At 68.1% G+C, this 44051-nt stretch carries 29 protein-coding genes; 19 read left to right on the top strand and 10 right to left on the bottom strand.

All coding sequences use genetic code 11. From position 1 onward, the window contains the following. From ED92_RS00140 to ED92_RS00130, 3 genes are all read left to right on the top strand, one after another. Window positions 1-1151, top strand: a 1151-nt coding sequence (locus tag ED92_RS00140) for an ABC transporter substrate-binding protein (RefSeq protein ID WP_037331947.1), incomplete at its 5' end; no start/stop codon positions are given. Between the two features lie 76 nt (window positions 1152-1227). After that, complete coding sequence (locus ED92_RS00135) at window positions 1228-2112, top strand: ABC transporter permease (protein WP_037331946.1); 885 nt, start codon at window positions 1228-1230, stop codon at window positions 2110-2112. A gap of 9 nt (window positions 2113-2121) precedes the next feature. Further along, complete coding sequence (locus ED92_RS00130) at window positions 2122-2928, top strand: ABC transporter permease (protein ID WP_037331945.1); 807 nt, start codon at window positions 2122-2124, stop codon at window positions 2926-2928. A gap of 42 nt (window positions 2929-2970) precedes the next feature. Here the strand turns inward: ED92_RS00130 and ED92_RS00125 are convergent, their stop codons facing one another. Both ED92_RS00125 and ED92_RS41700 read right to left on the bottom strand, forming a co-directional pair. Then, on the bottom strand, window positions 2971-5928 hold the full coding sequence (locus tag ED92_RS00125) for a PQQ-dependent sugar dehydrogenase (RefSeq protein ID WP_037331944.1): 2958 nt from the start codon (window positions 5926-5928) through the stop codon (window positions 2971-2973). Between the two features lie 369 nt (window positions 5929-6297). Further along, window positions 6298-6648, bottom strand: a complete 351-nt coding sequence (locus ED92_RS41700) for a helix-turn-helix transcriptional regulator (RefSeq protein ID WP_235213165.1) — start codon at window positions 6646-6648, stop codon at window positions 6298-6300. 17 nt (window positions 6649-6665) lie between these two features. Between ED92_RS41700 and ED92_RS00120 the strand changes: the two genes are divergently transcribed. After that, on the top strand, window positions 6666-7214 hold the full coding sequence (locus ED92_RS00120; protein WP_037331942.1) for a hypothetical protein: 549 nt from the start codon (window positions 6666-6668) through the stop codon (window positions 7212-7214). Between the two features lie 64 nt (window positions 7215-7278). Here the strand turns inward: ED92_RS00120 and pip are convergent, their stop codons facing one another. The 3 genes from pip to panB form a co-directional block, all read right to left on the bottom strand. Beyond that, window positions 7279-8238, bottom strand: a complete 960-nt coding sequence (pip, locus tag ED92_RS00115; protein WP_037331939.1) for a prolyl aminopeptidase — start codon at window positions 8236-8238, stop codon at window positions 7279-7281. Between the two features lie 89 nt (window positions 8239-8327). Next, entirely contained in the window at window positions 8328-9302 is a 975-nt protein-coding gene (locus ED92_RS00110; RefSeq protein WP_016331601.1) for a hypothetical protein, read from the bottom strand. 327 nt (window positions 9303-9629) lie between these two features. Then, window positions 9630-10505, bottom strand: coding sequence for a 3-methyl-2-oxobutanoate hydroxymethyltransferase (panB, locus tag ED92_RS00105; RefSeq protein WP_016331602.1), 876 nt, complete (start codon window positions 10503-10505; stop codon window positions 9630-9632). 243 nt (window positions 10506-10748) lie between these two features. On the opposite strand from panB, the gene lysX reads away from it, so the two are divergent. After that, window positions 10749-14066: a bifunctional lysylphosphatidylglycerol synthetase/lysine--tRNA ligase LysX gene (lysX, locus tag ED92_RS00100; RefSeq protein WP_037331937.1), complete on the top strand. Its 3318-nt coding sequence runs from the start codon at window positions 10749-10751 to the stop codon at window positions 14064-14066. Window positions 14067-14126: 60 nt separating this feature from the next. On the opposite strand, the gene ED92_RS00095 is transcribed toward lysX, so the two are convergent. Further along, window positions 14127-15362: a cytochrome P450 gene (locus tag ED92_RS00095; RefSeq protein WP_037335719.1), complete on the bottom strand. Its 1236-nt coding sequence runs from the start codon at window positions 15360-15362 to the stop codon at window positions 14127-14129. Between the two features lie 453 nt (window positions 15363-15815). Between ED92_RS00095 and ED92_RS00090 the strand changes: the two genes are divergently transcribed. From ED92_RS00090 to ED92_RS00055, 8 genes are all read left to right on the top strand, one after another. Beyond that, window positions 15816-17462 carry a condensation domain-containing protein gene (locus ED92_RS00090; protein WP_037331936.1) on the top strand — a complete coding sequence of 549 codons (1647 nt, stop codon included), beginning with the start codon at window positions 15816-15818 and terminating at the stop codon, window positions 17460-17462. Between the two features lie 42 nt (window positions 17463-17504). Continuing rightward, window positions 17505-20855, top strand: coding sequence for a non-ribosomal peptide synthetase (locus ED92_RS00085; RefSeq protein WP_037331934.1), 3351 nt, complete (start codon window positions 17505-17507; stop codon window positions 20853-20855). After that, the gene (locus ED92_RS00080) at window positions 20852-24436 is read left to right on the top strand and encodes a type I polyketide synthase (protein WP_037331932.1); all 3585 of its coding nucleotides are present in this window, start codon (window positions 20852-20854) and stop codon (window positions 24434-24436) included. Before ED92_RS00085 ends, ED92_RS00080 begins: the two co-directional genes overlap by 4 nt. Next, a complete protein-coding gene (locus ED92_RS00075) occupies window positions 24426-25736 on the top strand; it encodes an MFS transporter (RefSeq protein ID WP_037331931.1) in 1311 nt (436 codons plus the stop codon). The genes ED92_RS00080 and ED92_RS00075 overlap by 11 nt, the downstream gene beginning before the upstream one ends. After that, entirely contained in the window at window positions 25733-26989 is a 1257-nt protein-coding gene (locus ED92_RS00070) for a cytochrome P450 (protein WP_052120186.1), read from the top strand. Before ED92_RS00075 ends, ED92_RS00070 begins: the two co-directional genes overlap by 4 nt. Beyond that, on the top strand, window positions 26986-27675 hold the full coding sequence (locus ED92_RS00065; RefSeq protein WP_037331929.1) for a thioesterase II family protein: 690 nt from the start codon (window positions 26986-26988) through the stop codon (window positions 27673-27675). Before ED92_RS00070 ends, ED92_RS00065 begins: the two co-directional genes overlap by 4 nt. A 46-nt stretch (window positions 27676-27721) precedes the next feature. Then, window positions 27722-28723 carry an aldo/keto reductase gene (locus ED92_RS00060; protein WP_037331928.1) on the top strand — a complete coding sequence of 334 codons (1002 nt, stop codon included), beginning with the start codon at window positions 27722-27724 and terminating at the stop codon, window positions 28721-28723. Window positions 28724-29195: 472 nt separating this feature from the next. Further along, entirely contained in the window at window positions 29196-29783 is a 588-nt protein-coding gene (locus tag ED92_RS00055; protein WP_037331927.1) for a DinB family protein, read from the top strand. Between the two features lie 3 nt (window positions 29784-29786). On the opposite strand, the gene ED92_RS00050 is transcribed toward ED92_RS00055, so the two are convergent. After that, a complete protein-coding gene (locus tag ED92_RS00050; protein WP_037331925.1) occupies window positions 29787-30323 on the bottom strand; it encodes a methylated-DNA--[protein]-cysteine S-methyltransferase in 537 nt (178 codons plus the stop codon). A 90-nt stretch (window positions 30324-30413) separates the two neighbouring features. Between ED92_RS00050 and ED92_RS00045 the strand changes: the two genes are divergently transcribed. Continuing rightward, window positions 30414-31040 (top strand): VOC family protein, encoded by a 627-nt coding sequence (locus ED92_RS00045; protein ID WP_037335714.1) that lies wholly within the window; start codon window positions 30414-30416, stop codon window positions 31038-31040. Here ED92_RS00045 and ED92_RS00040 read toward each other — a convergent pair. Beyond that, window positions 31011-32768 (bottom strand): NAD+ synthase, encoded by a 1758-nt coding sequence (locus ED92_RS00040; RefSeq protein ID WP_037331923.1) that lies wholly within the window; start codon window positions 32766-32768, stop codon window positions 31011-31013. The genes ED92_RS00045 and ED92_RS00040 overlap by 30 nt on opposite strands. A gap of 150 nt (window positions 32769-32918) precedes the next feature. Beyond that, window positions 32919-35246 carry an accessory Sec system translocase SecA2 gene (gene secA2, locus ED92_RS00035; RefSeq protein ID WP_037331922.1) on the bottom strand — a complete coding sequence of 776 codons (2328 nt, stop codon included), beginning with the start codon at window positions 35244-35246 and terminating at the stop codon, window positions 32919-32921. Between the two features lie 149 nt (window positions 35247-35395). Here secA2 and ED92_RS00030 point away from each other — a divergent pair, with 149 nt between their 5' ends. Further along, entirely contained in the window at window positions 35396-36967 is a 1572-nt protein-coding gene (locus tag ED92_RS00030; protein ID WP_200882682.1) for an alpha/beta hydrolase, read from the top strand. Between the two features lie 52 nt (window positions 36968-37019). Next, a complete protein-coding gene (locus ED92_RS00025; protein ID WP_081975668.1) occupies window positions 37020-38570 on the top strand; it encodes an alpha/beta hydrolase in 1551 nt (516 codons plus the stop codon). 79 nt (window positions 38571-38649) lie between these two features. On the opposite strand, the gene ED92_RS00020 is transcribed toward ED92_RS00025, so the two are convergent. Beyond that, entirely contained in the window at window positions 38650-39318 is a 669-nt protein-coding gene (locus tag ED92_RS00020) for an LppX_LprAFG lipoprotein (protein ID WP_037331920.1), read from the bottom strand. 89 nt (window positions 39319-39407) lie between these two features. Here ED92_RS00020 and ED92_RS00015 point away from each other — a divergent pair, with 89 nt between their 5' ends. The 3 genes from ED92_RS00015 to ED92_RS00005 all read left to right on the top strand — a co-directional run bounded on the left by ED92_RS00015 (window position 39408) and on the right by ED92_RS00005 (window position 43662). Next, the gene (locus tag ED92_RS00015) at window positions 39408-40673 is read left to right on the top strand and encodes an MFS transporter (protein WP_037335694.1); all 1266 of its coding nucleotides are present in this window, start codon (window positions 39408-39410) and stop codon (window positions 40671-40673) included. 68 nt (window positions 40674-40741) lie between these two features. Further along, complete coding sequence (gene glnA, locus ED92_RS00010) at window positions 40742-42085, top strand: type I glutamate--ammonia ligase (RefSeq protein WP_016331613.1); 1344 nt, start codon at window positions 40742-40744, stop codon at window positions 42083-42085. 14 nt (window positions 42086-42099) lie between these two features. Beyond that, window positions 42100-43662, top strand: a complete 1563-nt coding sequence (locus ED92_RS00005; protein ID WP_037331919.1) for an amidase — start codon at window positions 42100-42102, stop codon at window positions 43660-43662. Window positions 43663-44051: the final 389 nt, after the last annotated feature.

Raw genomic sequence — 44051 nt, 5'->3', positions numbered from 1 at the left:
CCGCCTGCGGAACGTCCGGATCCAGTTCGACCGCCGCCGCGCCCGGTGGACAGGGATTCACCCCGCCGAAGCTCGACGCGCTCGCGCAGCTCGGCCAGCCGGAAGGCCAGGTCAACGTGCTGGCCTGGCCCGGTTACGCGGAGAACGGCTCCAACGACCCGGCCGTCGACTGGGTCACCGGCTTCGAGAAGGAGACCGGCTGCAAGGTCAACGTCAAGGCGTTCGGCACCTCCGACGAGGCCGTGAGCCTGATGAAGACCGGACAGTACGACGTCATCTCCGCCTCCGGTGACGCTTCGCTGCGGCTCATCGCGTCCGGCGACGTCGAACCGGTGAACACCGCGCTCGTCCCGAACTACGCCGACGTCTTCGACTTCCTCAAGAACCGCCCGTGGAACAGCGTCAACAACGTGTCCTACGGCGTGCCGCACGGCTGGGGCGCGAACCTGCTCACCTGGCGCACCGACAAGGTGACCCCGGCGCCGACGTCGTGGTCGGTCATGTTCGACGCGAACAGCCCGTACAAGGGCAAGATCTCGGCCTACGACTCGCCGATCTACATCGCCGACGCCGCGCTGTACCTGCAGACGCACAAGCCCGAACTCGGGATCAAGAACCCGTACGCCTTGGACGACAAGCAGTTCCAGGCCGCCGTCGACCTGCTCAAGCAGCAGCGCCCGATGGTGGGGGAGTACTGGTCGGACTACCTGAAGGAAAGCCAGGCGCTCAAGAGCGGCGACGCCGTCGTCGGCACCGCCTGGCAGGTGACGGTCAACCTGACCAAGAGCGAAGGCGCGCCGGTCGAGTCCGTGCTGCCGTCCGAAGGCGCGACCGGCTGGTCGGACACCTGGATGGTGGGCGCGAAGTCGCCGCACAAGACGTGCTCCTACAAGTGGCTGAACCACATCGTCAGCCCGAAGGCGAACGCCCAGGTCGCCGAGTACTTCGGTGAATCGCCGTCGAACCCGAAGGCGTGCGCCGAAACCAAGGACAAGAAGCACTGCGAGACCTACCACGCCGGTGACGCCGCGTACGCCTCGAAGATCCAGTACTGGACGACGCCGATCACGCAGTGCCTCGACGGCCGCACCGACGTCAAGTGCAAGGACTACGGCGAGTGGACCCGCGCCTGGACCGAGATCAAGGGCTGACCTCCCGACTCCGGGAGCGGCCGGTGGGCCCCCCACGCCGGCCGCTCCCGGTCCCATCCCACACCTGGTGGAGACGATGACGACCACCCTCGATTCACCGAGGCGGAAAGCCTCCGCCTACCTGTACCGCAAACCCAAGCTGCGCCTGGGAATCCTGCTCTCCGCGCCGATGCTGTGGCTCGGCCTGGCCTACCTCGGCGCGCTGGCCGCGTTGTTCGTGACCGCGTTCTGGAGCACCGACGTCTTCACCGGCCAGGTCGTGACCGAGTGGTCGCTGAACAACTTCGTCACCCTGTTCAGCGACGCGGTGTATCGCACGATCACCCTCCGGACGGTCGGGATCGCCGCGCTGGTCACGGTGGTCACCGCGATCATCGCCTTCCCGATGGCGTTCTACATGGCCAAATTCGCCTCACCCAGGGCACGGCGGCTGCTGGTGATCGCCGTCATGACCCCGCTGTGGGCGAGCTACCTGGTGAAGGCCTACGCGTGGCGGACCATGTTGTCCGGCAACGGGGTTCTGCACTGGCTGCTCAACCCGTTCGGCCTCGACACCCCCGGCTACGGCGTGCTCGCGACCGTGATCACGCTGTCGTACCTCTGGCTGCCGTACATGATCCTGCCGATCTACGCGGGCCTGGAGCGGCTGCCGAATTCGTTGGTGGACGCCGCGAGCGACCTCGGCGCCCGGCCGTTCCGCACGTTCCGCTCGGTGGTGCTGCCGGTGACCTTCCCAGCCGTCGTCGCAGGCTCGATCTTCACGTTTTCGTTGTCGCTGGGCGACTACATCGCGGTGAAGATCGTCGGCGGCACATCGCAGATGCTGGGCAACGTCGTCTACGACAACATCGGCGCGGCCAACAACCTGCCGTTCGCGGCGACCGTCGCGACCGTGCCCGTGGTGATCATGCTCGCCTACCTCGCCGCCGTGCGCCGCACGGGCGCGCTGGACAACCTGTAGGAGCGTGCGATGCGGCTTTCCCGGACGACCAAATACCTGCTGCTCGCCGCGCTGGTGCTCGGCCTCGGCGTCATCTACTTCCCGCTGCTTGTGGTCCTGCTCAACTCGTTCAACGCGGACACCACCTTCGGCTGGCCGCCGTCGAGCTTCACCCTCGAATGGTGGAGCCGGGCCGCGGAGAACGAAGGCGCGCTCAACGCGCTCGGCACGAGTGTCCAAGCAGGACTCGCGGCGACCGCGATCGCCCTGGTACTCGGCACGATGGCGGCCTTCGCGCTGCAGAAGTACCGTTTCTTCGGCCGCAACCAGGTGTCGCTGCTGATCATCCTGCCGATCGCGCTGCCCGGTATCGTCACCGGTATCGCGCTGAACAACGCCTTCCGCACGATCCTCGGCATCGACCTCGGCCTGTTCACCGCGATCGTCGCGCACGCGACCTTCTGCATCGTGGTGGTGTTCAACAACGTCGTCGCCCGTCTGCGGCGGATGGGCGGCAACCTCGAAGAGGCGTCGATGGACCTCGGCGCCGACGGGCTCACGACGTTCCGGCTGGTGACCTTCCCGATGCTGCGTTCGGCCCTGCTGGCCGGCGGTCTGCTCGCCTTCGCCCTGTCGTTCGACGAAATCATCGTCACGACGTTCACCCTCGGGACCGGGCTGGAGACCCTGCCGATCTGGATCCTGAACAACCTGTTCCGGCCGAACCAGGCCCCGATCGTCAACGTCGTGGCGGCGGTGCTGATCCTGGCCTCGACGGTGCCGGTCTATCTGGCGCAACGGCTTTCCGGCGACACGACGTCGGGCGGACGGCTGTGAGAAAACGCCGGTGCGGCTCGAAAGCCGCACCGGCGTTTTCACTCAGTACCGACGGTCCACCACCGCGCCGGTCGCGGCGGTGAAGACGATGTAGCCGTTCTGGAAGTCACTGCGCTTGCCACCGGGAACGTCGTACTCACCACTGGTCGGGAAGCCGAGGTACGAGGTCTCCCAGCCAAGTTGCCGCCAGCGGTTGCGGATCGCGCCGCGGACGTCGAACGCGGTGCTGGTGCCGAACCGCCAGTAGATCGAGTGTTCCTCGTTCCCCTTGCGGAAGTGGTTGTACTTCCCGGCGCCGTTCGGCGTCCAGGTCTCGTCGGTGGTCGGGTAGCCGAGCCCGTTTTCCCAGCCGACGGCCGCCCACCGTTCGCGGATCCAGCCGTGGACCTCATAGGCGCCCGTCGACGGCGTCCAATAGATCGAACCGACCTGGCTGAAGTGGTTGTATCTGCCCACACCGTCCGGGGTCACGGACTCGTCGGTGGTCGGGTAGCCGAAGTACCGTTCCCACCCGAGTGCCTTCCACTTCTCCCGGATCGCGCCCAGCACGAAGTGCGCCCGGGTCTCCGCCGTCCAATAGATCGACGAATTGACGAAGTGGCTGTACCGGCCGACACCGTCCGGGGTCGCCGCCTGGTCGGTGGTCGGGTGGCCGAGAACGCCTGCTTCGGATCCGGTCTCGACCCACTTCTCGCGGATGGGGCCGTAGATCACGGCCGCGCCGGAATCGGGTGTCCAGTAGATCGTCCCGGCACCGGTCGTCGGTCCGCCCGCGAAGTGGCTGAAGCGCCCGTTCCCCACTTTGCCCGGGAATTCGTCCACGGTCGGAGCGCCGAGAAAGGCATGCGCGCCCAAAGCGATGTACTTCTCGTGGATCCGGCCGTAGACGGCGGTCACCCCGGTTTGCCAGGCCCGGTAGAGCCGACCGTTGGCATAGGCCTGCCAGCTTCCGGGGCTTTCGATGACCTCCCGACCGACGACGGCGCCCAACGTCGTGCGCAGGGCGGAATCCTCCGAGTAACGCTTTTCGATGGGAGACAGGTAGTCCGCCCGGAGTGTGAGTTCCCCGGCCGGCATCCGGATCTCCCGGTGGGTATTGGTGCCGAAGCTGTCCGCCCACCGCCGGAACCCCGCCCCGTCGAGTGCGGTGTGCGGCGCCGAGAGCTTCAGCGGAGCGCCGGCGGTCACCAGGCGGTTCGCACTCCGGCCCGGTTCGACGGTGATCTGGGCCGGGTGGTCACCGACGACCGTCAGCCGCACGAGGCGAGGCTGAGCCACATAGCGTGCCTTGGCCACGACGTTTCGGCCGTTCGTCACGGTTCCGGTGATCACGACGCTGCTGTCGGTCTCCTCCGGGAAATCGAACTTGAACGGCGATCCGGTGCCGGTCCGGACCAAAGTGACGGTACAGCTGCTGTCCGCGGGGCAACGACGTTTCTCCGCCGTCCAGCTGACGGTGATCGGACCGTCGACGGGATCGTCCGATTCCGCGGTCAAGGCGACCGTTTCTTGCGACGAGAACACGGTTCCCTCCGGCGGAGGGATGAGTGTGACCGTCGGACCGGCCATACCGGGGGTGATCGTCTGGCTCGAACTCGACACGACGCCGTGGAGGTCCTTCACGGTCAGGGTGGCGGTGGTCACGTCCGCTGTGTCGTAGGCGTGCCGCACGGTGCGTCCGCTGCCGGTCCCGCCGTCACCGAAGTCCCACTGATAGGTGAGGTGGTCGAAGTCCGGGTCCGTGGACAGACTCGCGTCGAACGAGACCGTGCGCGTGGCGGGATCGATCGTGGTGGTGAAGTCCGCCAGCGGCGCCTTGTTGCCTGGGCGGTAGCTCAACCGACGGAGAGCCGAGCTGTCCGCGTCAGCCAGCACGATGTCGCCGTTGGGAGCTGTCGTGATCGAGACGGGACTCCCCAGCGCGGAGGCGAAGACGGCGGGCGAGTTCACGGATTCCGCCGAACTGTTGAATCTGAACGTCGACAGGGTTCCCGCGCCCTTATCGGCCACGAAGTGGCGTTCGCGGTATGTCTCGGGGTACGACTCCCCGCTGTACCGGATGGCGCCGCTGACCGTGCCGCCGGCGCTCTGGCCGATCTCGAACCGCGGCGCGGTGTTCGTGATGCCGGCGCACCCGGGAAGGGCTTGATAGCCGGGTGTCTGGGAGTTCCCTTCCCAGCACGGCCATTTCGCGCTCTGCCCGGGGAACGCGATGTTCACCTCGTGAGGTGCGGTCCGGCCGGTGTCCGTGACCACGACACCGCCACGCGGGTCGAGCGCGACGCGCGGATCCCGCAGGCCGCTCAAGTAGTTACGGCTTCGCCAGGAGGCGCGCTCGGTGGGGTCGTAGAAGGGGTTGTCCGCGACGCCGAGTCCGCTCGGGTCCACACGCAGGATCTTCCCGGTGGGCTGGTTCGGATCCAGCGCACGCAGGGCGAACGGGTCGACAGTGCCGTCAGTGGCGTTGTCGCCGACCGCGATCCAGATGGCCTTGCCCGTCGGATCCACCGCGAGGTCTTGGATTCCCCTGGTGTCGGAGTTCGCGGGGAACTCGAGGACCACCGACTCGTCGATGAGCGCGGTGGGCGAATCGGCCCCTTGTGCTTGCCATTTGCTGACCCGAAACACGCGGTCGCCGCTGCCGACGGTCAGTGCTCGTGCGGTGTAGAGCGTCCGGCTCGTGGCGTAGTCCGGGGCCACCGCGATACTCGTCAAACCGAGTGAACCCCCGGTGTAGACGGGAATCGAAGCGACTTCGTTCGACTGCCCGCCTGCCGACGTCCACCGTACGGAGCCGCTCTTGCCAGTGGTCAAGACGCTGCCGTCGGGAAGGTACGCCGCGTCGGTGAGTTCACCAGGCTGCTGCCCGGACGGCAGGTCGAGCACCACGAACCCGTCCGGTAACACCGGTGCCGCTGAGGCGACCGGCGCCGTGACGACCGTGACGCCGAGAGCGGTCAAGCCGGCCGCCGCGGCGGCGATGGATCTTCGAATACGCATGGGACGTGCCTTCTTCGGACGAAGAGGGCTCCCGTCGGCGTGAGATCGCGCGCAGGCCGAAGCGAAGGTACGTCGCGGCCACGGCATGGTGCCACGCGACGATCAAGACACCCGGATCCCCCCAAGGACGATGATCACAGGGAACGCTATTGGTCTGAACCCGGCTTGTCATCGGCCATTCGCATGTCAACGGCGCATCCCCAGGCTCCATCGCCGCGTGCTCCGGTGTTCGCATCAGCTCCAGCTTCGAGCCCAGTACGGCTCGTGAGCCCCGCTGAACTACTTCGATCTCGATGACCACGGCTGGTTCAGCGTGGTGACGGTTTCCTGAGGGACATCAACGATGTCGAGGTTGTACGTCGCGCGGCGTCAGATCTCCGCTTTCAGGTTGCGAGCAAAGTCAAGCAGTAGTCGAACTTGTTCATCTGCAAGCGAGCTTGCTATTGAAACCAGCTCCCCGATTTGAGCTGAATTGCGGTAGGGTTTGCCGTGGCTTGTGGGCCCGCTCGTTTCGAGGCCTGCAATTACGAGCAAGTCCGCTTCGGGAATTTGCAACGCCGGAGCGATGTCTCTCACTATGTCGGGTGATGGCGGAATATTTCCATTCAGCAGCTGTCGAATGGTCGATTCGGCGCGAGCTGATGCTCGGCTGATGACTCGGGGTGACAGTTTGCGGGTGTCCATCAGGCCGCGTAGGATTTCAGGAAACCTTTGGTTCATCCCTGCATCTTACCGAGATGCTTGCACTGTGGGATGATGAGCAGGTGTCGTCGAACTGGAAAATTGAGATCATCGAGTGTGGCGACCTCGTTCAAGACGATGACGAGGTCGAATCTCAGGATGAGGCCGAGCGTCGTTGGAATCGCTACGTCGAGCTAGCTGATTCGGTGACTGGCGACGAGGGGCCAACTGGTGTCGCGGCGATTGTTCGTTCCTTGAAGGCCAAGGAAGATTACGGTGCCTATCAATCAGCACATGCGGCTCTGCTGCGTTTTCCTGGCGAAGACTTGGGGGAGGGGATGGCGCAAGCGACTTCGGATCTGCTTGTCATCCCGAAAGACAATAGCGGAAATGTTCTGATGCTCTTGGTGCACGCCGGTTCCGTGGCGGTGAGCAGATTCAACGATGCGCTCAGGGCTGTTGAACCGCGTGACCGTAGGGAGTTTCGTCAGTTGATTGAGTTTCATGAATCCGAAGAGTGGCTTTCTGATGCGACTCATCGGAACGTGCTCATGGTTCCGCGGGGTGTAGCTGATGTCGCTGTCGAAGTTGTGAAGCAGATGTAGTACGGTCTGCGCGTCTCCAGGTGGTCAATTGCGTCGGTATAGCCTGAAATGAGCAAGGGGCGTCCTAAGAGATGCGGAACGAATCCGTCGCTTCCCTCAGTGCCGCCAGCATCCCCGGATCCGTCACCGCGTGCCCGGCTGCTTCCACCAACTCCAGCTTCGAGTCCGGCCAAGCCCGGTGCAGTTCGTAAGCCGTCGCCGGCGGGCACACCGCGTCGTACCGACCCTGCACGATCACCCCGGGGATCCCGGCAAGCTTCCCGGCTTCCCGGATCAGCTGCCCTTCCTCAAGCCACGCCCCATGGCAGAAGTAGTGCAGCGCCAGCCGGGCGAACGTGACCGCGAACTCCGGCGACGCGTACTGGTTGCGGAAGGCGGGATCCGGGCGCAGGCAGACGATCGCGCCTTCCCAGGTGCTCCACGCGATGGCCGCACGTTCCCGGATCGCCCGATCGGGGTGATAGACGAGCTCGCGGTACGCCGACAGCGGGTCGTCGCGGCGGTCTTCGGGGATCGGCGCGAGGAAGTCTTCCCACTCGCGGGGGAAGAGGTTCGCGGCGCCGCCGTTGTAGATCCAGTCGAGTTCGCCGCCGCGGACGGTGAACACGCCGCGCAGGATGATCTCGCTGACGCGGCTCGGGTGGGTTTCGGCGTAGGCGAGGGCGAGGGTCGCGCCCCACGAGCCGCCGAAGAGCTGCCACTGGTCGAGATTCAGCCGTTCGCGCAGCTTTTCCATGTCCGCGACGAGGTGCCAGAGGGTGTTGGCCGACAGGTCGACGTCCGGCGTGCCGATATGCGGGGTGCTGCGGCCGGCGCCGCGCTGGTCGAACAGGATGATCCGGTAGGCCTCGGGGTCGAAATGCCGCCTGGCCATGGGGGAGATGCCGCTACCAGGGCCTCCGTGCAGCACGACCACGGGTTTGCCGTCCGGGTTCCCGGCTTCCTGACAGTAGATCCGGTGCCCGTCGCCGACGTCGAGCATGCCCTCGGCGCGCACCTGGATCGGCGGGTACAGGTCGTCCATAAGAACACTCTGCCCGAATTGGCGAGTGTTCGAAGGGTGGGGGCCCGCCCCCGCCGCCGGGCTGAGCGGGCCCCCGGTCTTCGGTCGCGTCAGCAGCCCGCCGTGGCGGCCACGTTCGCGAATCCCTTCCCGGCACCGGTCACCTTGTTGCTCGCGCAGACCTTGTTGCCCGTCGCGGCCTTCACGAGATAGAAGCCGTACGCGTAGCTGGACTGCACGTCCGCGGTGTTGCCGGAGAAGGTGTTGCCGCGGCCCCAGCCGTCGAGCTGGACATGGACCTCGAAGCCGCCGTAGGTCGCGTCGTGCACGAAGACCTTGCTGCCCCGGTTGTCCGCGACCACGTAGTTGTTGCCCTTCATGTCCACCCAGCTGTCGGCGAAGTGCTCGCCGCTCTGCCCGGTCCCGTCGAAGACGTTGCCGCGCAGTTCGCCGCCGGTGGTGCCTTCCTTGATGTCGATCGACTCGGCTCGCACGTTCGGGCCGATCTTGTTGTTCAGCGCCTTGTTGCGGTCGCTCCGGTCGGGCGTGCCGCCGGGCCAGTTGCCCTTCGCGGAACCGAAGTAGATGCCTTCGCCATAGCCCGCGTACTCGCGGCCGGTGTCGGTCACCTCTGAGTTCTTCACGACGTTGTCGGTGCTCGTGTACTGGAAATGGATGCCCTCGTGGCCGACACCGGCGACCTTGATGCCGTCGACGACGGTGTTCTTGACGCCTGTCGCCATCAGGCCCTTCTGACCACCGGTGAGGGTGAAGCCGGTCAGGTTCCAGTAGCTGCCGGTCAGTTCGAGCGTGCGCCCGGCCGAGGCCTTGATGACCGCGCTTCGCGGACCCTTCAGCGTGATGCGGCTGCTGGACGTGCCGCTCTTCGCCGCCTTGAAGTTGCCCGTGAAAGTCGTGTCGGCCGCGAGCTCGATGACGGTGCCTGGAGTGACCGAAGCGAGCGCCGCCGTGAGCTGCTCCGAAGTCCCTACGCGGACCGTCGCGGCCTGTGCCGGGTACGCCGCCAGCGTCGACAGCAGGGCCGCACCGGCCGCAACGGCCAGAATCCGCTCACGAACACGCATCCGTGGTCCTCCTCGTCGAGGGATCGAAATTCGGTCGTGGCGGCGACGGGCTAGACGTTAAGCCTCTTTACGAATGAGAGTCAAGGACATGATTGAAGTTCATATACGTGAACGACTAAAGGAGGGTTGTCGGGCAAGGACCGCCTGGAAAGGGAGCAAGGGACCTTTGCTACCGCGCTGACGGACTGTGTGGATTTTGGGGCGTTAGATGACCAGAAATCCACACGGTCACCACGGCGCGGAGAGCAAGGGACCTTTGCTACCGCCCTCCTCGGCCGGGAGTGGTAGCAAAGGTCCCTTGCTCTCTTTTCGCAGGTCAGAGGCCGGTCAGTCGTGGAACGAGTGCTCGGGAGCCGGGAACTCGCCTCGCCGGACGTCCTCCGCGAAGGCGGAAGCGGCTCCGGCCAGCACGCCGGCGAGATCGGCGTACTTCTTCACGAAGCGAGGGGTCTTGCCGCGTCGAAGCCCGGCCATGTCCTGCCAGACGAGCACCTGCGCGTCGCAGTCCGGTCCGGCGCCGATGCCGACGGTCGGGATCTTCAGTTCGTGCGTGATCCGCTTCGCCGCTTCGGCGGGCACCATCTCCATGACGACCGCGAAGGCGCCGGCCTCCTCCAGGGCGAGCGCGTCGGCGAGCAGCGCTTCGGCCGCTTCGCCGCGCCCCTGGACGCGGTAGCCGCCCAGATTGTGTTCACTCTGCGGCGTGAATCCGATATGTCCCATCACGGGGACGCCTGCCGACGTCAGCGCCTCGACGTGCGGAGCGAATTTCCGTCCGCCTTCGAGTTTCACCGCGTGCGCGCGGCCTTCCTTCATGAACCGCACCGACGTCTCCAGCGCCTGCTGCGGTGAAAGCTGATACGAACCGAACGGCAGATCGGCCACGACCAGGGCCCGCTTCACCGACCGGGTGACCGCGCGGACCAGCGGAAGCAGTTCCTCCACGGTCACCGGAAGCGAAGTGTCGTAACCGAACACGTTGTTCGACGCGGAATCCCCGACGAGCAGCACAGGAATGCCCACCTCGTCGAACAGCGCGGCGGTGTACATGTCGTAGGCGGTGAGCATCGGCCAGGCTTCGCCGCGCTCCTTCATGTCGCGAAGGTGATGTACGCGGACCTTCTTCCCAGATGTGGCCTGGGGCGCCGCGCCGGTCCCGTACGGAGCGGTGAGCTCGCCGGAATCCTTTTCGGTGGCAGACATCCTTGTCGACCGTCCTTCCCTCGAGGCCTCGAAGAGGTCCCCGGGTAGTGGAGCTGAACAGGACAAAGCCTGACATGCCCGGATACCGCTCCCAAGGCCGTGCGACCAGCTTCACACCGCGGCGTCACGCCTGTGGATGAGGAAATTCAGACCAGAGGATGATGATCGTTGACAACCACACAGGGTTGTGTGACGTCAAGTAAGTACAGCTGTCGATCCCCTGTGTGTACGCGAAGGACCAGAATGGCAAACCCAGTGAGCCGAGTCGCGCCGTGGAAGGCGAGGGCCGGCGGGATCGTCGCCACCCTCGTGCAGCTCGCGGCCGTGTTCTCGGTGATCCTCCTGCTCGCCGGCGGTGTGAAGGGGCCGGTGCTCAGGACGGGTGACATCGCCTTCTCGGCCTTGAGCATCCCGACGAACGCGAGCCTCGTGATCGTCCTGCTGCTCGTGGTCCTCGGTGCCGCGCTCCGCCGCCGCAAACGCGCGGCCCTTTACACGCTCCTGCTGTTCCAGGTCGGCGGCCTGGCGGTGACGCTGGCCTTCCAGGCCGCCCTGCTGTGGTCGCCCGAGCTGCTGAAACTGGGTCCGTGGCAGGTCCGGCACATCCCGCACCAGGTGTGGGTGCTGGCCATCGCCGACCTGATCTCGATCGGGATGATCGCGTTCCTCTGGGTCCTGCGTCCCGCGTTCCCCGCCCGGCTCGCGCCCGGAGCCTGGCGTGACGGCTTCACGGTGCTGTTCGGCGGCTTGGCCGCGGTCATCCTGGTCGGCTGGGGCCTGAGCGAAGCCTTCCCCGGCCGTCTCGCCGACACCTGGGCGCGGTTCGCGTGGGTGGTCAACCACACGACCGGCGAGAACATCCAGCTGCGCCGGGTCGGTATCGGCGAAGGGCCTGCCTGGCTCGACCTCGTGCTCGACCTCAGCGCCACGGCGGTCGCGACGGCCGCGCTGTACACGCTCTTCCGAGGTGTGCGCAGCCGTCGCTTGAGGACAGACGAGGAAGAACTGCGCGTACGCCGCCTTCTGGCCGAACACGGCGAAGACGACTCTCTCGGCTATTTCGCCACCAGGCGCGAGAAGAGCGTCGTCTTCTCGCCGAACGGCCGCGCCGCCGTGGCGTACCGCGTGCTCGCGGGCACCAGCGTCGCGAGCGCGGATCCCATCGGCGATCCCGACGCGTGGCCCGACGCGGTCCGCGCCTGGCTGAGCGAGGCACGCACCTACGGCTGGACGCCCGGCGTGCTCGGCGCGAGCGAACGCGGCGCGAAGGTCTACGCCGACGCGGGTCTGCGCGCGCTGGAGATCGGCGACGAAGCCGTCCTCGACGTCCGTGACTTCAGCCTCGCCGGGCCGGAACGCCGCTCGGTCCGGCAAGCGGTCAAACGGATCGAACGGGCCGGATACAGCACGAAAGTCCGGCGGCACAGCGAAATCCCGGCCGACGAAATGGCGGGGCTGTTGCTGCACGCGCAGCAGTGGCGCGGCGCCGAGACCGAACGCGGGTTCTCGATGGCGCTCGGCAGGCTCGGTGATCCGAGCGACGGACGCAGCGTGATGGTGGAGGCATACGACGCCAAGGGCGAGCTTCGCGGAATGCTGTCGTTCGTGCCGTGGGGCCGTCGCGGCCTGTCGCTCGACCTGATGCGGCGCGATCGCGACGCCGAGAACGGGCTCAACGAGTACATGGTCGCTGAAGTCGTCGCGGCGAGCTCACACCTTGGCGCGCAACGGATTTCGCTGAACTTCGCGATGTTCCGCGCGGTCTTCTCCGAGGGGGAGCGGATCGGCGCGGGCCCGGTGCTGCGCGCCTGGCGCGGCGTGCTCAGCATGGCGTCGCGGTTCTTCCAGCTGGAATCGCTCTACCGGTCCAACGCCAAGTACGGGCCCGACTGGGAGCCGCGTTTCCTGTGCTATTCCTCGGCTCGACGGTTGCCGCGGGTCGGCATCGTCGCCGGCGCGCTCGAAGGGTTCGTCCCGACAGGGCGATCTGCGCGGGCGCTGAAACTGGAGACGGTCACCGACGATTTCGTCGCCGAAGTCCACCGTATCGAAGCGAACGCGGCCACTCCCGCACCCAAGGAGGTGCGACGCCCCGACCAGGTCCGCGTGCGGATGGCGAAGCTGGATCGCTTGCGGGAAGCCGGGATCGACCCGTACCCGGTCGGTTTCGCGCGGGACGATCTGCTCGGCGACGTCGTCTCGAAATTCGGGGACCTGAGCCCGGACACCCACACCGGTCATCGGGTCCGTGTCGCGGGCCGGGTGCTCGCGATGCGCAACCTCGGCGGGCTCTGTTTCGCGCGGGTCAAGGATTTCAGCGGCGAGATCCAGCTGATGCTCGACGCCTCAGTGCTCGACCTCGGCGGCTGGCGGCGAGGCGTCGACCTCGGTGACCATGTCGGCGTGAGCGGGCAGGTCGTGACGTCGCGGCGCGGTGAGCTTTCCGTGCTCGTCGACGAATGGACCGTGACGGCGAAGAGCCTGCATCCGTTGCCGGACAAGCGAAAAGGTCTCACCGACCCGGAGACGCGGGTGCGGCAGCGATACCTGGACCTCGCGGTGAACCCGGACTCGACGGCGATGCTGCGGATGCGCTCGACCGTCGTGCGCGCGGTGCGGGAGCGGCTGCACCAGGGCGATTACCTCGAAGTCGAGACGCCGATGCTGCAGACCGTGCACGGCGGCGCCAACGCGCGGCCGTTCATCACGCATATCAACGCCTACGACATGCGGATGTACCTGCGGATCGCGCCCGAGCTCTACCTGAAGCGGCTTTGCGTGGCAGGCGTCGAGCGCGTTTTCGAACTGAACCGGAACTTCCGCAACGAGGGTGTCGACGCGACGCACAACCCCGAATTCACCATGTTGGAGGCATACCAGGCGTATGCCGACTACAACACTATGCGCACCTTGACGCGCGAACTCGTGCAATGCGCCGCGGAGGCCGCGTACGGCGCGCAGGTGGTTCGCCGACCGGGGCCGGACGGGAAGGTCGTCGAGTACGACATCTCCGGTGACTGGCCGGTGATCCCGGTCCACGAAGCCGTCTCGGCCGCGCTCGGGGAGAAGATCGACGCGAGTACCTCCGTCGCCGAACTCCAACGGCTGTGCCGCGCGGCCGGGGTGCCGGTGAACGAGGACGCCGGGCACGGCGATCTCGTGCTGAAGGCGCACGAGCATCTGGTCGAAGGCGCGACCGTGCTGCCGACCTTCTACACCGACTATCCGACCGACGTCTCGCCGCTGACCCGGCAACATCGCGTGGACCCGCGGCTGGCCGAGCGCTGGGATCTGATCGCGTTCGGCTCCGAGGTCGGCACGGCCTACACGGAGCTGACCGACCCGCTCGAGCAACGACGGCGGCTGGAGGCCCAGTCGCTGCGCGCGGCGAGCGGGGACGTCGAGGCGATGGAGCTGGACGAGGACTTCCTGCTCGCGCTCGAACACGGCATGCCGCCGACCGGCGGGCTCGGCATCGGTGTCGACCGGCTGCTGATGATGCTGACCGGCGCGTCGATCCGGCAGACGGTGCTGTTCCCGTTCGTGCGCCCGCAGGGGTAGCAAGGGACCTTTGCTCCCACTCGGCCCGCTGACCTGCGAAAAGAGAGCAAGGGACCTTTGCTACCGCCGGGCCGCGGTGATCGGCACCCGCTTGTATCCGGACACGAAGTTCGACGTGATCCGCTCCGGCTTCCCCGCCGGGGCGAAATCGTGGAACCGGCTCAGCAGCTCCTCGAACAGGATCCGGATGCTCATCCGCGCCACACTGTGCCCGACGCAGTAGTGCGGCCCGATCCCGAACGCGAGGTGCTTGTTCGGTTTGCGCCGGATGTCGAAGGTGTCCGCGTCCGGGAACTGCTCCTCGTCGCGGTTGGCCGAACCGAGCCAGACCACCACCGCGTCGCCGGCGGAGATCTTCGTATCGCGCAGCACGACGTCCTGGGTGGCGTACCGCAGCATGTGGTTGACCGGCGAAGACCAGCGCAAGGCCTCTTCGACGGCGGTCTGCCCGGTCTCCGGATGCCGCGTCCAGTCCTCGAGCACACCGGTCTCGATGAATTCCGCGAACACGAAGTTCGGCGCGTGCGGCGTCGTGACGTTCGCACCGAGCAGGAGGCTGTAGCAGTTGGCCACGATCTCGCTGGGTGACATGTGCCTGCCCTCGAACTCGGTCGAGATCAGCACGCTGAGCAGGTCGTCGCTGAGATGGTCGCGCCGGTACGAGACCAGATCCTGGAAGTAGACGAACAGTTCCCGGTGCGCGCTGGCCAGCGTCGCGTCCTTGCCGTCCGCGATCTGGAACTCCGGATCGTCGGCGGCGACGCAGGCGCTGGTGAGCTTCGTCAGCCACGGCCAGTCCTCTTCGGGCAGGCCGATCATCCGCCCGGTGACCGCCATCGGCATGGTCATCATGGCTTCCGCGAAATCGAAGACACCGCCGTCGCCCAGCGGGGCGATGAGGCCCAGCACCAGTTCCCGGACCATGTCGCGCTGCTTGTCCACCGCGCGGACCGCGAGCGCCTTCTTCAGCCGCGCCTGCATGATCGTATGCCGCGGCGGGTCGGTGACGACGAGCTGCTTGCCGCCGGCCGGATCGTCCATGCCCAGCAGTTCGAGCATGGTGCCGCGTTCGGAGGTGAACAGTTCCGTGGTGCGCATGACGAAGTCGGTGTCGGCGAACTTCACCACCGACCAGAAGCCGCGCTCGGCGTCGACCTGGTGCCAGGTCAGCCCGTCCTGCGCGCGGAGTTCACGCCATATCGAATGCGCGTCGCCGTCGGCGTACAGGAAAGGGTCGACCAGGTCGGCGCCGCTGAAATGCACCGGACAACCCCTGGTGGTGTCCTCGAGCGTCATGCTCGTTCCCTTCATTTCGCGGCGGACCGCCATGATTTATCCGCACCCGAATGGCATAGTGGCCGTATGCGCTGAACACCCCAGTGGCCACTGCGTCCAATGGACCAGTGAATACGGCGGCGGCACTGCTCGCCGTATCAACTTTCCTTGCAGCACAACGCATCCACGCCCGTGTGGGCAGGTTCGTTGCTTCTTCCCCAGATGTCGGCCGAGTCAAGCACGCGTGTTCGAGCAGTGTCAAGGGTGTCCGAATCACTGCTTTCGTAGCTCAGTGGTGAGATGTCCACGAATGGACGAGTTGACAGTCGCGGCGGTGTCCTCGTAGCGTCTGGATGGCAATTGGGGGTTCGATTTCTGGGGAATTCAGCCACCGCGTTGATTTGATTACGGCTTTCGCCGTGCATTTCTTCTTTCCATTCAGGCTGTCCACCGACCGGGGGAAGCGGCAGAGGTATGCCATCTGAATCGGCCAGTGTCTGGCATGTCGCCACGCCCACTCAGCAGGGCATTTGGATCGTCGACCGCATCGATCGGCTGCGTCCGACGTACCTGATCCCGTCGGTCATCGAGTTCACCGGACCGATCGACCACGTCGCGCTGGCGGAGGCCGTCAGCCGCGCGCTGGCACGGCATCCCGCGCTGCGATCGCGATTCCGCCTCGAAACCACACACCGTCGCGTCGAGTACCGGACCGACGGCGAGCCCGCGGAGGCCGGTTTCCTCGACGCCGTCGAAGAGGACTGGACCACTGACGAGGTGAAGCGGCTCGTCGAGGTTCTCTGCTACACACCCTTCGACCTCGGCGACGAACCGCCGGCGCGAGCGGAGCTCATTCGCATCGGCCCGGACACCACGTTGTTCGTCCTGACCGTGCACCACATCGTCTTCGACGCCACGTCACGGAAACTGCTGCTCGACGAGATCGGCCGGTTCTACCGCGGCGCGCTGAGCGGTGAAGAAGTCGTTCTGCCCGAACCGATCCATCCCGCGCAGGTCCAGGTTCCGATCCCGGAAACCGAGCTGGCGCCCCGGATCGCGGACGCCGTCGAGCGACTGCGGGGCGCGCCGACCACGGTCGACCTGCCCTATGACCGGCGGCCGGACCCGGACCTGTCCATGATCGGCGCCGAGGCCCGCACCACCTTCGACGAACAGGTCACCGCGCGGGTCCTGGCGGCGTCGGCCGAAGCGGGCTGCACCGCGTTCATGACCGGGGTCGCGATCCTCGCCGCGACCCTCGCCCGCCGCGGCGGGCAACGCGACTTCCTGTTCTCGGTGGTCTGGCCCGGTCGCGACGACCCGGTCTCCGCCGGTGTCGTCGGGATGTTCATGTCCACCCTCGTCCTGCGGATCCGCCTCGACGAAACGACGACGTGGCGCGAACTCCTGCTCGAAGCGCGGAATTCCGGCATGGAGACGTTCATCGACGCGGATGTCCCGTTGGACGCGCTCGCCGCCGAACTGGACGACGAGCGCGACGTCGGCAGGCTGCCGTTGACCCCAGTGCTGGTGAACCTCGCCGAAGTACCCGCCCCGTTCGACCTCGCGCCCGGCGTCACCGGCCGGTTCCGGCCGCTGGAACCCCAGTACAGCAAGTGGGATCTCGCGCTTTTCGTGCATGTGTCGGACGGATCCCGCCTGGAGCTCACCCTCGACTACCCCGCCGATCTCTTCACCGACGAAACGATCGACGGTCTGCTTCTCGATCTGCGACGCGGTGTCGCGGATCTCGCCCGATCCCCGGAGGAAGCCGTGCTCAAGCCCGCCACCGAAGCCCTCGACCTCGACGATCCGGCCGTGCGCCTGGACCTCGTCCGCGGTGTCTGGAGCGAGGTGCTCGACAACAAGGAATTCGGCGACGACATCAGTTTCTTCGACGCGGGAGGCGATTCGCTGCGCCTGGTAGTGCTGGTGGAGAAGCTGCGCGAAGTGTCCGGCCGGATGGTGAAGACGGTCGACCTGTTCCGCGCCGGCACCGTCCGCGGCCACGCCGATCTGCTGGTCGGCGCGGAGAAGAAGCAGGCGGGGGGAGCGCGCGGCAGCCGTGAGCGCCTGCTCGGCGCCGCCCGCGAACGGCGCGCGGCCGAAACCCAGGCCTGACCCTCGCCTACGCCAGCCCCTCGTCCCGACCGGAGAAAAGCCATGTCGTTCCACGAGTACGCCAGTGCCGTCCTCGGCCAGGACATCGAGGCCGGCGCGTTCGCCACCACCAGTTTCGTCGGCCTCGGCGGGGATTCACTGCGCGCACTGCGGCTCGTCGCGATCACGCAGGAGAAGCTCGGCCTGCGAGTCCCCGTGGCCGCGTTGCTCAGTGACACTCCGGTCGCCGAGGTGTTCGCCGGCGCGGTCCCCGCCGGGAAACCGGTCGGCGGATCAGAACCGGCCGCCGAAGCGATTTCCCATGCCCAGCGCGGGATGTGGCTGATCGAGCGGGTCACCGGCGGATCCCCCTACAACCTGGTCTTCACCTGTTTCGTGGAGACCGGGACGCTGGTGCCGGAGTTGTTCGAGCGGGCGGTCGCGCAGACCGTGGCGAGACATCCCGGACTCCGCACGGTCTACCGCGGTGACACCGGCGATGTCGTGCCCGAGGTGCTCGAGTCGTACATCCCGGCCGTCGAGGCACACACCTGGGAAGGCGAAGCGGGCGAGTTCGAGGAGCGGGTCCGGTCCCTCGCGGCCCGGCACGGACGGCGGCCGTTCGACCTCGCGGAGGCACCGGCGTATCGGTTCCTCCTGGCCCAAGGCGGCATGGGCGGTCAGGCCGTCGTGCTGGTGGCGCACCACATGGTGCTCGACGGCTGGTCGGTCGGTCTGCTGCTGAACGAATTGTTCGCCCGCTACGCGAACCTGGCGGGCGGCGGGCCCGAGACCGTGGGGGAGCCCGGTGTCTCGCCCCGGGTTCTCCTGCGCCATCAAGAGGAGGCCCGCGCCTCCGGGGAATGGGACCGGCAGGCCGAGTTCTGGACGAAGCACCTCGACGGCGTGCCGTCGGTGCTGGAACTCCCGTCCGATCGGCAGCGTCCTCCGATCCAGGACGCCGCGGGCGCGCGGCTGCCGATCGACTTCGGCGTGCCCGCCGGCGCGGCGGTCGCCGAACGCGCCAAGGCGCTGGGAATCACGCCGTTCGCCTTCCTGCTCGGCGCCTTCGGCTTGACGTTGAGCCGCTGGACCGGCACACGGCATCTGCTGGTCGGGGTTCCGCTCACCGGCCGGGGGAGCACCGAACTCGAAGAACTCGTCGCCGTTGCCGGGAACCTGGTCCCGGTCCGGATCGACATCGCCGAAGACGCCGCCGTGGCGACGTACCTGCGCTCGGTGCACCAGTCGCTCGGGCAGAGCATCGACGCGGGCGACCTGCCGTTCGAAGAGCTGGTCACCCGGCTCGGCATCGAACGCACGCTGGGCTGCCACCCCTTGGTCCAGGTCTCGTTCGGCATGCACGATCAGCTTGTCCCGCAACGGATCGTGACCTCGGGCGCGCGGCTGCGGATCGAAGAGGGCCACGGTGGCGGCGCGCAGTTCGACCTTTCCCTGCTGATCGGCCGGGCCGAGCCGTCATTCGGTGGCCATCTGGAATACGCGTCCGCGGTCTTCGGTCCGGCCGACGCCGAAGGGTTCATCGCGGACTTCCTCGCCGCCGCGGACCAGCTGGCGACGGCCGGCGACGTCGCGGTCGAGGAGATCCGTTGCCTCTCAACGGAACGGCGGGCCCTGCTCGACGGCATCAACCGGACCCGGGAGGATTTCCCGGCCACGTCGATCGACGCGCTCTTCCGCGAAACGGTGCTCCGGGACCCGGACGCGATCGCCGTCCGCGAACACGAAGTCCAGCTGAGCTACCGCGAACTCGCCGCCGCGGCCTCCCACCAGGCGCGGCTGCTGCGCGAAGCCGGTGTCCGCCCCGGCGACCGCGTGCTCGTCGGGCTGGACCGATCGATCGCGGAAGCCGTCGCGGTGCTCGGCATCGTCTGGGCGGGCGCGGCGTACGTCGGCGTCGATCTCGCCGTCCCCATCGAGCATTCCGGCAAGATCGTGCGGTCCGCGGCTCCGGTCGCCGCCCTCGTGCCCACGGCCTCGGCGGAACGCTTCCGCCAGCTGGGGATTCCCGTGGTGGCGGCGTGGGATCGGTCCTGGGAGATGCGGGAGGTCGTCGAAGCGCCGGTGGATCCGGACACGACGCGTCCGGCCTATGTCGCCTTCACCTCCGGCTCGACCGGTGAACCGAAGGGGGTCTGCGTCCCGCACCGCGCCATCGTCCGGCTGGTGCACGAGGCGGACTACGTCCACCTCGGCCCGGAGGAACGGGTGCTGCGGTTGTCCCCGCTCGCCTTCGACGCGTCCACTTTGGAGCTTTGGGGCGCGCTCCTGACCGGTGCCACGCTCGAGGTGTACCCGGCGGGCCTGCCGACGCCCACTGAACTCGGCGACTTCCTGCTGGACAACGAAGTCACCGTCGCCTGGCTCACCGCCGGACTGTTCCGGCTGGTGGAGGAGTTCGCGCCCGACGCGTTCGCCGGGCTGCGGCAGCTGCTCACCGGCGGCGACGTCGTCCCGCACGAGCACGTCGCCCGGGTCCTGCGGCGCCATCCCGGCCTGGTCGTCACCAACGGCTACGGGCCGACCGAGAACACCACGTTCACCACCACGTATTCGGTGACCGACGCGGACGACGTCGACGGCCCGCTGCCGATCGGCACGCCGTTGCCCGGAACCCGGGTGTACGTGCTGGACGCCCGGCATCGGCTCGTGCCGCCGGGCGCGGTCGGCGAGCTGTACACCGGCGGTCTCGGCCTCGCCGACGGGTACCTCGGCGACGAGGCGGAGACGGCCCGCGTGTTCGGCGAGTTCTCCCCGGACGTCCCCGAACGCCTTTACCGCACCGGGGATCTGGTGCGCATCGACACGAAGGGCCGGGTCCGGTACCTCGGCAGACGCGACGATCAGGTCAAACTGCGCGGCTACCGCGTCGAACTGTCGGCGATCAGCGACGCGCTCACCGCGGACCCGCGGGTGCAGGACGCCGTCGTCGCGGTCAGCGACGGCGACAGCGCGGAGAAGCGGTTGATGGCCGCCGTCGTCCCGGCACCCGGTGCCGTGTTCGGCACGGCGGACCTGCGCGACGCCCTGAACGGACGCTTGCCGGCGTACATGGTTCCGACGCTGTGGGCGCTGGTCGAGCGGATCCCGGTGACCGGCAACGGGAAGATCGACCGCCGCGCGCTGGCCGCGGTGGCGGCCCCGGCGACCGCGGCCCCGGAACCTCAGGACGACCTCGGCCCGGCGCTCGCGATGTTCACCGAGGCGATCGGCGAGCCCGCCGTGGAAATCACCGCGCGGACGGATTTCTTCACCGTCGGCGGGAATTCGATGGCGGCCATCCGGTTGGTGACGCTGGCCAAGGAACGCACCGGAGCGATCCTCAAGGTGCGCGACTTCCTGCGCGACCCGACGCCGGAAGGCCTGGGCAGGCTCCTCGCGAGCGCTTCATGACCAGGCAGGAGCCGGTCGCCGTCATCGGGATGGCCTGCCGGTACCCGGGCGCGCCGGACGTCGGCCGGTTCTGGTCGTTGTTGCGCACGGGCGCCGAAGGCATCAGCAGGCTGGACGCCGGGGAGGTCCTCGCGGCCGGTGGCGACCCCGAGCTGACCCGGCGTCCCGAATTCGTCCCGGCGATGGGGTTGCTGACCGGCGCCCGCGGCTTCGACTGGACGTACTTCGGCTACAGCCGTGCCGAGGCGGCGAGTATCGATCCGCAGCAGCGGGTGTTCCTGGAATGTGTGGTGGCCGCCCTCGACGACGCCGCGCTCGACCCGGCCCGCTTCCCCGGCTGGATCGGCGTGTACGGCGGGGCGGACCAGGTCACCGCCGAGCCGGACGGCGAACTCGGCGAACTGGCCCGCTACATCGGGCTCGGCCCCGACTTCCTGGCGACGCGGGTGGCCTACAAACTCGGCCTCCGCGGTCCGGCCGTCACCGTGCAGACGGCGTGTTCGACGTCGTTGACGGCGGTGCACATGGCGGCCGCGAGCCTGCGCGGCGGCGAATGCGACGTCGCGCTCGCCGGTGGGGTCGCGGTCATCGCCGGCGGCGAACGGGGCTACCTCTACGAACCCGGTGGAATCCTTTCCCCGGACGGCCATTGCCGCACGTTCGACGAACGAGCCGGGGGCACCGTGCCCAGCGAGGGCGTCGGCGTGGTCGTGCTCAAGCGACTGGCCGACGCGCGGCGCGACGGCGATCGCGTCCTCGCGGTGATCCGCGGTTCGGCGATCAACAACGACGGCGCGGAAAAGATGGGCTACACCGCTCCGTCGGTCGAGGGGCAGAGCGAACTCATCGCCTACGCGCAGCGGCTGGCCGGCGTCGAGCCGCGCGACATCGGATACGTGGAGGCGCATGGCACCGGCACCCGGATCGGCGATCCGATCGAGGTCCAGGCACTCACCGACGTCTTCCAGACGGACACCGGCGCCACCGGTTGGTGCCGGCTCGGCGCGGTCAAGAGCAATATCGGGCACACCGGTTCCGCGGCGGGGGTGGCGGGCCTGATCAAGGCCGTGCTGATGCTGCGGCACCGGGAACTGGTGCCGTCGGTGCACTTCACCCGGCCGAATCCGTTGCTGGAACTGGAAACCACCCCGTTCGTGGTGAGCACCCGCACCGAACCGTGGACCGGCCGGGACGGCAGGCTCGCCGGAGTCAGTTCGTTCGGCGTCGGCGGCACCAACGCGCACGTCATCCTCGAAGAGGCGCCGGCCCGGACGGCGCCGCCCGTGCGTGGCGGGCGCCGAGTGCTGACGTTGTCCGCGGCCGCGCCGGAAGCCCTCGGCCGCCTCCGCGCGAACCTGGCCGAGCACCTGCGCGCGACACCGGACCTGCACCTGTCCGAAGTCAGCGCGACGCTGGCGTCCCGCCGCGTGCATCAGCACCGGCAGACCGTCGTCGCGGCGGACACCGCCGAAGCCGCGACGCTGCTCGCGGCGCCGGGGGCGTCCGTGCCGGGCGCGCTCGACAAGGTCGCGTTCGTCTTCCCGGGGCACGGTCTGCTGACCCATCCCGCGGGGGTGGCCGCGCACCGGCTGCTTCCCGGCTTCCGGGCCGCGTTCGACGAAGTCCGGGACCTCGTCCGCGAGCGGCACGGGCTCGACCTCTCACCGATCGTCACCGAGAACGCCGAACCGGCCTGGTTCTCGCGACTCGTCCCTCACCAGGTCGGGTTGTTCGCGCTCGGTTACGCGCTGGGCAGGCAACTCCTGGAGCTCGGTATCCGGCCGGTCGCGATGCTCGGCAACAGCATCGGCGAGTACGCGCCAGCCACGCTGGCCGGGCTCTGGACCCTGCCGGACGCGGTGGATCTGGTCCACCTGCGGGCTTCGGCGATGCTGGCCACCCGGCCCGGCCGGATGGCCGCCGTCGGCGCCGCCGCGGACGAACTCGCGGATCGCTTGGCGGACAAGGGTTTCGGTGAACTCTCCCTCGCCGTGCGCGGGCCGGGACGAGTCGTCGTCTCGGGGCCGGAAGCGGTGATGACCCGGCTGCTCGACGGAGACCTCCTGGCCGGTCTCGACGTCCGGGTACTCGACATCCCGCGGGCCTTCCACAGCACGCTGATGAATCCCGCCGCCGACGAACTCGCCGAGGCGGTGGCCGCCAAGCCGAATGCGGCGCCGCGAATCCGGCTGGTGTCCAACACTTCCGGCGGATGGGCGGAACCGGACTCGTTGCGCGGCCCCGATTACTGGGCGGGGCAGCTCCGCGAACCGGTGCTGCTGGAGGAGTGTGCGGGCACCCTGCTCGAATCGGGCTGCGACACCTTCCTCGAACTGGGGCCCGGCACATCCATGCTCGCGACACTTCGCCGTCACGAAGCCTGGAAGGCAGGCAACGTGACCGTGCCGCTGCTGGGCCGGGCCGAGGACGGAGATCGCGGTGTCCTCCGCGCGCTCGGCTCGCTCTGGGAACGTGGCGCGGACGCCGTCGCCGGATTGCTGGAAGAGCCCGGTGAACGGCCGGCCGTCTGCTCGCTCCCGACTTACCCCTTCAGCGACGAGGAGCCGGATTTCGCCGTCAGGCGGCCACCCTCGGTCAAGTCCACTGTGGATGGTCCAGATGAGTCCACAGTGGAACTACTGTGGTGCGCGGCGCTCGGCGTCCCCTCGGCCGACGCGGCGGACGATTTCTACGCGCTCGGCGGCGAATCGCTGATGGCGGTGAACCTGATGTCGAAGATCCGCGAGCGGACCGGCGCTTCCGTACCGGTGGCGGAGTTCGACCAGGAAGCCACCTTCGGCCGGTTGTCACGACTGGTCGCGGAGCGGTCCGCCGCACCGGGGCCGCGGCACACGGTCGATGTCGTGACCTTCCACGAAGACGGCCCCGGCACGCCCTTGCTGCTCATCGCGGATTCCGCGGGCAGCGCGCTCAGTTATCGCGCGCTGGCCGACGAACTGACCGGTGCGCGCCCGGTCCACGGCTTCGAAATCGTTTCCGGCCGGGAAAAAGGCATCGACGCGATCGCGGCCCACTACGTCGACGCGGTGCTGCGGACACGGCCCGACGGCCCGTACCTCCTGGGCGGCTGGTCCTTCGGGGCCGTACTGGCGCACGAGGTCGCGCGGCAGCTGACCCGCCGCGGCGCGGACGTGGACACGGTGGTCGGCCTCGACGGCTTCGTGCAGGGACGCCGCGACCTGCCGATGGCCGTCGATCCCGGCTTCTTGGCGAGCCACGGGCGAACCCTCGTCGACGCGGCCTTCGGGTTCGGCGCGATCGGCCGTGAGACGCGGCGCAATCCGGCGCTGCGCACGCAATTGCTGGGCAAGGCACGCGCGCTGGTGCCCTACCGGCCTCCTTTCGTTCCCGCCAGGGCCTTGGTGTTCCGGGCGGGTTCGGACCGGCGAGGGGCCGCCCGGCTCCGCGCCCGTCTCGCCCCGCTGTACGGCGGCGGTGTCCAGGTGTTCACCACTCCCGGCGATCACTGGTCACTGCTCAAGCAACCCCATGTGGGCGCCCTCGCCCGCGAACTGAACGGTGCTCTCGCGGGCGCCGAGAGGATGGATCATGTCGGCTGAATCCACAGCGACGAGTCAACCCACCGTCACGGCGGCGCCGGAACCGCCGGTCCAGGAGAAGCCGCTCTTCCGTAACCGTGATTTCCAGGCCATGTGGATCAGCCAGTTCTTCGCCGCCTTCGGCAAGGAAGCGGCGGAGATCGCGTATCCGCTGCTGATCCTCGCGACCACCGGATCGGCGACCTACGCCGGTGCCGTCGGCGCGGTGCAACTGGTGGTGGCCGGGGTGATGTCCCTGCCCGGCGGCAGCCTGACCGACCGCTTCAACCGCAAGCTGATCATGATCGTCTGCGATCTGGCGCGGCTGGTGCTGCTGGCGTTGTTCGCCGTGCTGGTGATGAGCGACGCCGTCAACGTCTGGTTCACCTTCGCCATCGTGATCCTGTCCGCGACCTGTCTCGGCGTGTCCAACCCGGCCGGGATGGCGGCGATCAAACAGCTCGTGCCCGCCTCCCAGCTGACCCAGGCGACCGCGCAGAACCAGATCCGGTTCTTCGGCGCCACCGTCGCCGGCCCGCCCGCCGGCGGCGCGCTGTTCGCCCTCGCCAGGGCGCTGCCGTTCTTCGCCGCCGCGCTTTCGTTCCTGGTGTCCGCGGTGATCCTGCTGCTGGTCAAGAAGCCGACCCAGGCACCGCGGACCGTCGAAACCAAGGCCGCGCCCAAGGGGAGCATGCTCGACGGCTTCAAGTTCATCGTGAAGCAGCCGATCATCCTGACCCTGGTGCTGTGGGCGATGGGCTCGAACATGGCCTTCAACCACTCCGGGATGTTCCTCGCCCTGATCGCCACCGCGCAGGACCGCGGCGCGTCGGAAGCCCTGATCGGCACGACACTCGCCATCGCGGGCGGCGGCGGCCTGACCGGCGCGCTGCTCGCGGGCATCGTGCTGAAGTACGTGCGGCCGCCGGTGATCATGGCCTACGCCATCTGGATCGGCCCGGTCGCGGCGGTGCTGCTGACCTTCGTGCCCGGCACGCTGCCGCTCGGCATCATCGTCGCCTGCATCTTCCTGCGCGCCGGTGTCGTCGGGGCGCTGATCTACGGCTACATCGCCGCACTGGTGCCGGACAACCTGCAGGGCCGGGTCATCGGCGCGGTGATGTTCGTCGGCATGATCGCCCAGCCGATCGGCATCTTCGCCGTCGGCGCGATCTTCGACCTCGCCGGCCCGACGTGGGTCTTCGTCTTCATGGCCGTCGCCGGGACCCTCTTCGCGCTGCCGACCCTCAGCAAACGCATCCGCACCTTGCCCGCCCCTGAAGAGCTCGCCAAGCAAACGACTTCGGAGGATGGAAAATGAGCCTGGAAATCCCTGAGCAGACCACCGCGTCCCCGGAGCCGCTTCCCGCCGAGTTCTGCACCCACCCCGGCCCGGATCCGTACGCGGGCTACGCCGAAGTGCGGGCCACCTGCCCGGTGCGGCCGATCGAGTACCCGCCGAATTCCGAGGCCTACGTCATCGCCGACTACGAAACGGTGAGCAAGGGTTTCGCCGACCGCCGACTGTCGAAGAGCGTCGACAACGCGCCCGGCTGGTTCCGCGAGGCACTCGAACAGAGCAGCCCGATCCTGATCAAGAACATGCTCACCGCGGACCCGCCGAAGCACACCCGCCTGCGCAAACTGGTCGGAAACGCCTTCGTCCCGCGACGTATGAACGAACTGCGGCCGCGGATCCAGGAGATCACCGACGACCTGATCGACGCGCTGCCCGGCGAAGGCGTCGCCGATCTCTACAACGACTTCGCGTTGCAGCTGCCGATGCGGGTGATCTGCGAGTTCCTCGGTGTCCGGATCGAGGACTGGCCGCTGCTGCACGACTGGGGCATGGTGCTCAGCAACGCGCCGTACCTGGACGAAGAGGGCAACCGGCGGCTCAAGCAGGTCAGCGACGACGTCGAGAAATATCTGCTGAACCTGATGGCCGAGCGGCGCGCGGATCGGCGCGAGGACTTGGTCAGCGTCATTCTCGAGACGGCCGACGCCGACGAGGCGTACAGCGACGAGGAGATCGTCTCCACGTTGATCCTGCTGATCATCGCGGGCCACAAGACGACCGCGAACCTCGTCGGGAACGGTATGCAGGCGTTGCTGCGGCATCCGGACCAGTTCGAGCTCCTCAAGAGCGAACCGGAACTCGTGGCGACGGCGATCGAGGAGTTCCTGCGCTTCGAGGGACCGGTTTACCGTGCGCCGCAACGGTTCGCGGCCGAGGATCTGGAGCTGTGCGGCCAGCGGATCGGCAAGGAGAGCGTCGTCCACCTGCTGATCAACTCGGCCAACCACGACCCCGAAGTGTTCGAAGACCCCGAAAAACTGGACATCACCCGCAAACCGAACCGGCATCTTTCGTTCGGGGGCAACGTGCACTTCTGCCCCGGCGCTCCGCTGTCCCGGATCGAAGGCGCCGTCGCGTTCACCACGCTGCTGCGGCGGCTGCCCGGGTTGAGCCTGGCCGTGGCGCCGGAGGACCTGCCGTGGCGCTTCGACAACTCGGCCAGCCGGGGCCTCGAACGACTGCCGATCCGCTACGACCGGAAACTGCCGCGATGACTTCCTTGGTGTGCCTGCCTTTCGGCGGGAGCGGGGCTGCCTTCTTCCACCCGTGGTCGGCCTTCGCCGCCGACGGTCTCGAAATCGTGCCGATGCGGTTGCCCGGCAGGGAACGGCTGATCGACGAAGAGCCGTACCGGTCGGTGCACGACGCCGTCGACGCTTTCGTCGGCGACCTGGGTGAGGCGTCGGACGTCGTGTTGTTCGGGCACAGCGTCGGCGCCGTGCTGGCCTACGAACTCGCGCACCGGCTGCCGTCCGTGCGGCATCTGTTCGTCAGCGGGTCGCCCGGTCCGCGTACGGAACGACCGCTCGAGATCCGCGCGTCCGTCCACGAAGACGACGACGCTTTCCTGGCGCAGGTCCAGGTCCTGTCCGGACACGTCGATCAGGCGCTGTATCACCCGGATCTGCGGGAACTGCTCCTTCCGGCGTTGCGCGCGGACGTGACGATGCACGAAAACTACGTCCCCAGCACCACCGAGCCGCTCACGGTGCCGATCACGGCCTTGCGCGGCACCGGCGACGAACTGGTCTCCGCCGACGGCATCCGCGAGTGGGCCGAGTTCACCACCGCCGGCTTCGAGGCGGTCGAACTCCCCGGCGCGCACATGTACGTGGTCGATTCCGGGGAAGCCGTGATGAATCTGATCCAGAGCGCGATTCGTTCCGATAGCGTTGTGTGAGTACCTGATCGCTCGCCAACCGTGACCGCAGGAAGTGATGGGACCCATGAAATTTCGCACGATCGGCCTGAACCCGGATTCGCGGCGCGAAGTGAGCGCGCTGGCACTGGGTGCGATGCCGTTCGGCACCGGCGTCGACGAGGAGACGTCGTTCGCGATCCTCGACCGGTTCGTCGAGGCGGGCGGTTCGTTCGTCGACACCGCGAACAACTACGCCTTCTGGCACAACGGAACGCAGGGTGGCGAGAGTGAGGCGCTGCTCGGCCGGTGGCGCGCCGACCGCGGTATCGGCGGTGAGGTCACCATCGCCACCAAAATGGGCGCGCGGGCGAAAGCGCCGGGCATGAGCTTCGCCGACACCGGCAAGTTCGAGAACATCGAAGGCCTTTCCCCGAAGGCGATCAAGGAAGCCGTCGACCGCAGCCGGGAGAACCTCGGCGTCGACAAGCTCGACCTGCTGTACGCGCACGTCGAAGACCGGTCGATTCCGCTGGAAGAGACCGTCGAGGGTTTCGCGCAGGTCGTCGCCGACGGTTCGGTGGGTCTGCTGGGGGTGTGCAACCACTTCGCGTGGAAGGTCGAGCGCAGCCGTGCCCACGCCGCGGCGAAGGGGCTGCCGGGGTACGACGTGCTGCAGTACCAGCACACCTACCTGCGTCCCCGCACCGACCGGCCCGCCCGGCGTTCGCCGGAAGGTGCCAACGGGTTCGTCTCCGGCGAACTGCTCACCTATCTGACCGAGAACCCCGGTCTCTGGCTCGTCGCCTACTCGCCGCTGCTGGCCGGCGCGTACGTCCGCGAGGACAAACCGCTGGAGTTCGACTACGACCACCCCGGCACCCCGAACCGGCTCGCCGCGCTGCGCGAGGTCGCGAAGGAGATCGACGCGACGCTGAACCAGGTCGTGCTCGCGTGGCTGATCGGTGGCGACGTTCCGGTGATCCCGCTCGTCGGCGCTTCTTCGGTCGCCCAGCTGAACGAGAGCCTCGAAGCCGTCGACATCACGCTGACCGCCGAGCAGCGGGCGAAGCTGGACGCCGCCGCCTGACCCTCCACACCTGAGGGAGCAAGGGACCTTTGCTACCACTTCTCTCAACGTCGAGAGAAGTGGTAGCAAAGGTCCCTTGCTCTCTTTCCGGACTTCGGCCTGGGACAACCGTGTGGGTTTCGGGTCATTCAACGCACTGAAATCCACACGGTGGGGCCGGTGTCGCTACGCGGAGTGAGGGGTGTGTGGAAATAGGGACACTCAACGTCTCTATTTCCCCACACCCTCCTCGCCGTCCGCCCGGTCCCGCCTGGGCGGTAGCAAAGGTCCCTTGTTGTCGCCCGGGGCTTCGGGGCCTCGGCCGAGGACGTCGCGAAAGCCACTTTCGGGACGTCAGATGTCGTGAAAGTGGCTTTCGCGACATCCCGGGCTACTCAAGTGGTAGCAAAGGTCCCCTGCTCCCTTCCAGGCCGAATCGTCCCAGGAAGCGCCTGCCGGGTGCCATGATCGCCTTCCAACGGAAGGAGCCATCATGGCTGGAAACGTTCCCCCGGTCGCCGACGAGCGCGAAGGACTCCTCGCGTACCTCGAGCAGCAGCGCCACGTCCTGCGCATCGCCGCGCACGGCCTCACCGAAGAACAGGCCAGAGCCGTCCCGACCAGAAGCTCACTGAGCGTCGGCGGTCTGATCAAACACACCGCGCTCACCGAAGACGGCTGGATCGACATCCTCCTTCAGAAGCCCTCGAAGCCGATGGACGAGGCGATGAAGGAGTACGAAGCCGGCTACGTGATGGCTGACGGCGAGACACTCGAAGACGTCTTCGCGCGCTACGACGAAGTCGCCCGCCGCACCGCGGACGTCATCGCGGGTATCGCCGACCTCGGCCAGCCGGTCCCGGTGCCCAAGGGCGTGCCCTGGTACCCGAAGGACGTCGACGCGTGGTCGGTCCGCTGGGTGCTGCTCCACCTCATCGAGGAGACCGCGCGGCACGCCGGGCACGCCGACATCATCCGCGAGCACATCGACGGCGCGACGGCGATCCCGTTGATGGCCGCCGCGGAAGGCTGGCCGGAGACGCCTTGGCTCAAGCCCTGGTCGCCGGGTCAGAGCGACTAGAACCTAGAACAAGGTCGGTTCGTCCGCCAAAGCGCCTTCGATGACCAGCATCCGGCGCTTGGTGGCGACCCCTCCGCGCGCGGAGAAGCCGCCGTCCTTGCCGCCGGCGGCGAGGACGCGATGGCACGGCACGATGATCGGGACCGGGTTCCGGCCCATCGCCTGCCCCACGGCCTGCGCGCCGCCGGGCATGCCGAGGATGTTCGCGATGTCGCCGTAGGTCAGCGTCTTGCCCGCGGGGATCGTGCGGATGAATTCGTACACGCGGTGGTGGAAGCCCGGTACTCCTTCGTAATCGAGTTCGACACCGGTGAGGTCCGTGCGCTTGCCGTCCATCAACGAGACGATCCCGTCGATCGCGCGCTGGATCTCGTCCGGCGGGGTGGATTCGGTCGCCTGGGGAAGACGCGCGGTCAGTCGCGCCCTCGTCTTCTCTTCACTGCCCTCGGGGAGCTGGACCGCGATGACCCCGCGTTCGCTCCACGCGATGCCGCAGTCGCCGATCGCGGTGCCGAACACGAAGTAGCCCGGTGCCGTCATGAGCCCAGGGTACGAGAGCGGTCCGACAGTTTCGGATCGATCGCCAGGCCGCGGTGCCGCCGGACCCGTCGCTGCGGTAGGAGTATGGACATGAGCGACCTCGTGCTTGATCACCTCGTCTACGCCGGGCCGGACCTCGAAGAGGCCGTCGAGCGCGTCGCCGAGCTGACCGGCGTCACGCCGGTACGCGGCGGAAGGCATGTCGGTTTCGGTACGGCCAACTACCTGGCCGATCTGGGCGCCGGTGCCTACCTCGAGGTGGTCGGGCCCGATCCGGATCAGCCCGAGCACATCGGGCCGCGTCCGTTCGGCATCGACGAGCTGACCGCTCCCGCCCTGATCACCTGGGCGGCGCGGGTGGACGGCATCGACGAGGCGATCGCGGAGGCACGGCAACGCGGTTACGACCCGGGCGAAGCGTCCGAGATGTCGCGGACCACCGACGACGGCGAACTGCTGACCTGGCGTCTCACCGGTGCGGGCGGCCTCGACGGGCTCGCACCCTTCCTCATCGACTGGGGGAGCACCCCGCATCCGACGACGCGGGGGCTCCCGTCGATCCCGCTGCTCATGGTCACCGGCGTCCACCCCGAGCCGGCCGCGGTCGAAGCCGCGGTCCGCGCGCTCGGGATGGACATGCTCGTCCGGCGCGACGAGAAGCCCGGCCTGGTGGCCGTGCTGACGAACTCAGCCGGGAAGCAGGTCGCGCTGAGCTGAGCGGGTCACGACGGTGCCCTCCCGCCAGCCGTTGGTCATCGGCAGCCGCCGGTCCCGGCCGAACGCCTTGAACGTGATCTTGGTGCCCGGCGGGTACTGGCGGCGCTTGTATTCGGCCTTGTCGACCATCCGCACCACGCGGTCGATGGTCTCCGGCTCGAAGCCCGCGTCGACCAGGTCGACGTAGCCGCGGTCTCCCTCGATGTAGTCGTCGAGGATGTCGTCGAGCATCAGGTAGTCGGGCAGCGAGTCGCTGTCCAGCTGACCCGGGCGCAGCTCCGCCGACGGCGGTTTGGTGATCGAGTTCTCCGGGATCGGCGGGGTTTCGCCGTTCTTCTCGGCTTCCTTGTTGCGCCACTTGGCCAAGTGCCAGACGTGCGTCTTGAACAGGTCCTTGATCGGCGCGAAGGCCCCGACGGCGTCGCCGTAGATCGTCGAGTAGCCGACGGCGAGTTCGGTCTTGTTGCCGGTGGCGAGCACCAGGTGACCGTCCTGATTGGACAGCGCCATCAGCAGCATGCCGCGGACACGGGCCTGGATGTTCTCCTCGGCGAGCCCGGTCAGCTGCAGCTGCTCGACGTAGACCTTGACCATGTCCGCGATCGGTTCGACGCGATAGTGCGCGCCGATCCGGCGGGCGAGGTCTTCGGCGTCACCCTTCGAGTGCTCCGAGGAGTACTCCGAAGGCATCGAAACGCCGTAGACGTTGTCGCCGCCCAGCGCGTCGGCGGCCAGCGCCGCCACGACCGCCGAGTCGATACCGCCCGAGAACCCGAACGTCACCGACGAGAAACCGTTCTTGTGCACGTAGTCGCGCAGACCGACGACGAGCGCGTGCCACACCTCGGCTTCGTCCGACAGCGGCTCGCTGATCGCGGACTCGGTGCTCGGGGTGTACGCCGGGACCGGGTCTTCGCTGAGCACGCGGCGCTTGACCCGCAGGCCCTCGAACTCGCCTTCGGCGGTGTGACCACCGGCGACGAGGTCCGTGTCGACGACGAGCAGGTGCTCGACGAACTGCGGCGCGCGCGCCAGCAGCCTGCCGTCCGCGCCGACCACGATCGAGTCGCCGTCGAAGACGAGGTCGTCCTGACCGCCGATCTGGTTCGTGTACACCAGCGGTGCCCCGGCCTCGGCCGCGCGGCGGGCGATGAGCGGCAGCCGGATGTCGTCCTTCGCGCGCTCGTAGGGCGAAGCGTTGGGCGCGACCACGAGGTCCACCCCGGCCTTGCCCAGCGCGGAGATCGGGCCGCCGTCCTGCCAGACGTCCTCGCAGATCACCATGCCGACGTCGACGCCGTGGAAGCGGACGATCTCGAGCTCCTGGCCCGGCTTGAACCAGCGGTGCTCGTCGAAGACGCCGTAGTTGGGCAGGTGGTGCTTGAACTGGCGTGCGACCACTTCGCCGCGGTACAGCGCGGCGGCCGCGTCGCGCGGGCCGGTCTCGTCCAGGTCGAGGTACCCGATGTAGGTGAGCACCTCGCCACAGCCGGCTTCTTCGAGCCGCCGGGCGAGCGCCTCGACCATCTGCTTCGAGGCGGACGCGAAGGTCGGGCGGAGGGAGAGGTCCTCGACGGGGTAACCGGTGAGGGACATCTCCGGGAAGACGACGATGTGGGCGCCTGCTTCGGCGGCCTTGCGAGTCCACTCGACGGTGAGCTCGGCGTTGCCTTCGAGGTCGCCGACGGTGGTGTTGACCTGGGCCAGTGCGATGCGCAGTTGCGGCATGCCGACATTCTCACCCACCGGCGTCCGCGGGGACGACCGGATGTGCCGAATCGCCCACCCGGGTGCGGCCGGCGCGAAAAGAGAGCGGGGGACCTTTGCTACCGCTCTCCAAAAGAGAGTGGACAGCAAAGGTCCCCCGCTCCCCGCGCGCTACTTGCGCTTGATCATGCTCCGCACCTTCTTGATGGTCTGCTCGAAGTCGGAGTCGAACGGGTTGTCGTGCACCAGGTACGTCCACGTCGTGTTCGCCCGCCGCACCCCCGCGTCGCCGAGGTCGATCCCGTTGTCGGTGATCTCGGCCTCTTCGAGCGTCTTCGCCGCCCGCTCGGCCGCCTCCGGGATGATCTTGTGGAACTCGGGGATCGCCGCGCGGTGGAACTCGTCGATCGGCGTCTCCCGCGCCAGCGCCCGCAGGTGGATGCTCTCCCGCACGTCGGTCAGGAACGCCAGGTGGTCCGACCACAGCTGGTCGATGTGGAACAGCAGCACCTCACGGCACAGCTGCTCGACGCGGGCCTCGTCGTCGACCTTCTCCGAAAGCTCCTTGAACTTCTCCGGGTGCGCCTTCTCCAGGATCTCCGCCGCGTGCGCCGTCCGCAGCACCTTGTCCCGGTGCTCCAGCAGCTCACCGCGCTGCCGCTCGATCAGTCGCGTGTAGCGCCAGGTGTTCCGGTGGATCTCCAGGTCGACACCCTCGGCGACGCGCTGCGCGTGGTTGATCTGCCGCAACGCCGCCGGGTCGACGATCTCGCCGCTGCCCACGTCCGAGCTGATGCCCTCGGGGATGTCCGGCGCGTTCGACAGCACGAGCTCGTCGTTCAGGCTGGCGAAGAACACCGCGCTGCCCGGGTCACCCTGCCGCCCGGACCGGCCGCGCAGCTGGCCGTCCAGCCTGCTCGACGGGTAGCGGGCGGTGCCGATCACGTGCAGGCCGCCCAGCTCGACGACCTCGTCGCGCCCTTCGCCGTCCTTGCCGCCCAGCCGGATGTCGGTGCCTCGACCGGCCATCTGGGTCGAGACGGTGACCGCGCCCTTCTTGCCGGCGTCGGCGATGATCGCGGCCTCCTCGGCGTCGTTGCGCGCGTTGAGCACGACGCATTCGAGGTCGACCTTCGCCAGCTTCTCGGCCAGCTCTTCGGATTCGGCGACGTCCTGGGTGCCGACGAGGATCGGCCGCCCGGTCTCGTGCACCCGCCGGATCTCCTCCTCGATCGCGCGCAGCTTCTGCGACGGCGACCCGAAGATCCGGTCTTCCTGGTCTTCACGGATGTTCGGCGTGTTCGGCGGGATGACCGCGACCTCGAGCTTGTAGAACTCGCGCAGCTGCTCGGCGACCGCGACCGCGGTACCGGTCATACCCGCGACCTCGGGGTAGCGCGCCAGCAGCGCCTGCACGGTGATCGAGTCGAGGATCTCGCCCCGGTCGGTCGCCTTGACCTGCTCCTTCGCTTCGACGGCGGCCTGGAGGCCGTCCGGCCAGCGCTGGAGTTCGGCGACGCGGCCGCGCGCGGCGTTGATCAGCTGCACCTTGCCGTCGCGCACGAGGTAGTCGACGTCGCGGGTGAGCAGCGCGTGCGCGTGCAGCGCCACGTTCACCGCGGGCAGCCTGTCCGAGCCTGTCTCGTCGTAGAGGTTGATGTCGTCGCCGAGGGCCTTCTCGACCACCGAAGCGCCGGCCTTGGTCAGCCAGGCGTTGCGGCCGTCGGCGTCGGTCTCGTAGTGGAGCCCGAGCCGCAGCCGCCGGACGATGTTCGCGACCTCTTCGTCGGCGTCGGTGTGGTCGATCGATCCGGCCATCACCAGCGGCACGCGGGCCTCGTCGACCAGCACGGAGTCCGCCTCGTCGACGATCGCCACCTCCGGCTCGCGCTGGACGAGGTCTTCTTCGCGCGTCACCAGGCGGTCGCGCAGCACGTCGAAGCCGATCTCGCTGACGGCGCCGTACGTGACCTCCTTCGCGTACGCCTCGCGGCGCTCGTCGCGGGAGTGCGCGGGCTCGACCCAGCCGACGGAGACGCCGAGCAGGGCGTAGATCGGGCCCATCCACTCCGCGTCACGACGGGCGAGGTAGTCGTTCACCGTGACGACGTGGACGTGCTTCCCGCGCAGGGCGTATCCGGCGCCGGCCAGCGCACCCGCCAGCGTCTTGCCCTCACCGGTCTCCATCTGCACGATATGCCCGCTGAGCAGGCCCATCGTGCCCAGCAACTGGACATCGAAGGCACGCTCGCCGAGCGCCCGCCGCGCGGCCTCGCGACCGAGCGCGCAGACCTCGATCAGCTGTTCGTTGCCGAAGGAAGCGGCTTCCCGAAGCTTGCCGGCCCGCTCTGTCAGCTCCTCGTCGGAGAGCTTCTCCAACTCGGGCTCGAGCTTCTCGATGGCCGGCAGCAGCGCTTCGTAGCGGGTCAGCTCGACGCTGCCCGGCCGCTGGATGATCCGGCGCAGCTTCTTGCCCACCCGGCTGATCAGTGCTGCCACCCCTGTGCTCCCGTCTGCTCTTCTGCCGTCCGCACCCGTATCACCAACGCAGTGGTGGTGCGGCCGAGTTCCACGGCCGATGGCACGATCCAACCGTGTCCACTCATGTCAGCGCCAGGTCCCGTGCCCGCCGATTCGCCGCGATCACGCTGTCCGGCCTGCTCGCGGTCACCGTCGCCGCGTGCTCGTCGGGAGAGGGTAGAACCCAGCCGCCGCCTCCGGCCACCGAGTCGCACGCTCCGACCGGACCGGTGCCCGCCGGACTCGAGAAGTTCTACGGACAGAGCCTGACCTGGGCCGACTGTGCACCCTACGCGACATCCGATGACGCGAAAGCGGCGTTTCGAGTGAAGGACGCACAGTGCGCCCGGCTCACCGTCCCGCTCGACTACGCGAAGCCCGAAGGCGACTCGATCACGCTCGGCCTGCTGCGCCGGAAGGCGCTGGATACCGACGAAAGGATTGGGGCGCTCGTGGTCAACCCCGGCGGCCCCGGCGCCTCCGGGATGCAGGCCGCGGCCGGTCTCGCCTCCCGGACGGCGACGAACGAGCTGGGCAAGCGCTTCGACATGGTCGGTTTCGACCCGCGCGGCATCGGCGCGAGCCAGCCGCAGGTCCGCTGCCTGACCGACGCCGAACGCGACGCGGACCGCGCGGACGACAGCGAGACCGACGGCTCACCCGAGGGGGTGAAAAAGCAGGAGGCCGAGTCGCAGGACTTCGCGGCGAAGTGTGCCGAGCGGACCGAACACGGCCCCGCGATGCTCGCGAATCTCGGCACGCGTGACGTCGTCAAGGACATGGACATCCTGCGATCGGTCCTCGGCGAGCCGAAGCTGAACTACCTCGGCTACTCCTACGGGACGCGGATCGGGTCCGCCTATGCCGAGGCGTTCCCGGCGAACGTCCGCGCGCTGGTGCTCGACGGGGCCGTCGACCCGGAGCAGGACGCGGTGGAGTCGCTGGTCGCGCAGGGACAGGGTTTCGGCAAGGCGTTCGGGGAGTTCTCGAACTGGTGCGCCGCGCGTGAGGACTGCGCCCTGGGGCGCGACGCCGCCGGCGCGACGAAGGCGTTCCAGGACCTGGTGCGCCCCCTGATCGACTTCCCGGTGCCGGTCAGCGACGGCCGGAAACTGTCGTACGAGGACGCGACGACGGGCGTGATACAGGCCCTCTATCAGGAAGATCTCTGGGAACCGCTGAACACCGCGCTCAACGACCTGAAACGCCAGCGCGGCGACGGCCTCGAAAAACTGGCCGACCTCTACAACGAGCGCGGCGCCGACGGTCGCTACGGGACGACGCAGGACGCCTTCGTCGCGATCCGCTGTGTCGACGACCCCCGGGTCACCGATCCGGCGAAGATCCTCGACGCGCAGAAGCGGTACGCGCAGGCGGCGCCGTTCCTCGACGACGGCAAGCCGGACGGAGCCGCGCGTGACTCCTGCGCCTTCTGGCCCGTGCCGAACACCTCGGAACCGCATCAGCCGAACGTCGAGGGCCTGCCGAAGACGCTGGTCATCTCGACCACGAACGACCCGGCGACCCCGTATCAGGCGGGCGTCAACCTCGCGAAAGCGATCAAGGGAGCTTTGCTCACGTTCGAGGGGAACCAGCACACGGTGTTCCTCCAGGGCGTGTCGTGCGTCGACCGGATCGGCATCGACTACCTGGTGAACGGCGCCCTGCCGGACGAGGGCACGCGCTGCGCCGCCAAGTAACGAGTTCGGCGCGAAGGGCCTTGAGCGGCCGGGACGCTGCGAAGATCGCGAGATGAGCCTTCGCCGCGTTCCGGCCGTGCTCGTCGTCGCCGTGCTGGTCGCCTCCTGCACGACGCAGCAGCCACAGCCCGCGCCGTCGGCATCGCCGACCACCACTGCGTCGCCGACTCCGGACCCGAAGGCACTCGAGAAGTTCAGCAAGCAGAAGCTGGCGTGGGGCGCGTGCGCGTCGTTCAAGGACAAGGCGTTCGACTGCGCGAAGCTCACCGTGCCGCTCGACTATTTGAAGCCGGACGGCGACACGATCTCGATCGGCGTCCTCCGGCACAAGACGAAGAGCCCCGGCAGGCGGATCGGCTCCCTCGTGCTCAATCCGGGTGGCCCCGGCGGCTCGGGTGTCTCGGCCGCGGCGCGGATCGCGAAGTCCCGGCCCGCGGCGGCGCTGGCCGAGCGTTTCGACATCGTCGGATTCGATCCGCGTGGGGTCGGGACCAGCGAGCCGAAGCTCGTCTGCCTCACCGATGCCGAACGCGACGCGGACCGCGCGGAAGATTCGGAAAGCGACTCGACGCCCGCCGGGATCGCGAAGCAGCTCGCCGATGCCAGGGCGTACGCCGCGAAGTGCGCCGAGCGCACGAAGCACGGCACAGAGCTTCTCGCCAACATCGGGACCAGGGACGTTGTCCGCGATCTCGACGTCCTGCGCTCGGCCCTCGGCGACGAAAAGCTCACCTACCTGGGCTTTTCGTACGGAACGCAGATCGGGACCGCCTATGCCGAGGCATATCCGGACAAGGTGCGGGCGCTGCTCCTCGACGGCGCGGTGGATCCCGAACTCGACACCGCCGAATCGCTGGTCACGCAAATGGCGGGGTTCCAGAACACGTTCGCCGAATTCGGCAAATGGTGCGTGGCTCGCCCGGATTGCGCGCTCGGCCGTGACGCGGACGCGGTGACGAAGGCGTTCCAGGACCTGGTCCAGCCGCTGATCGCCGACCCGGTGCCCGCGGGGAACCGCAAGCTCTCGTTCGAGGACGCCATCACCGGCACCAGTGCCGCGCTGTACTCGCAGGACGCGTGGAAATTCCTCAACGACGGTTTCGCCGAGCTCAAGCGGGGAAGTGGCAAGACGCTGGTCGCGCTCGCCGACAACTACTACGGCCGCGAGCCGGACGGCCGGTACACCGGCATCCTCGACGTGTACTTCGCCGTCCGTTGCGTCGACAGTGCGCGGATCGCCGACAGACGCGTCATCGACGACGCTCACCAGCGGATGCTTCAGGGCGCGCCGTTCCTGACCGGCGGCACCCCGGACATGAGCGAGCTGGACATCTGCTCGGTGTGGCCGGTGCCCGCGACATCGGAGGTGCACAAGCCGGATGTCGACGGCCTGCCGCGGCCGCTGATCATCTCGACCACTGACGACCCGGCGACCCCGTATGCGTCCGGTGTGAACCTGGCGAGGGACCTCAAGGGAGCTTTGCTCACGTTCGAGGGCGCGCAGCACACTGTGTTCCTCGACGGCAACGAGTGCGTCGACAGCGCCGGTCTCGCCTACCTGATCGATGGCGAACTGCCCGCCCCCGACACCCGCTGCCCCTAGCGGGGGAGCAAGGGACCTTTGCTACCACCGACGCCGCTGACCAGGCATTTCCCGCCCAAAAGGGAGCAGGGGACCTTTGCTACCGCCCGGCCCCGACCACCACCGCGTTATGCCTGGTCAACGCCAGCTCCAGCATCACCGCGAACTCCTCCGGCTTCGTCGGCGGCACCTGCAACCACACCCGCACCAGCCGCCGCGGCTCGTCCCGCGAAATCCACAGCTTCACGAACACGTCGGACTTGATCTCCGGCACGATCCCGCCGATCACCGCGGCCGGCACCTTCGCGGCGATCCGGAACGAATCGGTGTCCTGCACCCGCTCCCACCGCTCGCCCCGCAACTCGGTCGCCCCGGTCAGCAGCCGCCGAAGCCCACCTTCAGGCCCGAGCATCGCTTCAGGCGTGTACGGCGGCGAAGCGGCAATCACCCGCTCCCCACCGGGCCCGCTGAGCGTGATCTCCGAGCCGGACAGCCGGTAGTCGACCTTCACCCGTTCGAAGTCGTCCTGCAGATCGGCCTTGCCGACCGCGCCACCCTCGAGGCTGACTTCGCCGTTGAGCCCGCGCACCGGCAACCCGGTGACGACACCGTTCACCCCGAGCGTGAACCGCACGCTGCGCAACGAGACGAGGGAGTCGGCCGCCGCGCTCACGTAGTCCTGGGCAGGCGGCAGCTGGGGAGACCCCGCGCAGCCGCCGATGAGCCCGACCGTGAGCAGCAGCGCCGGCACGAGGTGACGGCAGCGCATGGCCAGAGCCTATGGCCATGGCCCGAATCTTGCGCACAGTGTCCTTCCGGCCGCTTTCGCCGAACGTCGCCGCCGATGACGCTGTATCCGTGCAAACCGAGACCCGTCTCCACCGCGCGTGGTTCGTCGCCGCCGCCGCGTTCATCGCCCTGCTCGCCGCCGCCGGCTTCCGCGCGGCCCCCGGCGTGCTCATAGACCCGCTTCACAACGAATTCGGCTGGTCACGCGCGACAATCGCGTCAGCCGTCTCCGTGAACCTCGTCCTTTACGGACTCTTCTCGCCCTTCGCCGCGGCTCTCATGGAGCGCTTCGGCATGCGACGCGTCGCCTCGACGGCGTTGTTCGTCGTCGCGATCGGCGCGGGCGGCACGGTGTTCATGAACGCGAGCTGGCAGCTCATCCTCTGCTGGGGCGTCCTGGTCGGCGTCGGCACCGGCTCGATGGCGATGAGTTTCGCCGCCACGGTCGCCGCCCGCTGGTTCGTCCGCAGCCGCGGCGTCGTCACCGGCGTTCTCACCGCGGCGGGCGCCACCGGCCAGCTGATCTTCCTGCCGATCGTGGCGAACCTCGCCGTCGACGAGGGCTGGCGGACGGCGTCGCTCGTCATCGCCATCGCCGCGCTGGCCGTCGTTCCCGTCGTTCTCCTGGTGGTCCGCGATCACCCGTCCGACGTCGGAACGACCGCCTACGGAGCGGAGCCAGGCGAAGTCGCTCCCGTCGCCCGCACAGGTGGTTCCGCCCGCCGCGCGCTGTCGGTTCTCGGCTCGGCGGCACGCACGAGGACGTTCTGGCTGCTCGCCGTCGGCTTCGCGATCTGCGGCGCGACGACGAACGGCCTGGTCAGCACGCACTTCGTGCCCGCGGCGCACGACCACGGCATGCCGCAGACGACGGCCGCCGGTCTGCTCGCCCTCGTCGGCATCTTCGACGTCGCCGGCACGATCGCCTCGGGCTGGCTCACCGACCGCGTCGATCCCCGGATCCTGCTCGGCGTCTACTACGCCCTTCGCGGCGTTTCGCTCGCTCTGCTCCCGCAACTGCTGAGCGGAACGGTGGAACCGAGCATGTGGGCGTTCATCGTCTTCTACGGCCTCGACTGGGTGGCGACGGTTCCGCCCACCGTCGCGCTCTGTGTCCGGCAATACGGCGCCGCCGGGCCGATCGTCTTCGGCTGGGTCTTCGCCAGCCACCAGCTGGGAGCCGGTCTCGCGGCCTTCGGCGCCGGCGCGATCCGCGACGCGTCGGGCAGCTACGCGCTCGCTTGGTACATCGCCGCGAGTCTCGCCGTGCTCGCTTCGGTCGCTTCGCTGTCGATCACCAAGGCGGCCAAGCCCGAGCCGGTCCTCGTGGGGTGATCCACCACTTCCGGTCGATCGGCGCGTCGCGAAACATGTCGTTAACACGTTCTCGTTAGGGTGCGGCCATGGATCGCCAGCAGGAGTTCGTGCTCCGTACCTTGGAAGAGCGCGACATCCGTTTCGTCAGGCTCTGGTTCACGGATGTGCTGGGGTTTCTCAAGTCCGTCGCGGTGGCGCCGGCCGAGCTCGAAGGCGCCTTCAGCGAAGGCATCGGCTTCGACGGATCAGCCATCGAAGGATTCGCGCGCGTCTACGAGTCGGACATGGTCGCTAAGCCCGACCCCGCCACGTTCCAGGTCCTTCCCTGGGAGACCCCGGACGGCGGTCCGTACTCGGCGCGCATGTTCTGCGACATCGCGATGCCGGACGGCTCCCCGTCCTGGGCGGATCCCCGGCACGTCCTGCGCAGGCAGCTCTCGAAGGCGGGCGAAGCAGGCTTCACCTGCTACGTCCACCCTGAAATCGAGTTCTTCCTGCTCTCGAACCTGCCGGACGACGGCAGCGAGCCCGAGCCCGCGGACAACGGCGGCTACTTCGACCAGGCCAGCCACGCGACCGCGACACACTTCCGCCGCCACGCCATCGAGACACTCGAAGCGATGGGGATCTCGGTCGAGTTCAGCCACCATGAGGGCGCGCCCGGCCAACAGGAGATCGACCTCCGGTACGCCGACGCGCTGACCATGGCCGACAACGTGATGACCTTCCGTTACGTGGTCAAGGAGGTCGCGCTCACCCAGGGGGTCCGCGCGACCTTCATGCCGAAACCCTTCACCGACCAGCCGGGTTCCGGCATGCACACCCACGTGAGCCTGTTCGAGGGCGATCGCAACGCCTTCTACGACGCGGAAGACCCGTACGAGTTGTCCGCGACGGGCAAGGCCTTCGTGGCGGGGCTGCTGCACCACGCGAAGGAGATCTCGGCGGTCACCAACCAGTGGGTGAACTCCTACAAGCGGCTGATCAGCGGCAGCGAGGCCCCGACCACCGTTTCGTGGGGCCGCGCCAACCGCTCCGCACTGGTCAGGGTGCCGATGTACTCGCCGGGCAAGGCGTCGTCACGCCGCGTGGAGATCCGCACGCTCGACTCCGCGTGCAACCCCTATCTGGCGTACTCGGTCATCCTGGCCGCCGGTCTCAAGGGCATCGAGAAGGGCTACGAGCTCCCGCCGCCCGCCGAGGACAACATCTGGCAGCTGTCGGACGCCGAGCGCCGTGCGGCCGGATACGCCCAGCTCCCGCAGAACCTCGGGGAGGCACTGGCGGAGATGGAAAAATCGGAACTTCTGCCCGAAGCGCTCGGAGAGCACGTTTACGACTTCTTCCTTCGCAACAAACGTGTTGAATGGGATAACTACCGCAGCGCGGTGACCCCGTACGAGCTGCGGACCCTGCTTCCGGTTCTCTAGACGAAGGAGACCTGATGGTGCGGCGGCCGGTGTTCGGAGTTCTGACGGCGCTGGTCGCCGCGACCATCGCGGCGAGTGCCGCACCAGCGGCATCGGCCGCCGGAAAAGCACTCGATCTCGACGCCGCCGACATCCCCGCGCTCCAGGCCCGGATGTCCTCCGGTCGGCTGACCGCGGTCGGCCTGACCTCGGCCTATCTCGACCGCATCCACAAGGTCGACCGGAAGGTGAACGCGGTCATCGCGGTCAATCCGGCCGCGATCGCGCAAGCCGCGGAGAGCGACGTCCGGCGCCGCGCCGGCAAGACGCGCGGACCGCTGGACGGCATCCCGGTCCTGGTGAAGGACAACGTCGACACCCGCTCCCAGCAGACGACGGCGGGGTCGCGCGCCCTGCGCAGCAAACCCGCGAAGGACGCGACACTGATCCGCCGCCTGCGCGACGCGGGCGCGGTCGTCCTCGGCAAGGCGAACCTGTCCGAGTGGGCGAACTTCCGCGCCGCCAAACCCACTTCCGGGTGGTCGGGCGTCGGTGGGCAGACGAACAACCCGTACGTGCTCGACCGCAACCCGTGTGGGTCGTCCGCCGGATCCGCCGCGGGTGTGGCCGCGTCACTCGCCCAGGTGGCGGTCGGCAGTGAGACCGACGGCTCGATCGTCTGCCCGGCCGGGATGACCTCGACCGTGGGCCACAAACCGAGCCTCGGCCTGGTCAGCCGCACCGGCGTGGTGCCGATCTCGGCCGAACAGGACACCGCCGGCCCGATGGCCAGGCACGTCGTCGACGTCGCGCTGACCCTGTCCGCGCTCCAAGGCCGCGACCCGAGCGACCCCGCCACCGGCACGTACCCGCCGAACCAGCCGACCGACTACGCCGCGCACCTGCGGCCCGGCGTGCTGAAGGGCTCCCGGATCGGGCTCTGGCGCCTGCCGGTCCTCGGCCCGGACGTCGAAGCGGTGATGACGAAGACCAAGAACTCGCTGGTCAAAGCAGGCGCCGAGGTCGTCGAAGTGACACCGCCGTACCAGGCCAGGCTCGGCGAACTGGAGTTCCCGGCCCTGCTCACCGAGTTCCACCGCGACATCGATCGCTACCTGGCCACGCGCCCCGAAGGTCCGCGCGACCTCGCCGCGCTGATCGCCTACAACCGGTCCGACCCGCTGGAGCAGACCTGCTTCGCCGGACAGGAACTCTTCGAACAGGCACTCGCCGCGCCCGGCCCGTCCGACCCCACCTACCAGGCGAACCGCCGCGAACTGACCGATCTGGCGAGACGCTCGATCGACGAGACCCTCGCGAAGTACCGCCTCGACGCCATCGCCGCGCCCACGAACCCGCCCGCTTGGAAGACCGACTGCAAGACCGGCGACAACGACGTGATCCCGTCGTCGACGCCGGCCGCGGTCTCCGGCTATCCCGCGGTGACCGTGCCCGCCGGTTTCGTCGGCGAGCTCCCGGTCGGGATTTCGTTCATGGCGGGGCAGTGGTCGGACGCCCGAGTGCTCGCCTACGCGGCCGACTTCGAACGCGTCGTCCCCGCCCGCAAACCGCCTCGCTACCTGAAGACCGTCGGATGACGGGGGTTTGTACCGGCTGACCTGCGGCGATGTCGTTAAGTGACCCCCCTGTTTTCGGGGGGTTCCGGGGCATGTAATCTTCTCTTCGTCGCCAGGAACACCGGGCCGCCGGGGCCGAAAGCCCCGAGGTCAGGAACCAGGGCCGAGCGGGTTGACACCGCGAACCGGACCAGGTAACGTTCAGCGTCGGCCCACGAGCGGCCGCCGACCCCCTACGACTAAGACCGTAGGATTCGGCATGCTCGACCAAAAAGCTTGCGAATATCGCTTTGAAACAAAGCGTGTTGCTTGAGAACTCAACAGTGTGCTAGTGAACTAAGCCAGTAGAGCTTATATATGAACCTCGTTTGAGGTTCCTTTGAGAGCATTAAATTGCCTCGATCAAATTT

Origin of the sequence: Amycolatopsis sp. MJM2582 (assembly GCF_000754115.1) — a bacterium.
In the GTDB taxonomy this organism is placed as follows: domain Bacteria; phylum Actinomycetota; class Actinomycetes; order Mycobacteriales; family Pseudonocardiaceae; genus Amycolatopsis; species Amycolatopsis japonica.
The sequence above is the reverse complement of the archived record's forward strand: the minus strand, read 5'-3'. Positions and strand labels throughout refer to the sequence as shown.

Coding starts and splice junctions, on each gene's coding strand:
- ED92_RS00135 (WP_037331946.1), top strand. CDS start 1,228: ATGACGACCACCCTCGATTCACCGAGGCGGAAAGCCTCCGCCTACCTG.
- ED92_RS00130 (WP_037331945.1), top strand. CDS start 2,122: ATGCGGCTTTCCCGGACGACCAAATACCTGCTGCTCGCCGCGCTGGTG.
- ED92_RS00125 (WP_037331944.1), bottom strand. CDS start 5,928: ATGCGTATTCGAAGATCCATCGCCGCCGCGGCGGCCGGCTTGACCGCT.
- ED92_RS41700 (WP_235213165.1), bottom strand. CDS start 6,648: ATGAACCAAAGGTTTCCTGAAATCCTACGCGGCCTGATGGACACCCGC.
- ED92_RS00120 (WP_037331942.1), top strand. CDS start 6,666: ATGCTTGCACTGTGGGATGATGAGCAGGTGTCGTCGAACTGGAAAATT.
- pip (WP_037331939.1), bottom strand. CDS start 8,238: ATGGACGACCTGTACCCGCCGATCCAGGTGCGCGCCGAGGGCATGCTC.
- ED92_RS00110 (WP_016331601.1), bottom strand. CDS start 9,302: ATGCGTGTTCGTGAGCGGATTCTGGCCGTTGCGGCCGGTGCGGCCCTG.
- panB (WP_016331602.1), bottom strand. CDS start 10,505: ATGTCTGCCACCGAAAAGGATTCCGGCGAGCTCACCGCTCCGTACGGG.
- lysX (WP_037331937.1), top strand. CDS start 10,749: ATGGCAAACCCAGTGAGCCGAGTCGCGCCGTGGAAGGCGAGGGCCGGC.
- ED92_RS00095 (WP_037335719.1), bottom strand. CDS start 15,362: ATGACGCTCGAGGACACCACCAGGGGTTGTCCGGTGCATTTCAGCGGC.
- ED92_RS00090 (WP_037331936.1), top strand. CDS start 15,816: ATGCCATCTGAATCGGCCAGTGTCTGGCATGTCGCCACGCCCACTCAG.
- ED92_RS00085 (WP_037331934.1), top strand. CDS start 17,505: ATGTCGTTCCACGAGTACGCCAGTGCCGTCCTCGGCCAGGACATCGAG.
- ED92_RS00080 (WP_037331932.1), top strand. CDS start 20,852: ATGACCAGGCAGGAGCCGGTCGCCGTCATCGGGATGGCCTGCCGGTAC.
- ED92_RS00075 (WP_037331931.1), top strand. CDS start 24,426: ATGTCGGCTGAATCCACAGCGACGAGTCAACCCACCGTCACGGCGGCG.
- ED92_RS00070 (WP_052120186.1), top strand. CDS start 25,733: ATGAGCCTGGAAATCCCTGAGCAGACCACCGCGTCCCCGGAGCCGCTT.
- ED92_RS00065 (WP_037331929.1), top strand. CDS start 26,986: ATGACTTCCTTGGTGTGCCTGCCTTTCGGCGGGAGCGGGGCTGCCTTC.
- ED92_RS00060 (WP_037331928.1), top strand. CDS start 27,722: ATGAAATTTCGCACGATCGGCCTGAACCCGGATTCGCGGCGCGAAGTG.
- ED92_RS00055 (WP_037331927.1), top strand. CDS start 29,196: ATGGCTGGAAACGTTCCCCCGGTCGCCGACGAGCGCGAAGGACTCCTC.
- ED92_RS00050 (WP_037331925.1), bottom strand. CDS start 30,323: ATGACGGCACCGGGCTACTTCGTGTTCGGCACCGCGATCGGCGACTGC.
- ED92_RS00045 (WP_037335714.1), top strand. CDS start 30,414: ATGAGCGACCTCGTGCTTGATCACCTCGTCTACGCCGGGCCGGACCTC.
- ED92_RS00040 (WP_037331923.1), bottom strand. CDS start 32,768: ATGCCGCAACTGCGCATCGCACTGGCCCAGGTCAACACCACCGTCGGC.
- ED92_RS00025 (WP_081975668.1), top strand. CDS start 37,020: ATGAGCCTTCGCCGCGTTCCGGCCGTGCTCGTCGTCGCCGTGCTGGTC.
- ED92_RS00020 (WP_037331920.1), bottom strand. CDS start 39,318: ATGCGCTGCCGTCACCTCGTGCCGGCGCTGCTGCTCACGGTCGGGCTC.
- glnA (WP_016331613.1), top strand. CDS start 40,742: ATGGATCGCCAGCAGGAGTTCGTGCTCCGTACCTTGGAAGAGCGCGAC.
- ED92_RS00005 (WP_037331919.1), top strand. CDS start 42,100: ATGGTGCGGCGGCCGGTGTTCGGAGTTCTGACGGCGCTGGTCGCCGCG.